Source organism: uncultured Porticoccus sp., from assembly GCF_963975625.1.
In the GTDB taxonomy this organism is placed as follows: domain Bacteria; phylum Pseudomonadota; class Gammaproteobacteria; order Pseudomonadales; family Porticoccaceae; genus Porticoccus.
On the sequence record NZ_CAXBHS010000001.1, the window covers coordinates 115,344 to 171,328 of the forward strand.

General features: G+C 54.6%; 57 protein-coding genes and 1 pseudogene (2 of these 58 cut by a window edge). 22 read left to right on the forward strand and 36 right to left on the reverse strand.

Translation table 11 applies throughout. The features are described from left to right. Positions 1–331: the start of a divalent cation transporter gene (locus tag AACZ64_RS00530; protein ID WP_293613949.1), read on the reverse strand. 398 nt of this gene lie to the left of the window's left edge; the window shows 331 of its 729 coding nt (coding positions 1–331); it begins with the start codon at positions 329–331; its stop codon lies off the left edge, out of view. 142 nt (positions 332–473) lie between these two features. Next, entirely contained in the window at positions 474–1,526 is a 1,053-nt protein-coding gene (locus AACZ64_RS00535; RefSeq protein WP_293613948.1) for a DUF2235 domain-containing protein, read from the reverse strand. Positions 1,527–1,753: 227 nt separating this feature from the next. Here AACZ64_RS00535 and AACZ64_RS00540 point away from each other — a divergent pair, with 227 nt between their 5' ends. Further along, positions 1,754–2,029, forward strand: coding sequence for an Lpp/OprI family alanine-zipper lipoprotein (locus AACZ64_RS00540; RefSeq protein WP_036858511.1), 276 nt, complete (start codon positions 1,754–1,756; stop codon positions 2,027–2,029). A gap of 5 nt (positions 2,030–2,034) precedes the next feature. Here the strand turns inward: AACZ64_RS00540 and AACZ64_RS00545 are convergent, their stop codons facing one another. Both AACZ64_RS00545 and AACZ64_RS00550 read right to left on the reverse strand, forming a co-directional pair. Next, positions 2,035–3,036: a L,D-transpeptidase family protein gene (locus AACZ64_RS00545; RefSeq protein WP_293613947.1), complete on the reverse strand. Its 1,002-nt coding sequence runs from the start codon at positions 3,034–3,036 to the stop codon at positions 2,035–2,037. Between the two features lie 29 nt (positions 3,037–3,065). Next, positions 3,066–3,551, reverse strand: a complete 486-nt coding sequence (locus AACZ64_RS00550; RefSeq protein WP_293613946.1) for a L,D-transpeptidase family protein — start codon at positions 3,549–3,551, stop codon at positions 3,066–3,068. Between the two features lie 269 nt (positions 3,552–3,820). Between AACZ64_RS00550 and AACZ64_RS00555 the strand changes: the two genes are divergently transcribed. Beyond that, complete coding sequence (locus AACZ64_RS00555; protein ID WP_293613945.1) at positions 3,821–4,768, forward strand: sensor domain-containing diguanylate cyclase; 948 nt, start codon at positions 3,821–3,823, stop codon at positions 4,766–4,768. A 54-nt stretch (positions 4,769–4,822) separates the two neighbouring features. Here AACZ64_RS00555 and AACZ64_RS00560 read toward each other — a convergent pair whose 3' ends face one another. The 5 genes from AACZ64_RS00560 to AACZ64_RS00580 form a co-directional block, all read right to left on the reverse strand. Beyond that, entirely contained in the window at positions 4,823–5,632 is an 810-nt protein-coding gene (locus AACZ64_RS00560; RefSeq protein ID WP_293613944.1) for a hypothetical protein, read from the reverse strand. Positions 5,633–6,064: 432 nt separating this feature from the next. Next, positions 6,065–6,565, reverse strand: a complete 501-nt coding sequence (locus AACZ64_RS00565) for a hypothetical protein (RefSeq protein ID WP_293613943.1) — start codon at positions 6,563–6,565, stop codon at positions 6,065–6,067. Positions 6,566–6,938: 373 nt separating this feature from the next. Further along, a complete protein-coding gene (locus AACZ64_RS00570; protein ID WP_293613941.1) occupies positions 6,939–7,325 on the reverse strand; it encodes a hypothetical protein in 387 nt (128 codons plus the stop codon). 380 nt (positions 7,326–7,705) lie between these two features. After that, entirely contained in the window at positions 7,706–8,377 is a 672-nt protein-coding gene (locus AACZ64_RS00575; protein ID WP_293613940.1) for a PEP-CTERM sorting domain-containing protein, read from the reverse strand. 262 nt (positions 8,378–8,639) lie between these two features. Then, on the reverse strand, positions 8,640–8,939 hold the full coding sequence (locus AACZ64_RS00580; protein WP_293613939.1) for a hypothetical protein: 300 nt from the start codon (positions 8,937–8,939) through the stop codon (positions 8,640–8,642). Positions 8,940–9,493: 554 nt separating this feature from the next. On the opposite strand from AACZ64_RS00580, the gene AACZ64_RS00585 reads away from it, so the two are divergent. After that, the gene (locus AACZ64_RS00585) at positions 9,494–10,462 is read left to right on the forward strand and encodes an integron integrase (protein WP_008169685.1); all 969 of its coding nucleotides are present in this window, start codon (positions 9,494–9,496) and stop codon (positions 10,460–10,462) included. A gap of 212 nt (positions 10,463–10,674) precedes the next feature. Here AACZ64_RS00585 and AACZ64_RS00590 read toward each other — a convergent pair whose 3' ends face one another. From AACZ64_RS00590 to AACZ64_RS00600, 3 genes are all read right to left on the reverse strand, one after another. Beyond that, positions 10,675–11,127, reverse strand: coding sequence for a hypothetical protein (locus tag AACZ64_RS00590; protein WP_222562901.1), 453 nt, complete (start codon positions 11,125–11,127; stop codon positions 10,675–10,677). Positions 11,128–11,179: 52 nt separating this feature from the next. After that, on the reverse strand, positions 11,180–11,485 hold the full coding sequence (locus AACZ64_RS00595; protein ID WP_222562900.1) for a hypothetical protein: 306 nt from the start codon (positions 11,483–11,485) through the stop codon (positions 11,180–11,182). A 148-nt stretch (positions 11,486–11,633) separates the two neighbouring features. Further along, complete coding sequence (locus tag AACZ64_RS00600; protein ID WP_293613938.1) at positions 11,634–12,002, reverse strand: hypothetical protein; 369 nt, start codon at positions 12,000–12,002, stop codon at positions 11,634–11,636. 218 nt (positions 12,003–12,220) lie between these two features. Here AACZ64_RS00600 and AACZ64_RS00605 point away from each other — a divergent pair, with 218 nt between their 5' ends. Further along, positions 12,221–13,201 carry an integron integrase gene (locus AACZ64_RS00605; protein ID WP_339639575.1) on the forward strand — a complete coding sequence of 327 codons (981 nt, stop codon included), beginning with the start codon at positions 12,221–12,223 and terminating at the stop codon, positions 13,199–13,201. Positions 13,202–13,232: 31 nt separating this feature from the next. Here AACZ64_RS00605 and AACZ64_RS00610 read toward each other — a convergent pair whose 3' ends face one another. The 4 genes from AACZ64_RS00610 to gatC are packed head-to-tail and all read right to left on the reverse strand — an operon-like array spanning position 13,233 to position 16,777. Continuing rightward, positions 13,233–13,529, reverse strand: coding sequence for a PA4642 family protein (locus AACZ64_RS00610; RefSeq protein ID WP_293613936.1), 297 nt, complete (start codon positions 13,527–13,529; stop codon positions 13,233–13,235). A 27-nt stretch (positions 13,530–13,556) separates the two neighbouring features. Beyond that, on the reverse strand, positions 13,557–15,020 hold the full coding sequence (gatB, locus tag AACZ64_RS00615) for an Asp-tRNA(Asn)/Glu-tRNA(Gln) amidotransferase subunit GatB (protein ID WP_339639577.1): 1,464 nt from the start codon (positions 15,018–15,020) through the stop codon (positions 13,557–13,559). Further along, a complete protein-coding gene (gene gatA / locus AACZ64_RS00620; protein ID WP_339639578.1) occupies positions 15,020–16,474 on the reverse strand; it encodes an Asp-tRNA(Asn)/Glu-tRNA(Gln) amidotransferase subunit GatA in 1,455 nt (484 codons plus the stop codon). Before gatA ends, gatB begins: the two co-directional genes overlap by 1 nt. Before the next feature lie 15 nt (positions 16,475–16,489). Next, positions 16,490–16,777 carry an Asp-tRNA(Asn)/Glu-tRNA(Gln) amidotransferase subunit GatC gene (gene gatC, locus AACZ64_RS00625; RefSeq protein ID WP_036858504.1) on the reverse strand — a complete coding sequence of 96 codons (288 nt, stop codon included), beginning with the start codon at positions 16,775–16,777 and terminating at the stop codon, positions 16,490–16,492. A 242-nt stretch (positions 16,778–17,019) separates the two neighbouring features. On the opposite strand from gatC, the gene AACZ64_RS00630 reads away from it, so the two are divergent. The 9 genes from AACZ64_RS00630 (at position 17,020) to AACZ64_RS00670 (ending at position 27,662) form a co-directional block, all read left to right on the forward strand. Then, complete coding sequence (locus AACZ64_RS00630; RefSeq protein ID WP_036858503.1) at positions 17,020–18,054, forward strand: rod shape-determining protein; 1,035 nt, start codon at positions 17,020–17,022, stop codon at positions 18,052–18,054. A gap of 64 nt (positions 18,055–18,118) precedes the next feature. Further along, positions 18,119–18,964, forward strand: a complete 846-nt coding sequence (gene mreC / locus AACZ64_RS00635; RefSeq protein WP_081890787.1) for a rod shape-determining protein MreC — start codon at positions 18,119–18,121, stop codon at positions 18,962–18,964. Beyond that, positions 18,951–19,460, forward strand: a complete 510-nt coding sequence (gene mreD, locus AACZ64_RS00640; RefSeq protein WP_051921098.1) for a rod shape-determining protein MreD — start codon at positions 18,951–18,953, stop codon at positions 19,458–19,460. The genes mreC and mreD overlap by 14 nt, the downstream gene beginning before the upstream one ends. A 43-nt stretch (positions 19,461–19,503) precedes the next feature. Continuing rightward, positions 19,504–20,097: a Maf family protein gene (locus AACZ64_RS00645; protein WP_036858501.1), complete on the forward strand. Its 594-nt coding sequence runs from the start codon at positions 19,504–19,506 to the stop codon at positions 20,095–20,097. After that, the gene (gene rng / locus AACZ64_RS00650) at positions 20,094–21,557 is read left to right on the forward strand and encodes a ribonuclease G (protein ID WP_293613932.1); all 1,464 of its coding nucleotides are present in this window, start codon (positions 20,094–20,096) and stop codon (positions 21,555–21,557) included. The genes AACZ64_RS00645 and rng overlap by 4 nt, the downstream gene beginning before the upstream one ends. Before the next feature lie 200 nt (positions 21,558–21,757). Beyond that, positions 21,758–25,627: a YhdP family protein gene (locus tag AACZ64_RS00655; RefSeq protein WP_339639580.1), complete on the forward strand. Its 3,870-nt coding sequence runs from the start codon at positions 21,758–21,760 to the stop codon at positions 25,625–25,627. Next, positions 25,624–26,454, forward strand: coding sequence for a carbon-nitrogen hydrolase family protein (locus AACZ64_RS00660; RefSeq protein WP_293613930.1), 831 nt, complete (start codon positions 25,624–25,626; stop codon positions 26,452–26,454). The genes AACZ64_RS00655 and AACZ64_RS00660 overlap by 4 nt, the downstream gene beginning before the upstream one ends. 17 nt (positions 26,455–26,471) lie before the next feature. Then, positions 26,472–26,981 (forward strand): peptide-methionine (R)-S-oxide reductase MsrB, encoded by a 510-nt coding sequence (gene msrB, locus AACZ64_RS00665; RefSeq protein WP_293613929.1) that lies wholly within the window; start codon positions 26,472–26,474, stop codon positions 26,979–26,981. A gap of 36 nt (positions 26,982–27,017) precedes the next feature. Further along, positions 27,018–27,662, forward strand: a complete 645-nt coding sequence (locus AACZ64_RS00670) for a hypothetical protein (RefSeq protein WP_293613928.1) — start codon at positions 27,018–27,020, stop codon at positions 27,660–27,662. Positions 27,663–27,740: 78 nt separating this feature from the next. Here AACZ64_RS00670 and rlmH read toward each other — a convergent pair whose 3' ends face one another. The 4 genes from rlmH to AACZ64_RS00690 are packed head-to-tail and all read right to left on the reverse strand — an operon-like array spanning position 27,741 to position 30,503. Then, positions 27,741–28,208 carry a 23S rRNA (pseudouridine(1915)-N(3))-methyltransferase RlmH gene (gene rlmH / locus AACZ64_RS00675; RefSeq protein ID WP_293613927.1) on the reverse strand — a complete coding sequence of 156 codons (468 nt, stop codon included), beginning with the start codon at positions 28,206–28,208 and terminating at the stop codon, positions 27,741–27,743. Positions 28,209–28,214: 6 nt separating this feature from the next. After that, entirely contained in the window at positions 28,215–28,565 is a 351-nt protein-coding gene (gene rsfS, locus AACZ64_RS00680) for a ribosome silencing factor (RefSeq protein ID WP_293613926.1), read from the reverse strand. A gap of 15 nt (positions 28,566–28,580) precedes the next feature. Beyond that, positions 28,581–29,234 (reverse strand): nicotinate-nucleotide adenylyltransferase, encoded by a 654-nt coding sequence (nadD, locus tag AACZ64_RS00685; protein WP_293613925.1) that lies wholly within the window; start codon positions 29,232–29,234, stop codon positions 28,581–28,583. Between the two features lie 15 nt (positions 29,235–29,249). Continuing rightward, the gene (locus AACZ64_RS00690) at positions 29,250–30,503 is read right to left on the reverse strand and encodes a glutamate-5-semialdehyde dehydrogenase (protein WP_293613924.1); all 1,254 of its coding nucleotides are present in this window, start codon (positions 30,501–30,503) and stop codon (positions 29,250–29,252) included. 145 nt (positions 30,504–30,648) lie between these two features. Here AACZ64_RS00690 and AACZ64_RS00695 point away from each other — a divergent pair, with 145 nt between their 5' ends. Beyond that, positions 30,649–31,494, forward strand: coding sequence for an NAD-dependent protein deacetylase (locus AACZ64_RS00695; protein ID WP_293613923.1), 846 nt, complete (start codon positions 30,649–30,651; stop codon positions 31,492–31,494). A gap of 8 nt (positions 31,495–31,502) precedes the next feature. Here AACZ64_RS00695 and AACZ64_RS00700 read toward each other — a convergent pair whose 3' ends face one another. After that, positions 31,503–32,093 carry an LON peptidase substrate-binding domain-containing protein gene (locus AACZ64_RS00700; RefSeq protein ID WP_293613922.1) on the reverse strand — a complete coding sequence of 197 codons (591 nt, stop codon included), beginning with the start codon at positions 32,091–32,093 and terminating at the stop codon, positions 31,503–31,505. Between the two features lie 74 nt (positions 32,094–32,167). Next, entirely contained in the window at positions 32,168–32,695 is a 528-nt protein-coding gene (locus AACZ64_RS00705) for a DUF4124 domain-containing protein (protein WP_293613921.1), read from the reverse strand. Between the two features lie 112 nt (positions 32,696–32,807). Between AACZ64_RS00705 and AACZ64_RS00710 the strand changes: the two genes are divergently transcribed. Then, positions 32,808–33,359, forward strand: a complete 552-nt coding sequence (locus AACZ64_RS00710) for a phosphatase PAP2 family protein (RefSeq protein WP_293613920.1) — start codon at positions 32,808–32,810, stop codon at positions 33,357–33,359. Further along, positions 33,356–34,426 carry an MJ1255/VC2487 family glycosyltransferase gene (locus AACZ64_RS00715; RefSeq protein WP_293613919.1) on the forward strand — a complete coding sequence of 357 codons (1,071 nt, stop codon included), beginning with the start codon at positions 33,356–33,358 and terminating at the stop codon, positions 34,424–34,426. Before AACZ64_RS00710 ends, AACZ64_RS00715 begins: the two co-directional genes overlap by 4 nt. Before the next feature lie 11 nt (positions 34,427–34,437). Here the strand turns inward: AACZ64_RS00715 and AACZ64_RS00720 are convergent, their stop codons facing one another. The 7 genes from AACZ64_RS00720 to AACZ64_RS00750 form a co-directional block, all read right to left on the reverse strand. Then, on the reverse strand, positions 34,438–35,691 hold the full coding sequence (locus AACZ64_RS00720) for a Y-family DNA polymerase (RefSeq protein WP_293613918.1): 1,254 nt from the start codon (positions 35,689–35,691) through the stop codon (positions 34,438–34,440). Beyond that, entirely contained in the window at positions 35,679–36,104 is a 426-nt protein-coding gene (gene umuD / locus AACZ64_RS00725; RefSeq protein ID WP_293613917.1) for a translesion error-prone DNA polymerase V autoproteolytic subunit, read from the reverse strand. The genes AACZ64_RS00720 and umuD overlap by 13 nt, the downstream gene beginning before the upstream one ends. Positions 36,105–36,182: 78 nt before the next feature. Then, complete coding sequence (gene fghA, locus AACZ64_RS00730; RefSeq protein ID WP_293613916.1) at positions 36,183–37,016, reverse strand: S-formylglutathione hydrolase; 834 nt, start codon at positions 37,014–37,016, stop codon at positions 36,183–36,185. Positions 37,017–37,028: 12 nt separating this feature from the next. Then, entirely contained in the window at positions 37,029–38,135 is a 1,107-nt protein-coding gene (locus AACZ64_RS00735) for an S-(hydroxymethyl)glutathione dehydrogenase/class III alcohol dehydrogenase (protein ID WP_293613915.1), read from the reverse strand. A 104-nt stretch (positions 38,136–38,239) separates the two neighbouring features. Further along, positions 38,240–39,871, reverse strand: coding sequence for a Na/Pi symporter (locus AACZ64_RS00740; RefSeq protein ID WP_293613914.1), 1,632 nt, complete (start codon positions 39,869–39,871; stop codon positions 38,240–38,242). Between the two features lie 126 nt (positions 39,872–39,997). Beyond that, complete coding sequence (locus AACZ64_RS00745) at positions 39,998–42,544, reverse strand: MMPL family transporter (protein ID WP_339639582.1); 2,547 nt, start codon at positions 42,542–42,544, stop codon at positions 39,998–40,000. A gap of 91 nt (positions 42,545–42,635) precedes the next feature. Then, on the reverse strand, positions 42,636–42,917 hold the full coding sequence (locus tag AACZ64_RS00750; RefSeq protein ID WP_293613912.1) for a SelT/SelW/SelH family protein: 282 nt from the start codon (positions 42,915–42,917) through the stop codon (positions 42,636–42,638). Positions 42,918–42,973: 56 nt separating this feature from the next. Between AACZ64_RS00750 and AACZ64_RS00755 the strand changes: the two genes are divergently transcribed. Together AACZ64_RS00755 and dtd are read left to right on the forward strand one after the other, a co-directional pair. Then, complete coding sequence (locus AACZ64_RS00755) at positions 42,974–43,924, forward strand: D-2-hydroxyacid dehydrogenase (RefSeq protein ID WP_293613911.1); 951 nt, start codon at positions 42,974–42,976, stop codon at positions 43,922–43,924. A gap of 11 nt (positions 43,925–43,935) precedes the next feature. After that, complete coding sequence (gene dtd, locus AACZ64_RS00760) at positions 43,936–44,373, forward strand: D-aminoacyl-tRNA deacylase (protein ID WP_293613910.1); 438 nt, start codon at positions 43,936–43,938, stop codon at positions 44,371–44,373. A gap of 101 nt (positions 44,374–44,474) precedes the next feature. Here dtd and AACZ64_RS00765 read toward each other — a convergent pair whose 3' ends face one another. Further along, positions 44,475–45,083 (reverse strand): hypothetical protein, encoded by a 609-nt coding sequence (locus AACZ64_RS00765; protein WP_339639583.1) that lies wholly within the window; start codon positions 45,081–45,083, stop codon positions 44,475–44,477. A 113-nt stretch (positions 45,084–45,196) separates the two neighbouring features. Then, on the reverse strand, positions 45,197–46,459 hold the full coding sequence (locus tag AACZ64_RS00770; RefSeq protein ID WP_036858481.1) for a 6-phosphofructokinase: 1,263 nt from the start codon (positions 46,457–46,459) through the stop codon (positions 45,197–45,199). A gap of 190 nt (positions 46,460–46,649) precedes the next feature. Between AACZ64_RS00770 and mpl the strand changes: the two genes are divergently transcribed. From mpl to AACZ64_RS00785, 3 genes are read left to right on the forward strand one after another with little or no spacing between them, the layout of a single operon-like run. Then, positions 46,650–48,020 (forward strand): UDP-N-acetylmuramate:L-alanyl-gamma-D-glutamyl-meso-diaminopimelate ligase, encoded by a 1,371-nt coding sequence (gene mpl / locus AACZ64_RS00775; protein ID WP_293613908.1) that lies wholly within the window; start codon positions 46,650–46,652, stop codon positions 48,018–48,020. Then, complete coding sequence (locus AACZ64_RS00780) at positions 48,007–48,615, forward strand: flavin prenyltransferase UbiX (RefSeq protein ID WP_293613907.1); 609 nt, start codon at positions 48,007–48,009, stop codon at positions 48,613–48,615. The genes mpl and AACZ64_RS00780 overlap by 14 nt, the downstream gene beginning before the upstream one ends. Next, entirely contained in the window at positions 48,615–49,238 is a 624-nt protein-coding gene (locus tag AACZ64_RS00785) for a DUF2238 domain-containing protein (RefSeq protein WP_293613906.1), read from the forward strand. The genes AACZ64_RS00780 and AACZ64_RS00785 overlap by 1 nt, the downstream gene beginning before the upstream one ends. A 13-nt stretch (positions 49,239–49,251) precedes the next feature. Here AACZ64_RS00785 and AACZ64_RS00790 read toward each other — a convergent pair whose 3' ends face one another. From AACZ64_RS00790 to ytfE, 4 genes are all read right to left on the reverse strand, one after another. Then, the gene (locus AACZ64_RS00790; protein WP_293613905.1) at positions 49,252–50,283 is read right to left on the reverse strand and encodes an MBL fold metallo-hydrolase; all 1,032 of its coding nucleotides are present in this window, start codon (positions 50,281–50,283) and stop codon (positions 49,252–49,254) included. Positions 50,284–50,387: 104 nt separating this feature from the next. After that, positions 50,388–50,747, reverse strand: coding sequence for a hypothetical protein (locus AACZ64_RS00795; protein WP_293613904.1), 360 nt, complete (start codon positions 50,745–50,747; stop codon positions 50,388–50,390). A 34-nt stretch (positions 50,748–50,781) separates the two neighbouring features. Then, positions 50,782–53,061: a nitric-oxide reductase large subunit gene (locus AACZ64_RS00800; RefSeq protein WP_293613903.1), complete on the reverse strand. Its 2,280-nt coding sequence runs from the start codon at positions 53,059–53,061 to the stop codon at positions 50,782–50,784. After that, positions 53,054–53,734 (reverse strand): iron-sulfur cluster repair protein YtfE, encoded by a 681-nt coding sequence (gene ytfE, locus AACZ64_RS00805; RefSeq protein WP_339639584.1) that lies wholly within the window; start codon positions 53,732–53,734, stop codon positions 53,054–53,056. The genes AACZ64_RS00800 and ytfE overlap by 8 nt, the downstream gene beginning before the upstream one ends. A 157-nt stretch (positions 53,735–53,891) precedes the next feature. On the opposite strand from ytfE, the gene norR reads away from it, so the two are divergent. Then, on the forward strand, positions 53,892–55,451 hold the full coding sequence (gene norR / locus AACZ64_RS00810) for a nitric oxide reductase transcriptional regulator NorR (RefSeq protein WP_339639585.1): 1,560 nt from the start codon (positions 53,892–53,894) through the stop codon (positions 55,449–55,451). A gap of 26 nt (positions 55,452–55,477) precedes the next feature. Here norR and AACZ64_RS00815 read toward each other — a convergent pair. After that, positions 55,478–55,985 (reverse strand): annotated as a pseudogene (locus tag AACZ64_RS00815) (carboxylesterase) (it continues 155 nt past the right edge of the window).

A 55,985-nucleotide genomic window follows, 5' to 3' on the forward strand; every position in this document is an offset into this window, starting at 1 on the left:
CGTAGTCCAGAACCATCGCCATCAATTGGGGAGACTCCCTCCGCTTCAAGTCGAGTAATCGCTCGATCAGGAAGAACGTGAGGCCACCGGCGAGGACCACAGGAATTGAAAATACAGAATCATTCATAAATGTGGTTCCTTCCGGAACCAGAACGACAGAAACGGCCCCCAGAAGAATACCGCCACCAAAGGCAATCAGAAAATGTCGAAATTCCTGTTCGAGCCAATTGGGTCGGATGTGCTCGAAACTCGCGATCAGTCCACCTACGGGGATACAGATCCCAGCGGCAGTACTAAGAACAATAATGGTTGAAACCAGTGATATGTCCATATGATGTCCTTTTGGCCAAGCGACAGTTGTTAAGTCGTCGTTTCGAATTGCTGCGATGCAGAAGCAGGGTCCGATGCCCCGTTGGTCCGCACATCAATAACAATATGGGAGTGACTCCCTCGGGCTACGGCGAGGTTGCAACTTATTGCCCCGGAGGGTACTGGTCTGCATCGGTCAGAGTGCGTGGTCGATAGTCAAACTTGGCATCTTTCCAGCGCTTCCAGACACTGTTATCAACCGAAATGTTGACCGCAGGGTGTCCGTTTAGACCCTCTGAATATCTTCTGCAGAACCGGCCGTCTCCCTGTTCTTTGATCTTGCGGAACCATGCGTAGGCGCCGTTCAGGAATTCCTTGAAGGAGTCTTTTGGCTCGGTTTGCCATGCATCGTCGGGCGCCTTGAATGGATCGAGCTTCAGCCCTGCTTTTTCAGCATTCTCCAGAATCCATTGCAACGGAATATCGGCAAGTGAATCCTTGGTACCATAGCCACCGCCCACATTCGCGTGGGCGCCAATAAACCAGCGCTGCTCAACCTCCAGATTGCGCTGTTTTTTGTTTCCATCGGCACTTGTCCACAGTGGTACGTCGTAGGCCGCCCTGTGTTCGTCCAGTGCAACCGCATGGTAGGCATAATCCACAATGCTGGAGAGTTCGGTATCGTGCCACGAGTACTTCCCCCTTTCGGAAAGGACCGTGCCGGGTACTCCCAGTGCGCCGACGGTATCCCATACGCCGATGAAGTGGATCCTCGGACTTCGGCTGTAGCGTTCCCTGAAATCCTTGCAGACGTCAGCATCTGGAGAGAGACCCTCGTCCCGGTAGATACTTTCAGCTTTTTCCAGCAAGCCCGGGGTGACGATATGCAGTAACCCACATTTGCGGATTAACCCAACGAGACTTCTTGCCGTATAGGCTCCACGACTGAAACCGAATATCCAGATTTCCTCTCCATCGGTGTAGCGTTTTGCAAGCCACTCGTATCCCGCCAGCAAATTTTTGCTAAGACCGTAACCGAACACGCCCCCTCTGAAACGCTCCAGCTTCGATGTGCCAACACCGGCGCTGTAGAAAAAGCGTTGTCGTATATCGCTATCATAATCATGAAGGCAGCGCGAGATACGATAAACATTTGTTTGATCTTCGGGATCGTTCCAGGTCCCGTCGAACAGCATAATCAGTCGTTGTTTTGCCATAGGGTTTCCTGCCGTCGCAATAAGGGGGCTTCACCACTTGCGTGGCAGTGCCTCTGTAGCCAATATGTGTGTCTTGTGTCAGTACACCATGAATATGAACCTGATAATTAATTCAAATCAAGTTGATAAGTAACAGGGTTTGCAACTGGTAAATCCTGCATCCATACTTTGAAAGTAATAACCCCCGTGTAGATCTGACTTGTTTTTTCTTCAGTAAGGAGAGCTTCATGAAATCTTTAGTAAAGTTTTTACCTGTTTTGATGGTGGTGGCGGTCACTGGTTGTGCAAGTAACTCATCGGTAGATGAGGTCAGGGCAATGGCGCAGGAAGCTCAGCGTTCAGCTGCAGAAGCAAGCAGGGCAGCCGCCGATGCCCAGCGGTCAGCTGATGCTGCAAATAAAGCTGCTGCCAATGCCCAAAGTACCGCTGACGAAGCAAAAACATCAGCATACGAAGCCAACGAGAAAATTGACCGGGCCTTTAAAAAGGCAATGGAAAAGTAGTCCATTTACTCAATCATATCCGGTCGGTTTGAGTGGTCTGACCGGATATGATTTCGGTAATACTCAAAATCTGATAATGAATGTGGCTGTATTCCCACCAGCACGGGTATGCCCGTAGCCTTTGTTATTGCAATATCGACCCTGTTCCAGTCGATCAGAACCTCCGGTTGTTTCTCCAGTATTGACGTCAGCTTATCGACAATACCTGTTCGATTTTCCTCCTGCACCACGCCATCAAGTTCCAGAGGGTGATGTACCTCCAGATAAAGCTTTTCGTCTTTCCAGCCGATTTTGTGGGTCTGATTGACGATGCTGACAGGCGTGTTAACCGATATGAGGTTATAGAGTTCTTCAATATGTTCCGGGTACATGCGAATACAGCCATGAGTGACCTGCATGCCAATGCCAAAGCGTTTATTGGTCCCGTGGATAAAATAGCTTGGAATATCCAATGCCAGTAAATAATCCCCTAGTGGGTTGTCTGGGCCAGCGGGAACGATTTTGGGCAGTATGTCCCCGCGAGCGGCGTGTTCCGCACGGATACTGTCAGGGGGATACCAGGGCGGGTGCTCAATTTTCATTGTCACCCGCGTTTCAGTCAGCGGGGTCGCCCAGTCCCTGCGGCCCACACTGATGGGGTAAACAGTCACTGTGTCATTCTGCTGCTCATCCCTGTGGTAAAAATAAAGACGCATTTCCGCTGTATTGATGACAATGCCTGTTCGTGGCGCATCCGGCAAAATAACACTGAACGGCAATAATACGTTGCTCCCGTCATCGGGAAGCCAGGCGTCGACATCCGGATTTGCCGAGCGGATCATGTTGTATCCCAACTGATATCGAACTGCGATATCAATCAGCGTTTCTTCTCTCGATATGTTGGTGCTGCTGTTATTGCCCACCAGATCCGTGTTTGTCTCTGATGTCAGAATATGCCGATTCTCAGCCAGGCAGGGCAGGCAACAAAGAGCAGCTAACAGGACACCAAAGGCCCTGGCGCTTGTCATGGTTCCCTGAATTGGCCGCCAGGTTGCCATTAGGGACGAATATCAATAGGTGTGCCTGGCTTGATGGCCGACCAGATTTCATCCATGTCCTGGTCGGTTACCGCAATACAGCCATCGGTCCAGTTGAACATCTGAACCAGCTCGGGAGGTAACGTCGTATTATTGGGCATCCCATGAATCATGATTGAACCTCCCGGAGCAGCCCCAATGTCTGAGGCCCGTTTAATATCCTGCTCATTAGGGTAGGAAATATGAATGGCTTTGTAAAAATCACTTTTTTCAGTCTTGAAATCCAGAATATAACGCCCTTCTGGCGTCCGTTCATCGCCAGCATGCAATTTGTGACCACGTGGCCGGGGGCCCAAAGCGATGGAATACTCCCGGTACTTGATACCCTCCCGGAGCAGATAGAGCTTTCTCTCCGACTTATCGACCAGCACACTGTCTGCGAGAAACTGCTCATCAGCCATGGCCAGCTGGCAAACTAGGAAGCCGATTAATAAAACTTTGTACATGACAGGTAAACTTGCCCCAAATGCTGTTCTGTTGTGAAAGTTCGCTGCCAATAGGCGATCAATTGGCCATTAAAAAGTACACCTGTCAGCCTAGCGGAGAAAACGGTTGAAAAGTAGTTGTTACGGCCTCTTTCATTTGACGCTGCTGCTTGGAACCGGCTTGGCCTCAACTATCGAGATTACCCGGCAAGCGATTTGCCTATATAAGTCGGAGGCCTATAATGAAATTTTACAGATCTCTCCGATAAGAACGTCAATTCCGGTCTTATATGGACAAAGATGACAATCACAACCAGTTCACCCGCCCGTTACTGCATGCCATTCAGGAAGCATCGCCGGACGGTATTCTGGTGGTTGATCGGCACTCGCAAGTTATTTCATATAACCAGCGGTTTCTCGAAGTCTGGCAGATAGAACAAAAAAGCAGACCTGACGATCAGACCGCCTATCCACACTTGCCTGAAGAGCCCTTGCTTGACTCAGCATTGCGCAAACTTAAGGACCCCGATGCTTTTTTGCAGCGTATTCAAGAGCTTTACGACAATCCAGAGCTCCACGATCATACTGAAATCGAACTGACGGATGGGCGCACACTGGATCGTCATTCAACCGGTTTGTTTGATGATCAGAATAATTATCTGGGTCGGGTCTGGTTCTTCCGTGATATTACCCGACAGAAACTGAATGAAGCCCTATTGCAAGACCTAGCCTGGCGTGACCAGCTGACGGGAGTCATGGCCCGCGGGTATTTTCTCGAACGTGCTGAAGAGGAGCTGCAACGGACGCAACGCTATGGACATACACCGGCCCTTATTATGCTGGACGTGGACCACTTCAAACAGGTCAATGATCGTTACGGACATTATGCCGGTGACCGGGTGCTGGTAATGCTTTGCCGGCGCTGGCTCGACACCCTGCGGAACAATGACCTGTTGGGGCGCATTGGTGGTGAAGAGTTCACCATACTGTTACCACAAAGCGATTTGCAAACAGCCCTGCAAACAGCCGAGCGAGTGCGTTCAATTACAGAAAACCAGTCTGTACACAGTGATGGGATTGATATCAACTGCACAGTCAGCTGTGGTGTGACCATGCTCGATAATAACCAAAACGACAGTATTAATGATGCCCTCAAGCGTGCAGATAATGCACTGTACAGTGCCAAAAAACTTGGCCGCAATCGTGTTGAGCAGTTCAGAAGGGTTACAGACAACTAAAGGGGTCGGTTTAGTGCTTAAAAAATAATTGTTACGACCCCTTTAGCGAAATATCTAAAGCATCTGCAAACTTGCATCCTGCGATCTGCCCATCAGTAACCGCGTGCCGATTAAAAACTTATGCCAGCTGCGGGCAACATTGCCGGCCAGAGCCAGCAGAATCCAGAATCCGATCAAATAAAATATCGTGGTGACCGTCCACCACCAGGCTGTCCAGATTTTTACGATTGTGTTTAACATCGATTCCGCCTCGGCGGCAATTTGTTCGGTGGCGGCTTTGAGCGCCTCAACTGCTGCCATGTTAAAGGTCAGATCGACATCAATATCGATATCTGGCAAATGAAAACCCGGAACATTTATATCGGGTAAATTAATCCGCTGCATATCCTTCACACCCGGAATGCGGTTGATGATCTTGATCATGCCGTTCAAAATTGATTCTAATGTTTTCGAAATTGCGCCTACGGTACCGCTGATGGCATACAGCGACTGACGGATAGGTTCAATCGAGCGTTTGATTTCTTCCGCGGCTTCGCCACCCTGATTTTTGATTTTCACGATTTCATCGGCAATGCGTCGGCCTTCCTCACGAATTTTTTTGATTTCATCTTTCGCCAACTCAATTTTCGGTTCAAGCGCCCTGCCTGCCCGTTCGATTTCGGTATTAATGCCGCCAATGATTTTCCAGCTACCGACCAACAACACCAGCAAAATCAACAGCGGAATCATGACCTTGAAAACTATCAGTAATCCGACAATACGCGGCCACAGACGTCCAAAGAAAGAGGGAACAGATTGAACAGTAGGTGGGCTTGCCAAGTTTGGGTTGTCCATAAACAATTCCAAAAAATTGGGTTGAATCAAGTATTGGCTATCAAAAGGGTCGGAGTAAATAAATTTTGATCAGTCTGGCGGTATATATGGTTAAAAAATAATCACTACGACCCCTTTGATTTTCCACTCGGATCAGCGGATCGAATATGCGGCGCATGAGTACCGTGATTTAGTAGAAAGTGCGGGTATGACAAGAAGTATGAGCCGGAAAGGTAACCCACTGGGCAATGCCCGAGTGGAATCTTTCTTTCACACAATGAAAGCGGAGCTTGTTCATCATCGGCAATTTGAAAATTGTATAGACGCCGTATCACATATTATTGAGTATATGAGTTCTATAATCGAGTGCGTTTGCACTCATCGCTGGGCTACCAATCCCCCGAAGAATATGAAAAGGTATGTGCGTAAAGTGTCCACTAAAACGGGGGATCTACAGGGGCGGCTTGCACGCCTTGTTAGGCATTACTCGGCTCGCGAGAAAGAACCAATACCTACGACAGCGAATACGCTCCCTGTTGGCGGCGCTTCCCCGGCCCAATTGTTGACAGTTCGTAACAGGAACAGCTTTGCCTGATTCTTACTTTCCCTCGAAAGATCAACCATCCACGACTCTATCCATGCACCACCACTTCGAACGACTTGTAGCTTTGCAAAAAGCTCGTTTGCCTGAAAAGGAAAACCTTCAGACACGGGTGAAAATTCTTCACCTGGCAGGGCAATGTAGAAAGAAGCTTTGCCTTCAGACAGCACAACTTTCGCGTTAACTATTTCTGTATCCGGATCTTCTCCACCTTCCGGTTTGAAAACGATCTTATATTGGCCTTCCCACGTTCCATCCATGGTGCCCCAGGATGCAATTTCTTCCAGTCTTGCTTCGGCTTCCTCACGTGTTACAGCAGAAGCAGTTACTGATGTGAATACAGCCAGCAGGGCTACAACAACGATCCAATGTCTGATGTTCATGTTTTTTGCCTAACGCCTGCGGTAACCGGCGCCGGAGCGCAGCGGAAGGTACCAAAAGCGCCCCGCTTTTGGCGTCCGGTTGACCGCCTGGTTATGTGTTTGCATTGCGCGCCCCTACGATTGCGAACCAAAAGAATCCTACCCCAGCTAACACAACCCCCAGCACAGTGTGATTGGGCTCAATACTCCGAACGTAAAGCAGCGGAGCTGTAGCCATTGCAATCGAAACCAGCACATAGACACCGTAGTGCCAGCCTCGGGCGTTACCTATTTTCTTGCGCCATGCATTTAGGAGCAAAGTCCCCGTTGGAATGAAAAAAATCATGCCTACTTCGAAAATACCCATGATTCCTCATGACACATAACGCCCCTGTTAGCGGTCATTGTCATAAGGTGGCCAGCAGTGTGTTCCACCACTGGTATCCCCCATCGCTTTTCGCCACACATTTTCTGGGAGTAGGCCTCGGTCACAAATGGCACCAAAGAAGTCGGAGCCTCCTCTAGCCTCTGTAGGAATCACAATATTGTTCTCACGGCCATACACCGCGATGATAACGATATCTGAAGAATATAGACCTTCGTCTTTAAAGCAAACTCGCTTGACATCGCCCCAGCGGAAACTTTGGTTCCAACCAGGTTCAAGCCTCTCTAAGACTCGGATTCTCACTTCTTCATCGTCAAACTCAATCGCTAGTAATTCATCAAGCTTTCTTGGACGACGCAATTCCAGCCATTTCTTTATGCTTGAAAATATAGACATCCCTTTCTCCAGCTAACGCCCGCATTTGGGGCAACCGAAACATAGTGTAGGTTGTCCCAGCCGCGCTAGCGGCGACAAAATGCGCTTGTTATGAATTTGTTGAAATTTAGACACTATTTCCTTTTTCTGGCTTTTCACCAACTTCTAGGATTTCAAACCGTGTAACGTCACCCCAGTTTTTAGTCCACTCTTGAAACAGTTCGAACTGTTCTGTCTCCATTAGTTGAAAACACCGCGATCCATCCTTCGTTAACCAGCTATTTATATAGTGCAGCCCGTCGGGCAACATCCTTCCTTTGTCATGGAACCTTTCGTAAACCTTATCGAGACAATTTTCGAAAAAGGTTCAGCAAAAAAAGCCCGCATTAGCGGGCTTTTTTTCAATGTTTATTGCGCTTTCGGCGGGAAAGACCTACCCCTAACACCCCCAAACCTAACAAAACAATGCTGCTAGGCTCAGGCACCGAATTGGTTACACATATCGGATCATTGGGATTTCCAATACAACGGTCAGTTGAAAGCGTTGCTGTAAATCCAATATTCTGGAAGTCAACCTGATCATTAGAACCTGTTAAAAATGCTGTAACAAACTGTACATTTAAGGGCGCTACTAAAGGAATATCTTGTGCAAATATATTTGGTGTAGTTCCGAGATCAGGAAGGATAGATAGCATCCCAACCTGATTATTGCCATCATCAAAAAAGGTGAAGTCAATATTATCGACATCAAAACTTTCACCATTGTAGTTCCAGAAATGCAAGGTAGTTAAGTCATATTGCTGGCCAAAATCAAATAACAGTTCAAGGCCTCCTCCTGAGAACCAAATATGTGTTGACTGGGAGTGTATTTCACTCGAAGCTGCCGTTGGTGCATCAATGACTTTATCTATTGTTGCCCCAGAGTTAAATGTATTATTTGAAGTGGTAGCTGTAGTACCTGCGCCAACCTGAACGGAGATATTATCAGTATTCAGGTATATTGGTGATGCATTTGATTGGAAAGCACAAAAACTCATGAATAACAAAGAAAGACAAAACTTACTATTCCACATACTCGATCCCTCACAATTTAAGAATAAAACCAAATAGCATCTTTCAAAAGCATTAATCAGGCCAAAAATTTTTTCCGTTTAAATCCAGGAAGTTATGCACTCAAGACAATCTCGCTGTAAATTTTTTCGACACCTTGTTAAATGAGCCATCGATTCGATAACGGCTACTCATAACGCCTCAAGCACCGGCGGCAAAACAGCGCAGCGGTTTTGACGTCCGCGTGGCTTGATTTGTTAGGTGTCAAGCTCAGCAGGGCAGTACTTAGCCAGATGCCGTCTTTTCGATAATTACCGAGATAATCGCGGCGCTAATAAAAAGAACGATACCGACAATCAGGATATAGAATATCCACTTCATCAGCGCCGGGATTCTTTTTCTTAACAGCACGGCCAAAGCGACTGGAATGGTCGTAGCTGAAAAGAAATACCAGGTCGGAAGGTCGTGCAGGCCGAGCGATGGCCCCAACACTTCTCCTAGGGTCAATAACAGAACGGTACATACCAGCCAGAATCCAAAATACGAGTATATAGGGTGAAGAAATAGACCCATGACTATTGCCATCAGCTGACTGCCTGCACCTGCACCTCCACCTCCACCCATGCCATGAACAATGCCTTGGCCATGGCATCGGTCACACCGGAGTGACCCCCAGCCCGCGCTGACTTTGTTTGGCTCATTCGGATTCGTTAGGGTAGAAACTCGGCCTGTACCGTGGCACTTAGGACACTTTGCGTAGCTCATGATGCTTTCCTCCCTTTGCAGAAGAAACCTAACAGCTTATTAGTTTGCTTTCTTATTAAACCGCAACACCATCACCCAGTCCAATACTGCTTCACAACCTGAATAACCTCGATTTTTCAGATCATTACCCCTCCATCTCAGGGGGCTTTTGAGCTTTTGGTTCTGTGAAAAGTGTGCACGCGGGATATTTATGCACGTTTTTGCACGTTAAATCCAGTGGGTCGAATTTTTCCCATGCTGAAACAGATACCTACAGAGATGCATTGTGAAAAGCGAGCAGGGCCGTGCAAATTAAGCCGCAAGAATTTTGGCGTTTTTGGGTGTTTTTTATTATAACTGTACGTACATACAGCATTCAGCCACGGAGGGCGAGCGTGTCGAAATCACCGTTTCTACAATCGGTCCGCACAGAAATTAGGACAAAGCAGTACAGCTACCGAACCGAGAAGTCCTATCTTTACTGGGTTCGTCAGTTCATCCTTTTCAATGACAAGAAGCACCCAAAAGTCATGGGTAATCACGAAATTGAGCGTTTCCTGAATCACCTCGCCGTCAATCGGGGAGTCAGTCCGGGCACTCAAAATCAGGCGCTATGCGCGATTATTTTTGTCTACAAGCATGTGCTGAAGCGGGAGATTGAAAACCTACAGTATAAGATGACGAAAACGCCTCGACGCATGCCAACCGTTCTGAGTCCCGATGAAGTTGCTTCTATTCTTCAAAACATGGATGCAGAGTATTGGCTCATCACTGCGCTTCTTTATGGATGCGGTTTGAGAATCAACGAAGCTCTTTCGCTTCGCGTGAAAGACATCGACCTAAAAAGCCGCAGTTTGCTCGTATTCAACGGTAAGGGACGAAAAGATCGATACACACTGATTCCAGGCAATCTAAGAGAAAACATGGAGCGACAATTCGCCCATGTCAGGGCTGTACATGAGTCCGATCTGGCCGATGGATTCGGGCTTACGTCAGTGCCGGCCTCACTTCACAAGAAGTATGGACCGGCCATGAAGGACTTTGGTTGGCAGTACCTGTTCCCATCCGTAACAAGATGCGTTCATCCCATCGCTGGTTATGTGTGCCGCCACCATCTTCATCATTCATCGTACTCGCGGCGATTGAGGCAGGCCGTTCTGGCCACGGGAATCACCAAGCGTGTGACGGCTCATACCTTTCGGCATGCCTTTGCGACAGAGTTATTGAGATCGGGGAGCGATATCAGGACGGTTCAGGAAATTCTTGGGCATAGCGACATTCGAACGACAGAAATCTACACGCATGTCATTGGCGATCGACGTGCTGGAACCGTCAGCCCTTTTGATCGTTTGCCAAGTTCTTGATGGGGCATTGCTTACCCGTTTAAGGGGCGTAAAGCCTGGAATTGGGGGTGCGGCGAATGTTCGCTTTTGTTTAGGTGGCGCGTAGGATGCGGGACGGTCGCATAGCGGACATTCGAGTAAGACGAATAGCGCTTCCAGTATGCGCGCCTGCGGAATGCAGGCGAAGCCGCAATGAGTAGCCGTCTCGGTGACTGGCTTTGTTACATAGCTCGTTAGTTTAGGTCGAAATCGCAATTAAAATTCGTAGTGCGGGCCTTTATGATTTGAGTGCGTGGATCGAAGTTTCCAGCGGCGTTTACTTGCGAAGCGAGGATCTTTTTCATGCCTAGGTGTATAGCGTACGTCCACACGCCGGCGGAATTACTATTTGCGGCCGGTGCTTCAGCGGCAATGATAACTCCTGTGTTCTGCGCCAAGATATAAGCGGGTTTTCCATCAATAAGTAACTTGTCAGGAGGAGTGAAACTGAACTGCCAAGTTGAATTGAATTTCTCGCTCGTTGTCCAACCACCAGGCATGCTGTTCCCCTGAAGGTCGTTTGCAGCGCGATACCCATGAGTATTGAGATCTTTGCATGTGGCGTTAAAACCAGGGTTGGAACTCTGGGCGTGGATTGGTATTACAAAGAGCATTAACAACGAAATACCAATAATCCTTTTAGTCATCCTTTCCTCCTGACTATCATTGGGGAAGTACACCGCATACTGATGCGCCTTGTTATATTTCGTCGTCCTCAATTGGACCACCAACCGTATCGAAAATCATTGTGTGGCATTCGACCGTAAACCACTCGTCGAACAATTTCAGGGTGAGCTTCCGGGGCCATAAATCAGGGTCGACGTACCACCCGCCAAGCTCGCTCTCAAATAGGGGGCGAAAGTTAGCTTTGACCCATTTTCTGAGTTGTTCAGGAGTGTCGGCCACTTCCTCGTCAATGAGGTAAACGGTACGTTCCTCGTTAACATCGTCTAGCGTGATTGCCGGGCCATCGGGGTTCGGATCAGCTTTGTTGATCCAGCGCACTGCGGGCTCTTTGTAGCGGAGGATTAAAGCTGACCTGTTTAGCAATTTTGGACTCCCTCAGAAATATAACGCCGCGGTTTGGGGCTGACATGGAGCGCTAGCGGAATGGCAGTCCCAGCCGAAGGCGACAACACCGCCTTGTTAAAAATTACATGGCATTGACTGCAAGCCATGACCCACCACCGAACATACCAATACCAATGATTGCAAACAAAGCTGCTATACGCATAGGCGTGTGATGCTTATCTCTTGTTTCCCGTCCCATCTCTTCGCGAAACAACGTGAGCTGGGTCATATAGCTAAATACAGCGGTCAGAGCGCCGGCAAGAACACCACCAAGAAAAAACAGCATTGCAATACTGAAATCTGGCGGAATAGAACCCTTAGCGTAAAGGTGACCCGAAAAAGTGAGCATTGCCACTGCAGCGCCACCATTGGCAGTAAAAATAAACTTCATGACCACAGTGCTAATCTGGATCATGGATTTATATGTTTCTTCTTTATGCCACTCGCTCATAAGTTCCTTGTATTTTTAACAGTATGTTAATGATGGCTTTGCCATCATAATAATTATTAGAGTGCATTCCTCATAATTTACAATAAGAAAAATGCAAAATTAGTTAATTTATTGATTGTAAAAGGTTTATTTTGACTTCTAGAAAGGGGCTGCTTATTAAAGAGGGCTTGCCCTCTTTAATTTTTCTGCTACTCTCAATGGGGTGTACAACAGACTTCATGGATGAGGCTGGCATGGCAAAATCTCCCTTTCTTGAATCCATAGCTTCATATATGCAGGTTCGCAACTACAGTAAGCGGACCATTGCGGCGTACTTGTACTGGATCAAATATTTCATAGTGTTTTGCGGAAAGCAACATCCCAGGGAATTGGGCTCGGTTGATATTGAGCGTTTCCTTACGTTTCTGGCTGTGGAGCGACACGTATCCCCGAGTACGCAGGCTGTTGCCTTGAATGCACTGGTGTTTCTCAAAACAAAATTTTTATCTCAGTCTATTGAGCCACTCGAGCATTTTCAGCGAGCGAATCGTCAAAGGAAGCTCCCGGTGGTGCTGACCCAGGAGGAAGTAAAGATGCTACTTGGCCAATTGGCAGGTGTGCATTACCTGATGGGTGGACTGCTTTACGGTTCTGGGCTGAGACGCATCGAGCTGGTTCGGCTGCGCGTTAAGGATGTTGACTTTGATTTCAAGCAAGTGCGCGTCATGTTCGGTAAGGGCGGCAAACACCGGATAGTGACGATGGCGAAAGAGTTGGTCGAACCGCTGCGCAAGCATCTAAAGCAAGTGACTTTTTATCACCAGCAAGATATCGCTAACCCCGCCTTTGCTGGTGTTTGGATGCCGGATGCATTGGCGAGGAAGTATCCGAATGCTACCAAAAGCCTGAATTGGCAGTATTTCTTTCCCGCTTCACGTTTGAGCATTGATGCGGCGAGTGGCTTGATTCGCAGACACCACTACGATGAGACCAGTGTGAACAAACAGATCAAGCGTGCGGCGAAGATGGCCGGCATACAGAAGGAAGTAAGTTGTCACACGTTGCGCCATTCCTTTGCCACTCATCTACTTCAGTCAGGTGCTGATATCCGCACAGTGCAGGAGCAGCTGGGGCATTCCGATGTGAAAACCACTGAAATCTATACCCACGTACTGAAGCAGGGAGCACAGGGCGTGCGCAGCCCCCTCAGTAATCTATAAAGGGCTTTAGCAAAGGTAAGGGCAGGTTGGGTTACCTGGCACCGTTGGCTTTTAGCACATCGGCATAGTCTTCGCCGAGGCGATGTTGACTGACCAGTTCTAACAGGGTTTTGCCGTCGAAGTTGGTGGCATTGAGGTTGCGGCCATCCTCGAGGAAGAATTTGATAAAGGTTTCGAAGTTTTCGATGTTCATGCCCCGGTAGGCTTTTTCCAACACATGAAAGTCGGCATCAACACCTTCTGGTGGCTCGAAGTCGAGAAAGGTTTTTATCCGCTCGTCGTCGAAAAATTCGCCGAGTACTTTGCGCTTGTCTTTTTTCAGTGCCATAAAAAGGTTCTGTATATTGGTTGATCGTTAGAGAAGGGCGTTGAGTTTTTCCAGCAACACATCATTGACCTGCTGCGGGTTGGCCTGACCTTTGGACGCTTTCATGATCTGGCCGACGAAGTAGCCGAGCATTTTGGGTCGCTTGGCGTCGTCGGCGTTGCGGTAGTTATCCACTTGCTGGGGGCTGCTGGCGATGACGTCGTCTACCAGTGCTTCAATGGCACTGCTGTCGGAGACCTGTTTCAGGCCACGAGCTTCGATGATGCTGTCGGCGTCGCCCTCGCCATTCCACATGGCGTCGAACACCTGTTTGGCCATTTTGCTGGAGATGGTGCCGTCTTTGAGGCGCGCAATCATGCCCGCCAGTTGGTCGGCGCTGACCGGGCTGTCCTGAATGGCCCTGTCCTCGGCGTTGAGCCGTGCGGACAGTTCACCCATGATCCAGTTGGCAGCCAGTTTTGCATCGCTACCAGCGGCAGCGGTCTGAAAGAATTGCGCGATGGCGGCATCCCCGCTGAGGCTGTTGGCATCGTAGCGGGACAGACCGTACTGCTCGATAAAGCGGTCGCGGCGGGCATCCGGCAGTTCCGGCAGGGACTGACGAATCTGCTCGATATAGTCGTCTTCGAACACAATGGGTAACAGGTCCGGGCAGGGGAAGTAGCGGTAGTCGTTGGCTTCTTCCTTGCTGCGCATGGCGCGAGCCTGTTTGGTGTCGCCATTGTAGAGCCGGGTTTCCTGAATGACTTTGCCGCCGTCCTCGATCAGGTCGATTTGGCGCTCTACTTCCATGGCGATGGCATCTTCCATGAACTTGAAGGAGTTGAGGTTCTTGGTTTCGGTGCGGGTGCCGAAGGTGTCGCTGCCCTTGGGGCGTACGGATATATTGACGTCGAAACGCATGGAGCCCTGTGACATGTTGCCGTCGCAGATACCCAGCGAGGTGACGATGCTGTGCAGCTTGCGGGCAAAGGCCACCGCTTCTTCGGCGTTACGCATATCCGGTTCGGAGACGATCTCGATCAGCGGTGTGCCGGCGCGGTTGAGGTCGATGCCGGTCATGCCGTGCCCGTGTATCTCAAAAGAGCCTTCATGCAGGGATTTTCCTGCGTCTTCTTCCAAATGGGCGTGGTGAATGCGGATGGATTTCTTGCTGCCGTCCGCCAGTTCGATGTCCACGTGGCCACGACCGACGATGGGCTTTTCCAGCTGGGTGGTCTGATAGGCCTTGGGCAGATCCGGGTAGAAATAGTTTTTGCGCTCGAACATCGAGGTGCGGGCGATGTCGGCATCGATGGCCAGACCGAACATGATGGCATCGCGAAATGCCTGTTCATTGGGCACCGGCAAGGTGCCGGGCATGGCGAGGTCGATGGCGCAGGCCTGGGTGTTGGGCTCGGCGCCAAAGGCGGTGCTGGCGCCGGAAAAGATTTTCGATTGGGTGGCCAGTTGCACGTGGACTTCGAGGCCGATGACGGTTTCCCATTGCATTATTCAAGGCCCTCCGGTGTGCGCTGGTGCCAGTCGGTGGCCCGCTGGAACTGGTGGGCTGCGTTCAACATCAGGCCCTCGTCAAAATAGTTGCCGATAATCTGCAAGCCCACCGGCCTGTTGTCCACAAAACCACAGGGTAGGGACATGCCGGGCAGGCCCGCCAGATTGGTGGCAATGGTGAAAACATCTTCCAGGTACATGGCTACCGGGTCGTCCCCCTTGGCGCCAAACGCAAAAGCGGGCGAGGGCGAAGTAGGCCCCATAATCACATCCACCATCGCAAAGGCATCGACAAAATCCTGTTTGATCAGGCGGCGCACCTGCTGGGCCTTGCGGTAGTAGGCATCGTAATAACCCGCCGACAGGCAGTAGGCGCCCACCAGAATGCGGCGTTTCACCTCGTCGCCAAAGCCTTCGCCGCGAGTGCGCATGTAGAGGTCGCGCAAATCCTTCGGGTCCTCGCAGCGATAGCCGTAGCGCACCCCGTCGAAGCGGGACAGATTGGCGGAGGCCTCTGCCGGTGCAATCACATAATAAGCGGGCACCGCCAGGTGAGAATGGGGCAGACTGATATCCACCAGCGTGGCACCCTGTTTCTCGTATTCGGTCAGCGCTTCGCGCACCGCCTGTTCGGTGCCGGGGTTAAGGCCCTCGCCGAAATACTCCTTCGGTATGCCGATTTTCAGGCCGCTCAGTGGCTGATTGAGGTCGACGGTGTAATCCGGCACCTCCCGGTCAATCGAGGTGGAGTCCTTCGGGTCAAAACTGGCCATGGCATTAAGCATCAGTGCGCAGTCCTCGGCGGAGCGGGCCATCGGACCTGCCTGATCGAGACTGGAGGCAAAAGCAATCATGCCCCAGCGGGATATACGACCATAGGTGGGCTTTAGTCCGGTGACGCCGCACAGTGCTGCGGGCTGGCGAATCGAACCACCGGTATCGGTGGCAGTGGCGCCGGGGGTCAGACGGGCAGCCAGTGCCGCAGCGGAGCCACCGGAGGAGCCGCCGGGTACGCAGTTGATGTCCCAGGGGTTTTTGACCGGGCCGTAATAGCTGGTTTCGTTGGAGGAGCCCATCGCGAACTCGTCCATATTGGTCTTGCCCAGAATTACCGCGCCGGCCTGAGCAAAATTCTCAACCACGGTGGCATTGTAGGGCGGCACAAAGTTGTCGAGCATTTTCGAGCCGCAACTGGTGCGCACGCCGTTGGTGCAGAAGATGTCCTTGTGCGCAATCGGCACGCCGCAGAACAGCGGTACGCTGCCACTGGCGCGCTGTCGATCGGCGGCTTCGGCACTGGCCAGCGCGGCCTCGGCAGTCACGGTAATAAAGCTGTTGTATTGTGGATCCAGTTGCCGGATGCGGTTCAGCAGGTGGCCGGTGATTTCCACACTGGAGAAGGCGCCGCTGTTCAGGCCGGCAATGATCTCTGCGAGGGTTTTGTTATGCATGGCTTGCGAGCGTCCTCAGTCGATGACTTTGGGAACCAGGTAAAGGCCCCCTTCGACGGCGGGGGCGATGGCCTGAAATGCCTCGCGCTGGTTGGTTTCGGTGACCACGTCAGGCCGCAGGCGCTGAATCGCGTCGGTGGGGTGGGCCATCGGGGTGACGCCCTCGGTATTGGCAGCCTGCAATTGGTCTACCAGTGCCAGCACGTCCGCGATACTGCGGGTGGTTTCAGTGATGGTGGCATCATTCAGTTCGATGCGCGCCAATTCTGCGAGCTTTTCGATGTCTGCACGTTCGATAGTCATGGTATGATTCTGCGCTGTTAACAGAGACGGTCAGTGCCTGATTTTGGTCTGACAAAATGAGGGGCGTAAGTTACCACATCCGCAACCGCAGGGGTACTCTGAAGGAGTGCTCGGATAGTGATTTTGTACGGGGATCAAGGACTTAAATCTTGCCCTGTGTTGTCGCGATTGGTAGAGTTGCCAGATTTCAGCGCCATCGGTCACCCTGTACCGGACTAAAATGGCCAACAAGGTAAAAATAGATGTTAAAAAGATTGCGCGGTATTTTTTCAAATGATCTGTCGATCGATCTGGGCACCGCAAATACACTGATTTATGTTCGCGAAAAAGGCATTGTTCTGAACGAGCCTTCCGTTGTAGCTATCCGTCATCACCAGGGTCAGAAAATTGTCGAGGCTGTGGGTGTCGAAGCGAAGCGCATGCTGGGTCGTACGCCGGGCAATATTACCGCTATCCGACCGATGAAGGACGGGGTTATCGCCGATTTTCAGGTCACTGAAAAAATGCTCCAGCATTTTATCAAGAAAGTACATTCCCACAGTCTGATTCCACCGAGCCCCCGGGTGTTGATCTGTGTGCCCTGCATGGCCACCGAGGTGGAGAAGCGCGCCATTCGCGAGTCTGCCTACAGTGCCGGCGCACGGGAGGTATTCTTGATTGAGGAGCCGATGGCCGCTGCGATCGGTGCTGGTATGCCGGTGGATGAGGCCTGCGGTTCCATGGTGGTGGATATCGGTGGTGGTACCACTGAAATTGCCATTCTGTCCCTGAACGGTGTGGTGTTCTCGGATTCGATCCGCATTGGTGGTGACAGATTTGATGAATCAATCAGCAATTATGTGCGTCGCAAGTATGGCAGCGTGATTGGTGACACCACGGCTGAGCGTATCAAGATGGAAATTGGCAGTGCCTACCCGGCCAGTGAGGTTCGTGAGATTGATGTGCGCGGCCGGAATCTGGCGGAAGGTGTGCCAAAACAGTTTCAGCTCAACAGCGACGAAATTCTTGAAGCCCTGCAGGAGCCGCTGGCAGCCATTGTCCAGGCTGTTAAACGGGTGCTGGAACAATCACCTCCAGAGCTTGCCTCGGATATTGCCGAAACCGGTATCGTACTGACGGGCGGTGGTGCGTTGCTCTGTGATCTGGACCGGTTGATCATCCACGAAACCGGTCTGCCGGTAATTGTTGCTGAAGATCCTTTGACCTGCGTGGCCCGCGGTGGCGGCAAGGCGCTGGACATGATGGACAAGCGCAGTATGGATGTGATGTCATCCTGACAGGGTACTTACTGGTTCTGACCCCAGATCATCAATAACAATACGGGGTGTTGCTATCAAGAATCTGTTTTCCAAAAGCTCGTCACCTGTACAGCGTTTACTGTTACTGGTAGCCCTTGGGCTGATTCTCCTGTTTGTCGACAGTTTTACCCCATGGCTCAAGCCCGCACAACGGTGGCTGGCAGAAGTCACCGTGCCCCTTTACTGGGTGTCGAACATCCCTGCCCGCCTGAGTGAGTACGGGCAGGAAACGGTGGTGGCGAGGCGGGAGCTGGAAGAAAACAATGAACAGCTGCGCACCGAGCTGCTGATCTACAAGGCCCGCATGCAGCGGATGGCGGAAGTCACCGCAGAAAATGTGCGGCTGCGCAACCTGCTGAACGCTACCGAGATGCTGCAGGACAGTGTCATGGTAACCGAGTTGGTCGGGGTTACACCCGACCCGACCCGCCACACTATTATGATCGACCGTGGCGAAGATCACGATGTCTACGTGGGTCAGCCCGTGCTCGACGCCGATGGCCTGATGGGGCAGGTGATTGAGGTTTACCGCAGCAGTAGCAAGGTGTTGCTGATTACCGATAGTGCCCATGCACTGCCCGTGCAGGTGTTGCGCAACGGTGTGCGCTCGATTGTCGAGGGCATGGGTGATTACAACAAACTGTCTCTTCGCTATGTGGCCAATAGTACAGATATAGAGGAAGGCGATCAGTTGGTCAGTTCCGGGTTGGGAGGACGTTTTCCGTCTGGCTACCCGGTGGGCACTGTCACTTCGGTAAGGGTGTTGCCGGGCCAGGCTTATCTGGAGGTGACCTTGACGCCCTCGGCAAAAATCGATCGCAGCCGGCATCTGCTGTTGGTGTTTTCCGCTATTGAGACACTGGGAGAGGATCGGGATGGTACAAGATAGTCCATCAGTTTATGTCTGGAGTGCGTTGACCATACTGATTGCGATTCTGCTGCAGATGCTGCCTCTCTCCGCTGCTGCCGCCCAATGGCGGCCCCAGTTTGTTCTGCTGACAGTCTGTTACTGGTTGTTTCGTCGTCCGCTCTTGCACGGGATCGGTTTTGCCTGGCTGTGCGGACTGGCGCTCGATTTTGTCATTGGTGATCTGATTGGCCGACATGCACTGGTGTTTGCCATTTGCGCGTGTATTCTGCTGTTGTTGCAGCAACGTATGCGACATTTCAGGCTGGTGCATCAGGCCATACTGGTATTGTTATTGGTAGCTTTGAGCCAATGTCTGGTTTATGTGCTGACCCTGATACTCCGCTTCGACTGGCAGGGCACAGTGCGGCTTGCCCCGGCAGTATCTTCCATGTTGTTCTGGCCAGTGCTTGTGATCGTGTTAAGCCGTCTGCACTGGACCCGCTGGGGCGAAGAGGAGATTTCTCCCGGCCCCTGACTCTGTTGCCCCCGGGTAATCTGTTGCGACTGGCGATTTGACTATGCAATTACAGGCTGATTTTGTACTTGCCTCCGCTTCTCCCCGGCGGGCCGACCTGTTGCGCCAGATCGGCTGCCGGTTTCTCATCGCGCCGGTCGACGTGGATGAATCCGTTCTCCCCGGCGAGCCTGCCGTTGATTATGTACAGCGGATTGCGCTGCAAAAAGCGCGAGCGGGCTGGCTTGTCAGCCCATTATCCGGTGTGCCCGTATTGGGTGCCGATACGGCGGTGGTCGTTGGGCCGGACATCTATGGTAAACCTGCAGACCGGCAGCAGGCCTTATCCATGCTGCGCCGCCTGTCGGGTACCACACATCGGGTATTGTCTGCGGTCGCCATGGTGTTGGGGGAACGGCAATTGTTGAGTTGCACGGAAACACAGGTCACTTTCAGAACGCTGTCACCAGAAGAGTGTGAGCGATACTGGCAGACGGGTGAACCGGTAGATAAGGCCGGCGCTTACGCCATACAGGGACTTGGCGGGGTTTTCGTGACAGCAATTAAGGGCAGTTACTCAAGTGTTGTGGGTTTGCCGCTTGCAGAGACCTGTCAGTTGCTCCAGGCCTTCGATATCGCCTGGTGGAGGGATACATGAGCACGGAAATTCTGGTCAATATCACGCCGATGGAGTCACGGGTAGCGTTCGTGGAAAATGGCGTACTGCAGGAAGTCAGCATTGAGCGCACCCTGAGCCGTGGGCCTGTTGGCAATATCTATAAAGGCAAGGTGGTGCGTGTGCTTCCCGGTATGCAGGCGGCTTTTGTCGATATCGGGCTCGACAAGGCCGGGTTTATACATGTGGACGATATTCTTCGCCCGGAAACAAATGCCAGTAGTAACAGTGCCCCGGATATCCGCCTCTACCTTCGCGAGGGCCAGTCACTGCTGGTGCAGGTCATTAAAAATCCGATCAGCACCAAGGGGGCCCGTCTCTCTACCCGTTTGACTGTCTCTTCAAGGTTGCTCGTCTACATGCCCAACGTGGATCACGTGGGTGTTTCGCAGCGCATTGCCGATGAGCAGGAGCGGCAGCGTTTGCGCTCTGACCTCGACACCATACTGGTGGAATCCGATAGCACCGGTGGCTATATTATTCGCACCTCGGCAGAGGGGGTTGAGGGTTCCGAGCTGAGTCGCGAAGTGGTGTTTTTGCAGCAGCTCTGGGTCTCTGTGGAAAAAGCCGCCAAAGGGGTTGTCGCACCTGCGATTGTTTATGAGGATCTGCCCTTGTACCTTCGGGCCATCAGGGACATGGGGCAATTACAGGTCGAGAAGGTCCGGGTGGACTCCCGCGAGGTGTTCAACAAGCTGCTGGTGTTTACCCGGCAGTTCAATCCCGATTTGACCTCGATGATCGAGTACTATAAGGACGAACGGCCACTGTTTTATCTGTTTGGTGTCGAAGATGAAATCAGTCGTGCGCTGGACAAAAAAGTCTCGCTGAAATCCGGGGGGTCGTTGGTGATTGAACAGACCGAGGCAATGACTACCGTGGATGTTAATACGGGTGCCTTTGTCGGTCATCGCAATTTGGAGGAAACCATTTTCAAGACCAACCTGGAGGCAGCTTACAGTATTGCGCGTCAACTGCGGCTGAGAAACCTGGGCGGTATTATCATTATCGACTTTATTGATATGCAGGATGCAGAACATCGCCGTCAGGTGATGCGGGCATTGGAGAAGGCGCTGTCCCGTGATCGTGCCAAAACTGCTGTGGTCACCGTGTCTGAACTTGGTTTGGTGGAAATGACTCGCAAACGGATCAGTACCAGTCTGGGGCATACGCTCTGTGTGGCCTGCCCGGTCTGCGATGGCAGGGGGACACTGAAGTCGGTGGAGACGGTCTGCTATGATCTGCTGCGGGAAATTCTCCGTGAGGCCCGCACGTTTGAGTGTCAGTCATTTCTGGTACTGGCGGCGTCAGTGGTGATAGAGCGGCTTCTGGATGAAGAGTCGGATTATGTAGCTGGTCTCGAGAAATATATTGGTCGATCGATCCAGTTTCAGGTGGAGACAATGTACAACCAGGAACAGTATGACATCATCCCCGTATAGTCGGTTGTACAGGGTAGGTCAGCTGGCATCCCGGATTTTTATTTATTGATCGCTCGCGTATTATGGCTGCCGGAGTCCCGTCGCCAATCGTCGAGTGTGCGGTGAATACGGCACATCACACGGCCTGCAGTGCGCCGTCGTTAGTCCAGCGGGCTGAGCTTGTACAGTGATTGAATGAGCGTCCTTGTCAGGAGCGGGTTTTGAAAGCAGCGCAAATGCTGAAATCGATTGTCAGACGGTTGCTGTTACTGGCGGCCCTGTCGGTGATCTTAATTGCATTGCTGGTATCCCTCGGTCGCGAGGCCATTGTTAACCTCGATAATTACCGCACACAAATCAACTTTTTTCTCTCTGAACAACTCGCCATGCAGGTTGAAACCCGGCAGTTGCTGGGTGACTGGCAACAGCTGAAGCCCCGTATCACCGCGCTCGGCCTGAAAGTGTCCGGGGATGGCGGACAACAACCGGCAGTATCTATCGACCGGATAACCCTGGAGGTCAGCCTTCTCAAGACACTTTTGGCCCGCCAGCTGGTGTTAAGTGAGCTTTGGATTGGTGAAGTGGCATTGACGCTGGTAGAGGATGCCGACGGCCACTGGCGGGTTGCGGGTCTGCCCTATGAAGATCGCCAGAGGACGGATAGCACCGGACTGCTGGATATGCTCTTGGACAGTGACATGTCTGGCATTGGCAAGGTGTCAGCCAACCTGAAGTTTTACTCCGGAACCGAGGCCGGGATCGAAGCACGGGATATTCTTCTGGAGAGTAGCGGCGACTTCCACCGCCTGTTGGCCGGATTGAGTTTGGCGGGGCATGACCCGGTGGCGGAGTTGATTGTGGAGGCCCGGGGCGACCACCGGGACATAGCGGATTTTAGTGCGTCGGCCTACCTGAAAATCAACCGTATCGACTTCAGTGGTTCCCTGAGCGCCCTAGCAAAGGGGTGGTTCCCGGAAGCGGTAGATCGTGTCGGTGATATCAGTACAGATATCGAGGGCGAGATATGGATCGACATGCAGGATGGTGGCCCGGCTATGCTGGAGGGTCGTCTTTCCGCCGCGGAAATACCCTTGAACTGGGTGGAAGATGTCGAGCCACTGACTCGTTTCAGTACAGATTTGACAGGCTGGTTCAAGCCCGGCGAAAACTGGGGGTTGCGTCTGCAGGAGCTCGATTTTCAGTGGGGTGAGCTCGCGATTGAGCCACTGACCATCAATTACCTGCAAAAGGTAGGTGCTGGTTGGGGCGAGGGATCAATGGCGGTGAGTCAGATCAATTTATCTCTGGTGGATGACATACTGGCAAAAACCGGTCTGGCATCAACTTCTGTGCTTGAGGTGCTAGGTAAGTTGCAACCTGCCGGGTTACTTCGAAATGCACATCTGGATCTGTTGATTGACGATGATCAGGCAAAGATGAAGTTGCGTACCAATCTTGACGACGTCGCCATTTCGTCCTGGCGGGGCGCGCCGGCCACCCGTCAGATCAATGGATATCTGGAGGCGACCAATGACAGCGGCCTGCTTGAACTGGATAGCCAGAACGGTTTTGCCATGCACTACCCGCAGGTCTTTGATGATTACATGGAGCACAGTAGTTTCCGGGGCCAGTTGCACTGGCGCTGGGATGCGGTGAACCGGGATCTGAAAATTGCCAGTGGCACACTGGAAATGGGGGGTGAAGAGGGCATCGGCAGGGCGCACCTGTACCTTGATATCCCCATCGGCAAGCCGGGTGAAAAAGCGGAAATGACACTGTTGCTCGGCATTCGGGACAGCCACACCCGCTATATGCCGCGCTATCTACCGGACAATCTTGATCCCGGCCTGCTGAAGTGGATTGATGAATCCGTCGGGGACATGGCTCTCCCGGAGGCCGGGTTTCTCTGGCGAGGCCCACTGGAGAATGGTGGGCCAGGCACACGTTCCATCCAGCTGTACCTGAAGACTGAAAACGGCAAGCTGCAGTTCCAGCCCGACTGGTTGCCGCTGGAGCAGTTGGATTCGGTGATCACTCTGGATGACGGCGATCTGGATGCGGAGATTCTGTCAGCTGATATCGGCAAAATGACCATCCGGCGCGGTGTCGTGCAGTTGCGACCAATACCATTCGCCCAGGGGCAGCAACTGCAGATCAAGGCCGATATCAGCGGGACAACCGGCGATGCCGTAGCAGTGCTGGCCCAGTCGCCGTTGCGGGGTCGGGTGGATGGTCTGGCCGGTTGGGAAATTTCCGGTCAGAGTGAGGTGGCAATTGACCTGACGATTCCTCTCGCCGGCAACAACGCCGAGGGATCCTATACCGTTGATGCTACCTTGCAGAACAGTGGTCTGGCACTGCCGGACAGCGACATTGCTTTTGAGCAATTGCAGGGCACGCTCGCTTATCGCGATGGCAAGGGGTTATATGGCGAAGGAGTGACGGGTAAATTCTGGGGTGAATCGGTGGTTGCGAATCTCTCTACCGGTGAAGATGACCTTCTTCTGGATGTAGAGGGGCTGCTCGCCATGCCGGCCCTGGCCCGGTTTATCAATCTGTCATCGACGCGGATTTTACAGGGGAAGACACCAGTTGAGGCGAAAATCTGGCTGCCCCTTGAGGACGACGGAAGTTCCATCAGGTTGCAGGTCAACAGTCGGTTGGAAGGCGTCGGGATCGATTTGCCGGCCCCTGCCGGTAAAACTCAGGCCTCTTTGAAAGAGATTCAGGTGGATGTCACGCTGGCAAGGGAACTGGATATTCGCATTGCCGCCGATGGTGGGCTCCGCGCCCATCTGCAACAAAAGAATGGCGTGCTGTCGCGCGGCCTGTTGGCCATTCACGACGATGAGGCAGAGTTGCCCGGCCTTGGCCAATTCCGTATTACCGGTAAGCTGGACCGTTTTTCCCTGACCGAATGGCAGCCCTATTTCACCGAGCTCACCAGTGAAAACGTCAGTGCCCCAACAGCGTTGACGATGATGTTTGATGCGCGTGTTGACGAATTGGAGGTGGCCGGTCTGACGGTGGATCGTGCGGTGGGAAGTGGCCGGTTTCACGAGGGCGATTGGCAGGTGGTGCTGGATAGTAAACAGGCCGCCGGTCAGGCGCTGATTCCCGGTGCCCCCTCGTCACCGATTCTGCTGGATCTGGAATGGCTGACCTTACCGGCCCCGGCCCCTGTGCACGAACAGGAAGCGGTTGGGGGTGGAGACGGCAGTCTGGATCCGGCGCTGTTCCCGTTGATGCAACTATCCATCAAAAAATTTGCCATGGGGGAGCGAACCTTCGGGCGGGTCAGCTTCAGGACGGAGCCGCAGCCAGATGGTGTATTGATTTCCTCGCTTGATGCCAATCTGCTCGGACTGCAACTGGGGGGCATGGATTACGATACCTCGGTACTCTGGACATTGAAGAATGGCATCTACGCTACACAGTTTGATGGTCTGTTCAGTGTGGGTGATGTGGGTCAGGTCATGGAAAACTGGGGTATCCCCCCGGCACTGGACAGTGAGGCCGGTCGCTTCTTTGCCGATTTGCACTGGCTCGGCCAACCTTGGGAGATATCCCCCTCCACGATGACTGGCGCCATGTCGCTGCAACTGGAGAACGGTCGTTTTTATAAATCGCCCTCTGGCACGGCGAATGCGTTAATCCGCTTGGTGGGGTTATTCAACTTCAACAACTGGTTGCGTCGTCTCCAATTGGATTTTTCGGATCTGTTTGAAAAAGGCATGAGTTTTGATGAGCTGCAGGGTGGTCTGGTCTTTAATGAGGGCACCATGCAGTTTGATCCGCCGCTGCTGGTCAAAATGCCCTCCGGTCGGATCAAGATGGCCGGTAGCGCCGATCTGATTGCCGAGCAAATTGATGCGTCGCTGGTCACCACATTACCGGTGGGCACCAACCTGCCCTGGGTGGCGGCATTGATTGGTGGATTGCCCGCCGCCGCCGGGGTTTATATCACCAGTAAGTTGTTTGAAAAGCAGGTGGACAAGCTGTCCAGTATCAGCTATCGAATTACTGGGCCGTGGGATGACCCCTCGGTCAAGGTACAAAAAATATTCAGTGACAAAGGGGGCGAAAAATGAGTCGTGTTGCCGCCATTCAGATGACCAATCAGGGCAGTTTACAGGGGAATTTGCAGCAGGCCGCGACCCTGATAGAGCAGGCTGCCCAACAGGGGGCAAAGCTGTTGGTGCTACCGGAATATTTCGCTTATCAGGGGTGTCGGGATCTGCCGGCGATTGCCCGCGATGAGCAGGATGCCAGTGGCCCGGCCAGACAGTTTCTTGCGGAACAGGCAAAACGCCACCAGGTCTGGATTGTGGGCGGAACCATTCCGGTTGCCCAGTCAGCAGACGAGCGTGCGGCGGCCATGTGTTTTGTGTTGGATGCACATGGCAGTGAAGTGACGAGTTATCAGAAGATCCATCTGTTCGATGTGCAGGTGGGCGATAGCCAGGGACGTTACTGCGAGTCTGACGACTACCGTCATGGCAGTGAGCCAGTGGTGGTGGACAGTCCCTTCGGCAAACTGGGATTAACGGTCTGCTACGATCTCCGTTTTCCGGAACTGTACCGTTATCTGTCGGCCCGGGGAGCGGATATTCTTTTGGTTCCCTCGGCGTTCACAGCGGCGACGGGAGAGGCGCACTGGCAGTTACTATTGCGCGCCAGGGCGGTGGAGAATCTCTGTTATGTGGTCGGTGCCAATCTGGGGGATCGGTTTCATGAGAAGCGGCCGACCTGGGGTGGTTCCGCTCTGGTGGACCCCTGGGGGCAGGTCTTGGCGGAACTGGATGCAGGGCCGGGGGTGGTTACGGCAGATATAGATCTGGCTTATCTGAACAAGTTGCGAAAAAACATGCCGCTTCATGAACACCGGCGCTTCGATGTGGTCAAAACGTCATCCTAAAAACCACAGGCTGTATCATGAAAAATATCGGTTTAAGCGCACTGATGGCATTTTTGATTGCTCTCCCCCTGGCGGTTTCCGCCGCGGAAATGAGTGTTGAGCAAGCCCGTCAGTTGATTCAAGAGGGGCGAGATATGGACACCATCCCCAAGGCAGTCTGGCAAAAAATACTGACGCCAGCGCAGTACAAAATCCTCTGGAAGAAAGGTACCGAGCGCCCCTATACCGGTGCTTTACTGGAGAACAAACAAAAGGGTACCTATGTGACGGCGGGTTGTCGCATCCCTGTTTTCCGCTCCGATCACAAGTACGATTCCCAGACCGGTTGGCCCAGTTTTTGGAAATCACACAAGCTGGACAATATTGTGCTCGAGGATGACTGGTCATGGATGGGCAAGCGCGTTGAAGTGCTGTCTGCCTGTGGCGAACACCTTGGACATGTGTTTCAGGATGGCCCGAAACCCACCGGGTTGCGCTATTGCATCAACTCCGATGCGCTCCTGTTTATCCCCGACGAGCAACAGTAACCCCGCGTCGCGGAACGGACTTGCAGGTTTATTGCCATGTCGATACTGGTCACGGGTTTCGATGCCGGTCACGATAAAGTCAATGCCTCAGCAGCACTGGTGTCCTCTCTGCGGGATGATCTGCCTCAGCAATTGCTACCCCTTCGCCCGCGGCTTCATTTTGCCATTCTGCCCCTGAGTATCGCTGGTCTGCGCGAGGCCGTGTTGGCGGAAATAGCCGCCTGTCAGCCGAAGTTCTGTGTCTTCACTGGTCAGGCACGGGGCCGCAATAAAGTTAATCTGGAACGATTGGCCACCAATTTGAGGGATTTTGATTCCCCGGATATTGAGGGCTGTCAGCCGCGTGGGGAAAGGATTGAAATCGATGGCCCGGCAGCTTACTGGAGTACCCTGCCGGGACAGGAAGCGATGATAGAACGCCTCAATCGACAGGGAATTCCGGCGGCGCTATCGAACCATGCGGGCAACCATCTGTGTAATCAGTTGCTCTACCAGACGCTGCACTGGGCACAGCAAAATGGCTCCGGCCTTGCCTGTGGCTTTGTTCACATTCCGCCACTGCCGATACAGGTTCGACGTCAGTGGCCGGAAACCCCGTTCATGCCACTGGAGATGACACGCGCAGCCCTGGCGCAGATTCTGCTGGTGCTGGTTCAGCAGGCCGGGGCATCGCCTTCGTGAACCAATCTGCCTGACAGAAAACCCGGTTGCACGTGACCGGTTCTGCAGGGTGCCGGCGGAGTCAGTCAGCGATGCTGATTAACGGTGGTAGGGATGCCCGGCATTGATGCTCCAGGCGCGGTAGAGCTGTTCCGCCAGTAACACACGCACCAGGGGGTGGGGCAGCGTCAGGGGGGAAAGTGACCAGCGGCTATCTGCTCTTGCCAGACACGTTGGTGCCAGGCCGTCGGGGCCACCGACCAGCAGGCTGACGTTGTCGCCGGAACCCTGCCAGTGTTGCAAGTTGACAGCCAGATCCCCTGTACTCCAGGACTTGCCCTGAACCTCCAGTGCGATGACCTGGTCCCGCTCGCCAATAGCTTTCAGCATCGCTTCGCCTTCCCGCAGGATTGCGCGCTGAATGTCGGCCCCCTTGCCCCGCTTGCCAAGGGGCAACTCGAGCACCTCGATTCGCAGTTCCGGGGGCAGGCGCTTGAGGTATTCATTGCAGCCGGATTCCACCCAGTCGGGCATCTTTGTGCCGATGGCAAGGATCCTCAGTCGCATCGGACTTTATTCCTCGCCGCTGACTCTTGGGCTACCGGGGCGAACGGACCAGAGTTTTTCCAGCTCGTAAAAAAGACGAGTCTCGGGGAGCATGACATGTACCACGATATCACCAAAATCCACCAGCACCCATTCTGAGGTGTCCATTCCTTCGACACCGATCGGCTGGAAGCCCGCTTTTTTTGCGTCTTCCACGACGTTGTCTGCAAGTGCTTTGACCTGCCGGTTGGAGGTGCCGCTGGCGACCACAATCTGGTCCATGACATCGGTCAGATCGCTGACGTCCATAGTAACGATGTCTTTGCCCTTGATATCTTCGAGGGCGGTGACCACGATATCGATCAATTTTTTGCTCATTGAATACCCTGTTGGTTAATACAGCTGGTTTTGGTTAATGTAATCAATAATGCCGTCTGGTACCAGATAGCGGATGGATTCCCCCCGCTGCAGTGCCTGTCGAATCCCGGTGGCGGAAATGGGTAGCAGCGTCATTTCCCGAATCAACAGGCCGCCGGCCGCCGTCGTCTGCAGTTCGCCTGTTTGGTGGATGCGGTGTCCATTGACAAAATCCCACACTTCACCCGAGTCAGGCAGATGCCAGCCGGGCCTGGCGGCCACCACCAGATGGGCAAAGTCAGTCAGTTCCCGCCAGCGGTGCCACTGATTGATGGTCAGCAGTGCATCCATGCCGATACACAGACACAGCGGTACTTCCGGTCCGATTTCAAGGCGCAGCTCGATCAGGCTGTCCACGGTATAGGAGGGGCCATCCCGACGCAGTTCGCGGTCGTCGGCCACCAGGCCCGGTTCGTCGACGAGGCCCAGTTGCAGCATAGCCATTCTCTGCTGCGGTGAAGCCCGAGGTGGTGTGCGATGGGGTGGCTGGGCACTTGGCATTAGCCTCATCTCGGCAAGTGCCAGGGCATTTTTCAGTTCCAGTGCGGTGCGGAGATGACCGATATGTACCGGGTCAAAGGTGCCGCCAAACAGACCAATACCGTGCCGTTGTGCAGAAGGTTGGGGCATATCCCGGCAGTACTCCTATTGGCGAATTTCGCCGTGGCCGAACACGACCCATTTCTGTGAGGTGAGTCCTTCGAGGCCCACCGGGCCGCGTGCATGAATTTTGTCTGTGGAAATGCCGATTTCCGCACCCAGCCCGTATTCAAAGCCGTCGGCAAAGCGTGTGGAGGCATTGACCATGACAGAGCTGGAATCCACTTCTGCCAGGAAACGGCTGCTGCGGCTGTCATCGGTCGTCACGATGGACTCGGTGTGATGGGAGCCATAGCGGGCGATATGTGTCATTGCCTCATCCATGTCTGCGACCACCTTGATGGACAAAATGGGTGCAAGATACTCCGTATGCCAATCCTCTTCAGTGGCAGGCGGGCAGTCGATAATGGCACAGGTCTGCTCGCAGCCGCGCAGCTCCACGCCCTTGGCCCGATAGGCCTCTGCCAGTCTGGGAAGAATCTCGCTGGCCACTGCCTTTGCCACCAGCAAAGTTTCCATGGCGTTGCAGACGCCGTAGCGGTGGGTTTTGGCATTCATGGCAATATTGAACGCCATCTCCAGATCGGCTTTATCGTCGATATAGACATGGCAAATGCCATCGAGATGCTTGATTACAGGCACCCGTGCTTCGCAGCTGATCCGTTCAATCAGGCTCTTGCCACCGCGGGGGATAATCACGTCCACAGAGTCGGTCATGGTGATCAGTTCGCCCACTGCGGCCCGGTCGGTGATCTCAATTACTTGCACGATCGTTTCGGGAAGTCCGGTGCTGGCGAGTCCCTTCCGGATACAGTCGGCAATGGCCCGATTGGATTCAATGGCCTCACTGCCGCCACGGAGAATAGTGGCATTGCCAGACTTCAGGCAGAGGCTGGCGGCATCCACCGTGACATTGGGACGGGACTCATAAATGATGCCTACGACGCCGAGGGGGACGCGCATTCTGGCCACTTCAATACCGCTCGGGCGGGTTTCTCTGTCGCTGATAACCCCGATAGGGTCGGGCAATTCGGCGACCTGACGAAGGCCCTCGATCATGGCGTCCACACGGGCATCATTCAGCTCGAGCCGATCAAGTAGTGCGGCATCCAGACCATTGTCGCGGCCGTTTTGCATGTCGAACGCATTGGCCTTCAGGACGTTGGCCCGATTGTTGTCAAGCGCTTCGGCAATGGCCAGTAGAGCAGCATTTTTTGTCTCGGTGGAGGCGGCGGCAATGGCCCGGGATGCGATCCTGGCCTGCTGCCCAAGTTGTTGCATGTATGCTTTGAGATCCATGTCATTCAGTGCGGTGATTTCAGGACCGCGTATTATATCGTTGCAGGACTGATAAGTCCTGGTGATCCAGTGAAAATTTTTTATTCGACAGGCGCAATAGACGACGATTGGCGACAATCGTAAAACCGGGGCACAATCAGTCACCATGATGGGCAATGAACCTCTGCAGCTGTTGGCTGATTTTGTACACCGTTACCCGGACTTGCTGGTATTGAGTGGTGCCGGTATCAGTGCCTCATCCGGCGTACCGACTTACCGGAACAATGAGGGGCAATGGCAGCGCAGGCCACCGGTACAGCATGGGGATTTCCTCAATAACCACGGCACCCGACAACGCTTCTGGGCCCGCAATATGGTGGGCTGGCGCTTTATGCGTGATGCCAGCCCCAGTCCTTCGCACTTTGCCCTGGCTGCGCTGGAGGCGCTGGGTATGATTCGTTCAGTGGTGACCCAGAATGTGGATGGGTTACATCAGCGGGCAGGAAGTCGTCGCGTGATAGACCTTCATGGTCGGATTGACCGCGTGCGTTGCCTGGGCTGTGATGCGTTATTTCATCGGGAAGACATTCAGCGTTGGCTGGAGCAGCACAACCGTCCTTTTGCACAACAGGTGGGGGAGGTTGGGCCGGATGGTGACGCGGAGCTGGACGAGCTGGATTATTCAGCGCTACAGGTGTGCGAATGCCAATTTTGCGGGGGTACTCTCAAGCCGGATGCGGTGTTTTTTGGCGGTACGGTGCCGCAGCAGGTGGTTGCCGAGGCGGCTGCAGAACTTCAGCGTGCCGAGGCCCTGTTGGTGGTGGGTTCCTCCCTGATGGTTTATTCCGGGTTCCGTTTTTGTCGCTGGGCCGCGGCGCAGGGCAAACCGATTGCGGTGATCAATCAGGGCAAAACCCGTGCGGATGGGCTGGTGGCCCTGAAGCTGTCCTTGCCCTGTGACGAATTATTGCCAGCCCTTGTCAGCCACTTGTGGTCCGGTGTGGCTGGTTAGTTGGGCGGTTAGCTCTGGCTCATTGTGATTAGCCAGTTGCGAATCTGTTGCAGGCGTTCCCCCGGATCATTCAGCTCCAGCAGACTGATTCGCAGCTCCGGTTCTATGGGCAACAGGCGGGCCAGTTGCCAGCCCAGTGCATTGGCATCCTGGGGGGCGACAGACGTTTCTTGCTGGGCGATCGGGTCACCTTCCGCCAGCGCCATCAGCAGATCGAGCAGATCCGCCGTTGAATCGTCCAGTTCAAGTGGCTCGTCCGGGGGGCAGAACCGGACCATGCCGGTGACCAGCCCATCCTGCTCCGCCTCGCTATTGAGTAACTGAAACCGTTGATTGCCGCGGATCATGATACCCAGCAGGCCGTTTTCAAGTTGGCTCCAATCGATAATCTCGGCAATGACTCCCCAAGGATAGACTCTGGGCACTGCGCCCACTTCTGACCCCTCCAGTATGGGTACGATCCCGAAGGGCTGCTCTTTTTTAAAACACTCGGTGATCATCCGCAGATAGCGCTGCTCAAAAATCTGCAGATTGAGCGTCGTGCCCGGAAAAAGCGGCTGCGTCAGCGGAAAAAGTGGCAGTCTGGTGGTTTCTGTCATGGTTTGCTAAGTTCCGACAAGTGGCGATGATCCTGAGTGAGTTCCGGTGCGATCAGAACCGGGCCGGGATTTTCTCATTGATGTGGGGAGGGTGTCAGCAGTTTTGATTTCGGCACCAGTAGGCTGTCGTTATTGTAACGCTCACCACTGCGATAGCGTGGGGGATACCGCTGGGGTTTTTGCCAGAAAGGACGGTAGGGGTGGCGATTGTAATAGGGGTAATAATTGTTGTAGTAGTGCTCTTCCCGGTAGATCACCGGTGGTGTGCTCAATTGTTCGGGTATCATGGCCTCTTCAGCCTCTCTGCGGGCCTGGGTTCTTTTTTCCCGGTCCTGTTGCAGGCGTTCCGTGGTATTGGCCATCTGTTCGATACGGGCGTCCGCTTCATCTTGAACACCGTCTTTTCCGGCAGTGTCCGGCAGGGTCATGGTCTCCACCAGCACGGCATTTTCCAGCGGCGCATCGCTGTAAACCACGTTGCCGTTGATATCGACGGATTTGTAGACAGTCTGCCCCTGTGTCTGCACAGCAACCATAACCAGTGCAATCAGTGCCGCCTGTCTGATGCCTGTAATCCCCATATCAACCCTCAAATCGTCCACTACGTTTACTTTGACACTTTACCAGCTGCAAAGTTGTGACAGGCAATCTGTTTCACAGGATGGTCATATTTCGTTCATGTGGTTGTCACACGGGCTGCCTAATGTGTGATTTATGACAACACCAAAAGCGCTACAAACACTCCACTTGCTCGATGTTGCCACCTTTTTGCGTATTGTGCAGTGGAATACCCGCAAGGGCATTCGAAGGTTTGCCCGTCTGGTCTCTTGCAGTGCTGATGGCTGGCTCTATCCTGCAGTCCCCGCACTGGCGGCACTGTTCTCGATCCCCCTGGCGGTACAGTTACTGATTGTGCTGACAGTCGGCTTTACCATTGAACGGGTCAGCTATTACGTGCTGAAAAACAGCTTCAGGCGCAACCGGCCGCCACGGGCTATTCCCGGTTACCAAAGCGTGATTACGGCATCGGATGAATTCAGTTTCCCCTCCGGGCATACCTCGGGTGCATTTCTGGTCGCCACCGCACTGACAATACTTCTGCCACCTGTTGGCATCGCGGGCTACCTTTATGGCTGGGCGGCGTTAGTGGCCCTGTCCCGAGTGATACTGGGCGTTCATTTTCCGCTGGATACGCTGGCCGGCGCTCTGCTTGGTGGCAGCCTTGCCTGGGTTGCCCTGCAATTAACAGGCAGTTTGTTGTTATGAGAATTTTCTACGGTGTGCAGGGCACGGGTAATGGGCATCTTTCCCGCGCCCGGGCGATGGCCAGAGCGCTTGATCATTATCCGGATGTCCAGGTGGACTGGTTGTTTTCCGGCAGGCCGCGGGATGCGTACTTTGATATGGCGCCGTTTGACGATTTCCAGTGTCGCCGCGGACTGACCTTTCATACCTGTGCCGGGCAACTGCAACCGCTGAAGACTTTGCAGCATGCCAGTCTGCTGACGTTACACCGGGACATCAGGGCGCTGGATCTGACAGGCTACGATCTGGTGATCAGTGACTACGAGCCAGTCACTGCCAGAGCAGCGCGTCGCCAGGGTATTCCCTGTGTTGGTATTGGTCACCAATATGCGTTCTCTTTTCCGGTTCCTCTGCGTGGCGGAAACCTGCTGAGTCGTACGATCCTGCAACGGTTTGCGCCAGTCACCATTCCGGTGGGCCTGCACTGGCACCATTTTGATCAGCCGATATTGCCGCCGATTGTAGATCTTGTGCACGGCCTTGCCTCCCGGGGAGATACGGAAAGGCGTGTGCTGGTTTATCTGCCGTTTGAAGATCAGGATGCACTTTTGCCGCTGTTTCGCCAGTTTCCCCGCTATGAGTTTTACATTTACGCCCCGGGTCAACGTTGGCGTGACGATGGTCATTTGCATACTCGTCCGCTGAGTCGGGACGGTTTTCAGCAGGATCTGATCGACAGCCATTGGGTAATCTGTAATGCGGGATTTGAATTGATCAGTGAAGCCCTGCAGCTTGGCAAACGGATTATGGCCAAGCCGCTCCGTGGACAGATAGAACAACTGGCCAATGCTGCTGCCCTGGAGCAGCTCGGTTACGCTGCCATTGAGGACCGCATTGACCGCGCCGCTCTGGCGTTCTGGTTTGATTGCGAGCCGGTGGCACCCCGCATCGGTTACCCCGATGTCGCCACAGCGCTGGCGCGTTGGATTTATGATGGCTGTACCGAGACGGTGGCCTCCCTCAGTGACCAGTTGTGGCGCGAAACGGACCGGGGTCGCGGTTCCTGGAAAATGGGCCGGGTCGCCTGAGGTCAGTGGCGTCAGGTTCGGATAACGGGCAGATCATGCCAGCGGGTCGTGTAGGCCGGTGAGCAGTACTGCTGGCGCATCGGCCAGCCCTGACCCCGCCCTGCGCTGGCGAGAAAAGCGGCACCCCGGCCATAGCGCCGGTTGATGGCATCCAGCGTCTGCATCAGCGTATCTGTGTGGGAACTTTGATGATTCTGGAAGATATCGGCCTGTTGATGTTTGCGTGATATCAGTTCAATCAGGCCGACCCCGGCTTTGATATAGGCATACCCCGGCCGGTAGATGGCCCGCACTGCCTGTCTGGCATGAGCGGCGATCAGCCGGCTGTCGTCGGTGTCAAAGGGCAGCTGTACCACGGTGCTATTGCTGTAGTAGTCAGGCCGGTGGGGCGATGTATGGATGAACACCTGGATGGTCCGGACCAGATGCCGCTGCTTGCGCAATTTTTCCGCCGCGTTGCTGGCATAGAGACTGACCGCCTTCAGCAGAGGTTCCATCGCGGTGGGTTTCCTACCGAAAGACCGCGTGCAGTAAATCTGCTTTTTGTCGGCTGGCACCTCTTCGAGCGCCATGCAGGAAGTGCCGTTTAGCTCCTCCACGGTGCGCTCGACACAGACATTGAAGCGCTGACGGATCATTTTCGGATTGCTGTTGGCCAGTTCCCCGGCGCTGTGAATACCCATTCCGGCCAGCTTCTGACCGAGTCGTGAGCCGATACCCCATACTTTGGTAGCCGGTACCTGGCGTAGTAACCACTGCCATTTTCCAGGTCTGTCCAGCAGACAGACACCGTCATACCCCGGGATATTTTTTGCGCCATAGTTGGCCAGTTTCGCCAGTGTCTTGCTGGGTGCCAGGCCGACACTGACCGGCATGCGCACCTGTTGCCAGATAGCCCGTTTGATGGTCAGGCCGTACGGTTGCAATGGCAGATCCATGCCTGCCAGGTCCAGAAACATTTCATCAATGCTGTAAATTTCTATGTTCGGGCTGAAGTGGCGCAGGCTGTCCATCACCCGGCGGGATATATCGCCATAGAGCCGGAAGTTACCGGAAAATACATGGACCCTGTGCCGCTCCAGCAACGGCCGGATTTTGAAATAGGCTTGCAGGTCGGGAATGCCGAGCGCCTTGGCCTCCTTTGAGCGGGCAATCACACAGCCGTCGTTATTGCTCAAGACTACCACTGGCTTGTTGCGCAGGTCCGGTCGAAAAATCTGCTCACAACTGGCGTAGCAGCTGTTGCAGTCAACTAGCGCAAACATCGGTGATGGCGCACGGAGTGGACGACGACACCCTCAATAATCAATTCAGCATTGTCATGCAGCTCGATCGGGGGGTAGCGAAGATTGCCGGCGCGCAGTAACCGCTCGTTGAGATCCAGTACCTTGCAGGTTAATTCGCCGTCGATGGCGGCGATCACCACATCGCCATGTTGGGGTTGCAGGGCGCGATCTACCACCAGCAGGTCGCCACTGAAAATACCGAAGCCGGTCATTGAATCGCCTTCTGCACGGGCAAAGAATGTGGCAGCCGGATGTTTTACCAGATAGTCGTGAATATCCAGTGGCCTCTCGACAAAATCGTCTGCGGGGCTTGGAAAGCCCGCTCTTACCGTTGCGCCAAACAGGGGTATGCGGCGGTCAGTGGCGGTCGGCATCAAAAGGGATGTTTTCATCACGCCAAAATACTGTATAAATAAACAGTATTCAATGAAATTGTAGGCTGCCGGTGGAAAATCTTTATTTCTGTGAGGTTAGAGGTGTCGGGCGTGAAAACGGAGGTGATCGCCGATAAAGGAGCTGATAAAGAAATAGCTGTGGTCGTAACCCGGTCGATAGCGAATATCCAGCGGGTACCCCGCCTGTTGCGCCGCCTCGGCCAACAGATGGGGTTTCAGTTGTGAGTCGAGAAAGTCATCTGCTTTTCCCTGGTCGACCAGCATGGGCAGGTGGTGGGGTGCCTGCCTGATCAGTTCGCAGCTGTCGTACTGTCGCCAGCTGTCCCGGTCATCCCCCAGGTAAGTGCCGAGGGCCTTTTCGCCCCAGGGGCAGCGCATGGGGGAGCAGACCGGTGCAAATGCCGATACCGAGCGATAGCGGTCAGGGTTTTTCAGGGCGATGGTCAGCGCACCATGGCCACCCATGGAGTGGCCGGATATGGCGATTTTTTCATAGTCCACTGGGAAGTGGTCATTGATAAGACGAGGCAGCTCATCCACGACATAATCGTACATACGGTAGTGCCTGTCCCAGGGCCGCCGGGTGGCATTGAGATAAAATCCAGCGCCCAGACCAAAATCATAGGCGCCTGCCGGATCATCGGGCACCCCTTCACCTCGGGGGCTGGTGTCCGGCGCTATCAGCGCGATACCGTATTCTGCCGCATAGCGTTGTGCACCGGCCTTGATGACAAAATTTTCATCCGTGCAGGTCAGGCCGGACAGCCAGTACAGTGCCGGTACAGCCCGCTGGTCCGCCTGGGGTGGCAGATAGATGGAGAACGTCATGTCGCAGTCGAGCGAATCGGCCCGGTGCCGGAAGCGGAGCTGTTGGCCATCAAAACAGCGATGGGCGTCGATTTGTTCCATGGTCGGAGCGTCCTAGTAGCGTATCACCGAGCGAATGCTCTCGCCGGCGTGCATCAGGTCGAAAGCCCGGTTGATGTCGTCCAGCGGCATGGTATGGGTGATCAGCGAGTCGATGTCAATTTTGCCATCCATGTACCAGTCGACAATTTTGGGTACATCGGTGCGTCCCCGTGCGCCGCCGAAAGCAGTACCGCGCCAGGAGCGCCCGGTGACCAACTGAAACGGGCGCGTGGCAATTTCCTTGCCGGCGCCGGCGACCCCGACGATACAGCTCTCTCCCCAGCCTTTGTGACAGCACTCGAGAGCCTGGCGCATGACGTTGACATTGCCAATGCACTCGAAGCTGTAATCCACCCCGCCGCCGGTTATTTCCACCAGATGCCCAACCACATCATCCACTTCTGACGGGTTGACGAAATCGGTCATGCCGAACTGTTTTGCCAGCGCAGCCTTGGCCGGATTCAGGTCGATGCCGATGATCCGGGTAGCGCCAACCATTCTGGCACCCTGAATGACATTGAGGCCGATACCGCCGAGACCAAACACGGCGACGGTGGAGCCCGGTTCCACTTTCATGGTGAAGGCCACCGCGCCGATGCCGGTGGTCACACCGCAGCCGATGTAGCAGATCTTTTCGAAGGGCGCGTCCTCGCGGACCTTCGCCAGAGCGATTTCCGGCAGCACGGTAAAGTTGGCAAAGGTGGAGCAACCCATGTAGTGAAGCAGGGGTTGCCCGTCGAGAGAAAACCGGCTGGTGCCGTCGGGCATCAACCCCTGACCCTGGGTGCTTCGGATAGCCTGACAGAGATTGGTTTTGGGATTGAGGCAGAAATCGCATTCCCGGCATTCCGGGGTGTAGAGGGGAATCACGTGATCCCCGGGCTTGAGGTTTTTAACCCCGGCACCCACTTCCACTACAACTCCGGCGCCCTCGTGGCCCAGGATAGTCGGGAAAGCGCCTTCCGGGTCGTCGCCGGAGAGGGTGAAGGCATCGGTGTGACAAACGCCGGTGGCCTTGATCTCCACCAGGACTTCCCCGGCTCTCGGTCCCTGCAGGTCAACTTCAACCACTTCGAGGGGTTTGCCTGCGCCAAAAGCGACCGCTGCACGTGTTTTCATCCGTTAGGTTCTCCGTCTTCAGAAGTTCGCTCACGACTATAATCAGTTGCCTGCGGGGTAGCAAACGGGGCATGAGGGCAAATTGCCAAATGGGATTCTGGTGGCTACCTGGCCTCGACCAGATCCCTGACGGCCGTTGCCAGCATCTGGTTGGATACCAGCATTTCCCGGTTGACATTGAGTAGTGTCGAGAGAGGGACGCCGATACCATCGCCATCGCTGTAGCGGGTAATCATTTGATGGAGACGGTCATGAGACAAATTGATTTCAGTGTCCAGTTGCTCGCGCTTTTCGGCAACCAGTATGAGGTCGGTTTTTTCCAGCAGGTTGAGCAGGTGCCGGTAAATGGCGCGGGTGTCGTGACGGATGGTTTCTATCATTTCTTCATCGTCGGACTGCATCCGCAACTCCACGATGTTGAGGCGTATATCCTTGAAGCTTTTGGCACTGAAGACCATGTCCCTGGCCGCGTGCAGCAGCCCGGAAACAATCTGTGCTTCATCGCTACTGGCCTTTTCCTGCAAGACTCTGTTGGCATAGTGCAGGATTTGCTGCTCGGTGTGTTTGATATCCGCGTACTGGTCATCGTAGCTGGGGTTTTTGAGACTGATTTCACGATATACCCGATAGCCCTCGTATTCCTGTAGCAGTTCTTGCGGGCGTATTTTCAGCACCCGAAGATTGAGGAGGATGACCCGGTAAAACAGCCGGATCACTTCCTGGTGAATGGCTTCACTGGCGGCATCGCTGACGCTGGCTGGAACCTTGGTGATGAATTGACAGCCACTGCCATCCTCGTCGGCAAAGCGGTTTTGCAGCCAGCGGGCGAACGGTGAGATAAAAGGCAAAAACAGAAGAATCGTAAACAGGTTGAATAGCGAGTGGTACAGCACCACCGCGTACATTGGGTCCTGTACCGTGAGGATATCGCTAATCAGCTGCAGGATCGGGTACAAAAATACCAGCCCGATCAGGGTGGACAGCAGGTGGAAGATAAAGTGGGCCAGCGCCACCCGGTGTTTGTCCGGCGAGCCCTTCAAGCTGCCGAGAACGACCGTGACGGTGGTGCCCAGATTTGCGCCTGCCATGATGGCTGCCGCGGTGGTGAGCGGCATCACCCCGGCATTGATGGCGCTCAGCACAATCATCATGGTGGCTGAACTGGACTGTACCAATGCCGTAAATAACAGGCCGCCCAGCGCGTAGAGCAGAATCGGGTAATCGGCAAATACTCCAGGAATACTCTGCTCGGCCAATGTCCCCATATTGGTTTTCATAAAATCGAGCCCCATCAGCAGCAGTCCCAGTCCGAGCAGTAATCTGGCTTGACTGTGGCGCCGATGTTCCGAGCTGATAAAGACGGTGCCGAGTGTCCCCACGGCCAGTAGCGGCATGGCATATTGTGTGAGACTGAGTTTGAAACCGATGGTGGCGACAATCCATCCGGTGAAGGTGGTGCCCAGGCTAGCGCCGAAAATGATCCCCAGGGCGCTGGCCATGGTGAGGATGCCCGCCCCCACAAAGGCCAGCACGATAAGGCCGACCATGGAGCTGCTCTGCAGACAGGCGGTGCTGATCACACCCATCATGACGCCGCGTACCGGCGTATTGGTGTAATCCCTCAGTATGTGACGGAAGGCGCGGGTGCCGAGTGTGCGTAACGCCTGTTCAAGAACCATCATTCCGTAAAGGAAAATACCCAGCCCGGCCACCAGTTCCCAGGGTTGAAATGACATAGTTGGAAGGCTCTCCGGCAGGTTTGTACTTATAGGTTGTTTTGTAAAAAGTGTAGCAGGGAACCTGTCGATAGGATCAAAAACCGCAACAGGCCATGAGCTGTTGCGGTTTTTAAAGGGCCCCTGTTACTTGCCGAACGGCTTGAAGATCAGAATCAGTTTTGGCAGCAGGGTCATGGAGCCGAGCAGCGCCGCCAGCATTGCCAAACCGGTGAGCAGGCCGAAGTAGACGGAGGGGATAAAGTTCGACAGCGCCAGAATGGAGAAGCCAATGATAATGGTGATGGCCGTGTAAAACAGTGCCCGCCCTATGCTGGCATGAGCCCGGTGCATGGTGGCGATGTAGTCGCGATCCACAACAAATTCCCGCCGGAAACGGGTGATGTAGTGAATTGCATGGTCCACACCGATACCCACTGTGATGGCCGCGATAGTAATGGTCATCATGTCCAGGGGAATTCTGGCAAGCCCCATGCCGCCAAGTACTACAGTAGCGGCAAGCATGTTCGGCAGGATGGCAATGAGGGAAATCGACAGTGAGCGGAACAGCACAAGAAACATCGCCATGATGCCGATAAAAACGGCCCCCAGGGTCAAAATCTGGGAGCGGAACAGGCTTTGCAGCATATTGTTGTAGAGTACCAACAGGCTGGTCAGATGCACCTGATCCTCCTGCAATCCCAACTCATTCACGGCAAACTGGCGAATATTTTTCAGTAGTTCCGGTCGTTTCAACTCGCCACCAGTTTCCCGGATGCGCAGCGTAATGCGGGCCTGATTCAGTTCGTCGTCAATGTAGGGGTCAACCAGAAAAGCGGCATTGTCCCGGGACAGGCTGTTGCGGAGAAAGGCCAGTTCCAGATCGTTCAGGCGGTGGCCCATCAGGTCTTCGGCGACGTCGGTGATCATTGCCAGCGAATTGACTTTGCCCACTTCAGGAAGTGACTCCAGGTAATCATGCATCTGGTTCAGCTTCTGAATACCGACCCCTGTGAACCAGTAGCTGTTGGTCGAAGCCTCCTTTCCGGTACTGCCATCGTCGGCAAAGGGGTCTTCTGCAGCAAAGGGGTCCTCTGCTGCAAATGGATCTTCCGCAGCAAACGGATCTTCTCCGCCCGCGTCGGCACTATTGTCGCCGCCAGCGTGTGACGTGGCCGTGTCGGGTGCATCCAGAATGATATCCAGTGGCGTGGTGCCTCCCAGTTTTTCATCGATAACGGAGAGCCCCTGATGAATTTCGGTGTCAGAGCGGAAATAGTCTATAAACCGGTTTTCCACCTGCAACTGGGAGATGCCCCAGCCGCTGATTACGGCGGCCAGCAAGGCCAGGCCCAGAACCAGTCCGCCGTGATTTTCGGTAAACCGTGAAAAATACAGGGTATAGGCCGCCGAGTTGTCACCACTGTCGTTGTTATGGCCCTTGCCGAGCAGCATCATGCCGGCGGGAATCACCAGAAATGCCAGCACCAGTGCCAGGGTAATACCCATGGTCATCATCCAGCCAAAATCGATTACTGGTCGGATGTCACTGACCACAAGGGAAACAAAGGCCACCACGGTGGTGAGCACGGTGTACAGGCAGGGGCGGGCCATGTAATTGACGGTTTCACTGACCAGTTCCAGTTGGTTGCGATCAGGAGATTCGGCCAGGATTTCGCGGTAGCGAACAATCAGATGAATGGTCAGCGCCAGAGTGATGATCAGCAGTAGCGCCACAAAGTTAGAAGAGATCACAGTCAATCGCCAGTCAATCCAGCTCAGGTAACCGAGCATGATTTCCACCGAGAGCAGACAGGTCAGCAGTGGCAGAACGACCCAGCGAATTTGCCGGAAAATGATGGCCAGGGTCAGGATAATAAACAGCACAATACCGGTGCCAAAAATTCGCAGATCGCTTTTGATAAAGTCAATCATGTCGGCGGTAATCATACTGGGTCCACCGAGGAACAGTTCTGCGCGGTCCTCGAAGGCCGCCATTTTCTCACGCACCTCATCCACCCTTTGGTGCTCAATGGCAGCGCGCTCGGTGCGGTAGTTGAGGAATTCTTCGCTCACCTGTTCCAGCTCGATTTCTTCTTCTGGTGTCAGGCCTTCGGTATCCCGTTTCAGCCGCAGGGAGTCCCGTTTGCGAACCAGGTCGAGGTATTTCCGGTCCAGCTCCATGGTGGCCAGCAGCGCCGTAGTTTGACCATCCGGGCTGAGAATCAGATTGCGATAGATGGGACTTTCGAGAAACTCCTTGCGGGCCATATCTCGGTTGGTGTCTTCGTCCATGAGCGTGCGAGGCTCATCCTTGAGTTGGGATATCTTGACCTTGGGGCTGTAGAGCAGGGGAACGTCGAGCATGAAGGTAACATTGGCGACGCCCTCAATCTGCTTCAGTTCATCGCGAATTTCCGCCAGCGTTGCCAGCGATGCATCATCAAAAAGATCCCCCTCTTTGGGGGTATAGGTGACCACCAGAAAGTCACTGCTACCATAGTGTTGCAGTGTTTTTCGGTAGTAATCCAGGTCTGTGTCGTGTTCCAGCGTTAAGGAGTCAGCAGAGGCGTCCAACTTGAAGTTCGGCAATCCGAAAGCCATGCCCACTGCCAACAACAGTACCGCTATCAAGACAGCCAGAGGATGTCGAAGAACGATGGATTGGTAAATGCTCAGTAACCTTGCTGACATGGGTGTTCCTTATTCTTCTGGTGGGTAGGCACAAGCGGCACATTATGCCAGAAGAAACTGGCGTGCCGCACGTCAGTCGTTGCTGAAGTATTTACCGGTCGTTATGGCCCAGCGAGCGATCGGGGTCAATCAGATTGCGCACCCGTTGCTTGAGTATTTTTGCCTCCGGGAAACCGCCGTCCCGAGTGCGTTCCCAGAGCGACTGCTCATTGAGAAAAATTTCGAAGGTGCCGCTGATGTCTGCCGGTCTCAGGGCAACTTCTGCAAGATCATCGGCAAAAGTGGTCAGCAGCTCCTGCGCCAGCCAGGCTGAGCGCAGCAGCCACTGGCAGCGCGAACAATAGGTGATGACGATGCGCGGTTTCGGGGACATCGGGTACACTCCAGTGTCATGACGTTGGATGGCAAGATAACTTTCGGGCAGCGAATATGAAAGGGGTAATTCTCGACGCCGACAGCCTTGGATCAGAGGATGTGGATTTGCGACCGATTACGGATCTGCCATTGTCGTGGGCAGTCTACGGCAATACCGAGCCGGCAGAGCTCGTCGAACGCATCGCCGGCGCCGACGTGGTGCTGACCAATAAGGTCTTGATCGGGCCGGCGGACCTGACTCCCGAGCTGCGTTATATCGGTGTGCTGGCCACCGGCACCAATGTGGTGGACATCAGTGCTGCGAGGGCGAGTGGTGTGGTGGTCACCAATGTGACTGGCTATGGTACCGGTTCGGTGGTTCAGCACACCTGGGCCATGATTCTGGCGCTGACAACTCGTCTGGCTGATTACAATATTGCCGCACTGGATGGGCGTTGGGCCAACAGTTCTACCTTTTGTCTGCTGGACTACCCGGTCTCAGAGCTGGCGGGAAAGACCCTCGGTATTATCGGATACGGGCGACTGGGTCAGGGGGTAGCCGAAATTGGCCGGGCATTTTCCATGCGGGTGGGCATCGCCTCCTTGCCATGGCGGCAGAGCGGCGATGACACACGCATGCCGCTGGACAGATTGCTTCGCGAAGCCGATGTGGTCAGTCTGCATTGCCCGCTTACAGCGGAAACCCGCCACCTGATTGGTCGGCGCGAGCTGACCATGATGAAGCGGTCGGCATTGTTGATTAACTGTGCCAGAGGTGGTCTGGTGGAAGAACAGGCGCTGGCGGATGCGTTGGAAGCTGGGGAGATTGCCGGTGCGGGGGTGGATGTGCTTACCGAAGAGCCCCCTGTCGATGGCAATCCGCTGCTCAATCCCGATCTGCCCCATCTGATTGTTACACCCCACAGTGCATGGGTGGCTCGTGAGGCAAGGCAGCGTTTGGTCACGTTGGCAGCAGATAATTTGCGATCTTATCTGGCGGGCTCGCCAGCAAACCAGGTTCTGTAAGGGAGGGCATCATGTTAGGACTGATACAGCGCGTCAGTTATGCCACTGTCGAGGTCAACGGTGACAGGATGGGTGAAATTGGTCCGGGTATCCTGCTGTTGCTGGGCGTTCAGGCCGGCGATAGTGAGGGCGCTGCCGCCCGATTACTTCACAAGGTGCTCAACTACCGCATCTTTCCCGATGATGGGGGCAGGATGAACCTCAACCTTCAGCAGATGGGTGGTGGCTTGATGGTCGTTTCCCAGTTCACACTGGCCGCCGATACCGGCAAGGGGTTGCGGCCAGGGTTCAGCAATGCCGCGCCGCCAGAGCGGGCAGAGGCACTTTACGATTATTTCATAAGCAGGGCAGAGCAGCTCCATCCGGATGTGGCCTCGGGAGTTTTTGGCGCCAATATGCAAGTGAGCCTGTGCAATGACGGCCCGGTGACTTTTATGCTGGAAGGGTAAAGTGGAGGGTAGAAAACAGCGCTGTTCCTTTGCGGTGGCAGCGCCATTGCGTCTTCCGGTAAAAGGTCGACAAGCCTCCATGGTTTGTTATTGGGTGGCTCTTATTGGGTGACCTTGTTGAATACTTCGGTGGCGGTCTGTTCGATCATCGGGATCAGCAGGTCCTGGCCGTCCTGTTCAGCCTTGGTGTTAAAGTCATTCCCAGCCACTTGCTTGCCGTTAGTGATGCTCTTCAATTTGTAGTTAAGCGCAATGGAATCCCCTTTGCGGATGGTCCCCTGAGCCGCCGTCAGCTTTTCCATGGATTCCTGTTGCATTTGTACGCTGGCGGCAGTATTGGCCACGTTGGCCGCGGTGGTGGCGGCGACAAAACTACCCATGCTTCCACCCACACCGGCGTAGGGCAGTGCCGAGGAGATCACGCCGGCCCCGATGGAAAGCGCCTTGCCCCAGCTCTTCTTTTTTTGATAGTCCACGTCGGCGGTCAGTATGTAATCGCATCCGGACTGCTTGGCCTCAGCTTCGAGCTGGGCTGGCAGCCGGGACTGCAGGGCGACCACCTCAAGCATTGGGCCGCTGAGGTAGGAAATCAGCATGTTTTGTACCGGACTGGATACGTCCTGCCCGCTGGCGCCCTGTCCCAGTTGGGCCTGGGGGGGAGCAATGGCAATGCAGGGCTTCTGGCCAGCTGACGCTGTAGTGACACCCAATGCGAGTGTGCATGCGAAAAGCAAAGCAGCGGAGTAGTGGGCAAAAGGTGATCATGAGAGCTCCCTCTTTAATGAGTCATGAGATCAGATAATGTGAACAGGAGCTCATTTAATCAAATATCAAAGGGCGTGTTGAGCTTTTTCTTCACGGGCAGTTTGGCGAGTCTGGCATAGTTCGGCACACCGTTGAGATAGGGTGGGTAGTCCTCGCCTTCAATCAGTGGTGCAAGATAGGTCCTTGCCAGTTGGGTGATGCCGAAACCGTCCCGTGAAATAAAATCACTGGGCATCTTCTTTTCAATATTGGCCACCTTGTCCAGCCCGACCTCCCCCAGTCGCCAGCTGTAATTATCTCCAGCCAGCCGTTCAATGGTGACCATCACAGAGTTTTTGCCGGCCAACGCGTATTCCACCGCGGCCTGGCCGACCGCATAAGCCTGCTCTACATCCGTGGCGGAAGCGATATGTCGTGCCGAGCGCTGGAGATAGTCGGCCACCGCCCAGTGGTATTTATAGCCAAGCTCATGCTTGATCATGCTCGCCAGGGTGGGGGCCAGTCCGCCCAACTGCTGATGCCCGAATGCATCGGTGGTGACGGATCCGGCAATCATGGTGCCGTCGGAGTACTGGACTCCCTCCGAGGCGACGATGACACAGTAGCCCCGTTGCTGCACAGTCTGTTCGACTTTGGCAATGAACTCCTCCTGAGCGAAGGGGATCTCGGGGAACAGAATAATATGGGGCGGGTCGCCGGCCTGTTCCGCTGCCATGGCACTGGCAGCGGCAATCCATCCGGCATGGCGTCCCATTACTTCCAGGATGAAGACTTTGGTGGAGGACTCGCACATTGCTGCGACATCGAGGCTTGCTTCTTTGGTAGAAATTGCCACGTATTTTGCAACGGAGCCAAAGCCCGGACAATTGTCTGTGAAGGGCAGGTCGTTATCCACGGTTTTCGGGATATGGATGGCCTGTATTGGATAACCCATTTTTTCCGAGAGCTGGGAGACTTTTAGGCAGGTGTCGGCAGAGTCGCCACCGCCATTGTAGAAAAAGTAGCCGATATTGTGAGCCTTGAATACCTGGATCAGCCGCTCGTACTCAACGCGGTTTTCTTCCAGGCTCTTCAGCTTGTACCGGCAAGAGCCGAACGCACCGGAAGGGGTATGGCGCAGGGCCGCAATGGCTTCATCCGATTCCCTGCTGGTGTCAATCATGTCCTCCCGCAGGGCACCGATAATACCATTATGGCCCGCGTAGACCTTGCCGATCTTATCGCTGTGTCGACGAGCGGTTTCAATGACACCGCAGGCGCTGGCATTAATGACCGCTGTAACACCGCCGGATTGTGCATAGAAGGCATTCTTTTTCGGCATGGGTTCCCCCGTTGGACCGCAATTTTCAGCAGCGGCGAATCATACTGGAAAGCGTTGGGGATTTCATTTTTTATGGTGGCGTTGCAGCACCGGCACCGACTAGACTTGCAGGGTAATTGGATCCGACTGTGAGTGTGCCGGTCGATTCTTGTGCCGGAGTGCTACAACAGAGACAGGCTGACGAGACAGTATGCATATTCATATTCTAGGTATTTGCGGCACCTTTATGGGCTCACTCGCGCAGCTGGCCAAAGCCATGGGGCATGAGGTGTCCGGTTGCGACAGTAACGTCTACCCACCGATGAGCACCCAGCTGGAAAATGCCGGTATTACCCTGACGGAAGGCTACGACCCCGCGCAGCTTAATCCCGTACCGGATCTGGTGGTTATCGGCAATGCGCTGTCTCGCGGTAACCCCGCCGTGGAATATGTGCTGGATAACGGTATTCCCTATACATCCGGTCCGCAGTGGCTGGGGGATTATTGCCTCCGCGATCGCTGGGTACTGGCGGTGGCGGGTACCCACGGTAAAACCACCACCGCCAGCATGTTGGCGTGGATTCTGGAATATGCCGGTATGCAGCCGGGGTTTCTGATCGGCGGGGTGCCGAACAATTTCGGGGTCTCTGCCCGCCTGGGCGATTCGGCGTTCTTTGTGGTGGAAGCGGATGAATACGACAGTGCATTCTTTGACAAGCGTTCCAAGTTTGTTCACTACCGTCCGCGTACGGCCATTCTCAATAACCTTGAATTTGACCACGCCGATATTTTTGCCAATCTGGCTGCCATCCAGACCCAGTTCCACCATTTTGTCCGCACTATTCCCGGCCATGGTCTGATTGTCGCCCCGGTCAGGGATCTCCCCCTGCAGGCGGTATTGGCAATGGGATGCTGGTCGGAATACCAGCCGCTGGGTGATCCCGACAGTTGGGATGTGGAGGCCACAGAACAGGACGGTTCGGTTTTTCGGATCAGTTATCAGGGTAAGCCGCGCGGGGTTGTCCAGTGGACGCAGACTGGAGATCACAACATTGCCAACGGCATGGCCGCCATCGCGGCCGCACATCATGTTGGTGTCACGCCAGAGGTGTCCTGCGAGGCGCTATGCCAGTTCAGTGGCGTCAAACGTCGTATGGAAAGGCTGGCCACCATTGATGGTGTCTCGGTCTACGATGATTTCGCCCACCATCCCACTGCCATAGCGACAACGCTGGCCGGTTTGCGCCATCGGGTGGACAGCGAAAAAATTCTCGCGGTCATTGAGCCGCGCTCCAATACCATGAAGCTGGGTATTCATCGCGGTCACCTTGCCGTGGCCACTGCCGATGCCGATCAGGTGCTCTGGTTTCAGCCGGATAGCGCGAGTTGGTCGCTGGTGGAAGAGGTGGCTGCCGGGCCGGTTCCCGCTGAAGTGCTCGGGACGATTGATGAGTTGGTGGGGCGGATTTTGCAGCTGACAGTGGACGGCACCCATGTGGTGATTATGAGTAATGGCGGTTTTGGTGGCTTGCACAGCAAGCTGGTGGCCGCACTTGAGGAGCGTGCCCATGGCCGAGTTTGATCGTTCGATAACCTTGGCAATGACCGGGGCATCCGGTGCCCAGTATGGCCTGCGTCTGCTGGAGTGCCTGGTTCAGGCCAACTGCCAGATCCAGTTTCTGATATCCGAGGCAGCGCGGGTTGTAGTGGAAACCGAGACAGAACTGACGTTGCCCGGGGATGAGGCCCTGGAGGATTTTCTCACCCTCAACTTTGATGCGGAGCCAGACCAGATTCTTGTCAATACGTCCCGCGACTGGTTCTCGCCCGTGGCGTCTGGCTCTGCTGCACCCCGTTCCATGGTGATCTGTCCCGCCAGTGGCGGCACCATTTCTGCAATTGCCTGTGGCGCCAGCAATAATCTGATCGAGCGCGCGGCAGATGTGGTGATCAAGGAAAAACAGCAGCTGATTGTGGTGCCCAGAGAGACGCCCCTGTCAGAATTGCATCTCGAGAATCTGCTGAAACTGGCGCGGTTGGGGGTTACCGTGATGCCGGCGATGCCGGGCTTTTATCAGAACCCGCAGACGATCGATGATCTGGTGGATTTTCTGGTGGCGAGGCTGCTCGATCATCTGGGAATTGAACAAAACCTGCTGCCCCGCTGGGGCGGATAATGGCCGCTAACCGGGAACTATTGTGGTTGCTCGCTGTTCTGCTGGCCGTGCTGGTTTGGTCCTGGATCGCGCCGTTTGATCGCGCTACCTGGTGGCTTGAGGCGATCCCCGTACTGATGGCCTTGCCGGTACTGTACGTCACCCGGCGAAGCTTTCCGTTGACCCGGCTCAGTTATTACCTGATTTTTCTGCACGCCGTCATTTTATTGGTGGGTGCCCACTATACCTATGCCAGGGTGCCGTTGGGTTTTGTGGTGGCAGACTGGTTTGATTTCACCCGCAATCACTATGACCGTTTTGGGCACCTTGCCCAGGGCTTCGTGCCCGCGATTCTGGCGAGGGAGATCCTCTGGCGCAACCGGGTTGTGGTGGGGCGCTATTGGCTGTTCTTTCTGGTTACCTGTTTCTGTCTGGCGTTCAGCGCCTTTTATGAATTGCTGGAGTGGTTGACTGCGGTGGTGGGTGGCGACGGTTCCGTCGAGTTCCTCGGCACCCAGGGGGATGTCTGGGATGCCCAGTGGGATATGTTTATCGCGTTGCTCGGCGCGATAAGTGCCCAGTTGCTGCTGGGTGGTTGGCACGACCGGCAGATGGCAGTCGTCGCTGCGGCGACCGGGCGTTGATTCCGACCCTGGTTCAGGCGCGCTGATACCAGTTCACTCCGGTGTTGTCGGTCTGCATGGCGATTTTCCCCCGTGCCATCAGGTAGTGCAGATGGGCGTAACTTTCGCCCGTGGCCAGAACCAGCATCGAATTGCCGATCGGTGCCTTGAAAAGCAGCGGAAATAAATCAATCACCCGTTTTGGCTCGTCGCAATGTTGCACAACCCTGTCCAGGTCCCGTTCGTGACCGTCGATCAGCGCCTGCAGTCTCGGCTGAGCGCCGGTGAAGGGCAGGCCGTGGGAGGGCAACACCAGCGTCTTTTCCGGTAGCAAGGCCTTGAGCCCGTGGCAGCTGTCGATCCATGCCTGCAGCGGGTTGCCGGCCGGTTCCATGGGCCAGACGCTGACGTTGGAGGAAATAGTCGGCAGCAGTTGGTCGCCGGCGATAAACAGGTCCAGTTCGGGGCAGTGCAGGCAGGCGTGCTCGGGGGAGTGTCCTTCGCCCATGACCAGCTGCCAGCGACGTCCCCCGATGATGAAGCTGTCGCCGTGCTGCAGTCGGTGATAAGAGGCCGGCATCCCGCGAACCATGCTCCCGAAAGAGCCAAATTTGGCGCGATAGTAACGCAGTTGTTCATCGTTGAAACCGGCGGCCCGATAGAAGCTGATTGCCTCTTCCGGTGCTTCGCGGTTGCTGTCAGCCAGCAGGATCCGACAATGCATATACTCGCTGCGGGACATCCAGAATTCGGCGCCGCTGTGACGGCATAGCCAGGCGGCAAGTCCGATATGATCCGGGTGCATGTGGGTGGCAATCAGGCGTTTTACCGGTTTTTTTGCTGACACAATCGACGAGAGTTTTAACCACAGCTCGGTGGTGTCCTCGGTAGCCAGCCCGGTATCGACTATCGTCCAGCCATCACTTTCTTCAAGCAGCCACAGATTGATGTGGTCGAGCCGGAAGGGCAGCGGCATGCGCAGCCAGTAGACGCCGTCGGCAATCTGCTGGGGTACACCCGGTTCGGGTGGTTTGCGGAATGGATAGATGGGGGACGACTTTACCATGCAGGCCTCACAACGTGGCGGAGCAGTTAATGATAGCAGAGTGGTATGTGTCCCGCGGAGTGAGAAAGATACCGGTGAGAGAACGCCCACACCGGTAACCATGATCAAGGCGCAGGTTGCAGGCGAATGCCGACGATGTCTACCTGATCGCCCAGTTCAAATTCGCGGTTAGGGCTGCGAAATGCATGGGTTTCTCCCTGTTCAGTTTTGATTGTATAGCGATCACCACTGAGGCCCGCCTGTTGCTGGGTTGTACCACCGATCCAGGTGCCCACAAGTGCGCCGACAAGTGCGCCGGCGGGGCCACCGGCTGCGCCGCCGATCAGGAACAGGATTGAGCCCCCGGTAGCCTGTCCGCCAGTGTTGTCATTGCTGTGGCCGATCACCTCCGCCGAGTGGATGGCGGGGGTGATGAGCAGTGCAATGAGCCCGGCGGTGGCTATTTTTCTGAACGATTTCAACATGATGCTTCTCCTGTTAGTTGATGGGGGATGTGTGTTAAACGGCGATATCCTCGCCATAGATGTTTTGTCTTTGGTAACCAGAGGCGGGCCAGATGCCGCGTACTACCTGCCAACTCACCGCCAGGGCACCGACAATGAATACCACGTCACCCAGGGTGCGCACCCAGCGCAAGGTCACCAGTATGGGCTGCTGTAGAAAGGCTTCGCTGCGGGCGTACCAAAGACCCTCGGAGGCACTGCCGATAAATTGAATGATTCCTACCGGTAGCAGGCTGGTAAACAGCATCAGCATCAGGCCGCCGTTCATCCACCAAAAGGCGGTTTTCATCAGTCGCTCACTAAAAATCATTTCGGGGCGGATATAACGCAGGATCAACAGGCAGAAGCCCAGTGCGAGGAAGCCGTATACTCCGAACAGGGCCGCATGCGCGTGGGTTGGTGTGGTGTTCAGTCCCTGCACGTAATACAGCGAAATGGGCGGGTTGATCATAAAACCCAACACGCCAGCACCCAGCATGTTCCAGAATGCTACAGCCACAAAGAACAGCAGGGGCCACTTGATATCCTGCATCCAGGGGGCGCGGAATTTCAGTCGCCAGCTCTCCCATGCCTCATAACCCAACACGACCAGTGGTACTACTTCCAGCGCACTGAAGGTGGCGCCTACTGCCATAACCGGTGTGGTGGTGCCCGAGAAATACAAATGGTGAAAGGTGCCGGGTACGCCGCCGAGTAAAAACAGGGACGCGGAGGCCAGGGATGCCGTTGTCGCCATGGTGCGTGACACCAGTCCCATGCTGCAGAAAATAAAGGCCAGCGCAGTGGTGGCAAATACCTCAAAGAAGCCCTCTACCCAAAGATGTACCACCCACCAGCGCCAGTATTCCATAATGGAAATATGGGTGCGCTCGCCATAGAGCAGGCCGGCACTGTAGAACAGACCGATAGCCACTACGGATGCTGTGAGCAACACCAGTAGGCTTTTGTCGCCACCCTGCTTGAGGGCCGGCACAATGCCGCGCATCATCAGCATGAGCCAGAAGGCAATGCCTGCCACTTTCAGAATCTGCCAGAAGCGCCCGAGATCAACGTATTCGTAGCCCTGGTGTCCCAGCCAGAAGCTCCACTCGGCGGGCATGATCTGATTAATCGCGAAGAAGTTGCCGGTAAAGGAACCGGCTACCACCGCAATCAAGGCCCAGAAAAGAATATCTACGCCTAACTTTTGATATTTTGGATCCTTGCCACCATTGATAATCGGTGCCAGGAACAAGCCCGCAGCAAGGAAGCCCGTGGCAATCCAGAACATCGCCGACTGAATATGCCAGGTGCGAACCAGGCTGTAGGGGAGCCATTCGGACGTGTTGAGGCCGTAAAACCCCTGGCCTTCGACGGTGTAATGGGCGACAAAGCCGCCGAGAAACACCTGCAGGGTGAACAGTCCGACCACGGCAATCAGATACTTGCCCAACGCTTTCTGGGAAGGGGTTAGCGGAAAGGTGGTAATTGGGTCATTTTTTGGCGAGACCGGATCCTCTTCGTCTTTCTTGCTCAGAAAGGCCCAGCCCCAGATTAAACCGCCCACACCAGCGATGAGAAACACCACGCTTGCGATAGACCAGACAATGTTCTCCGCCGTGGGCTTGTTGCCAATCAACGGTTCATGTGGCCAGTTGTTGGTGTAGGTGGCTTCGCCGGAGTAGCGCTCGGTCGCTGCCGCCCATGCGGTCCAGAAGAAAAAGTCGGTGAGCTGCGCGCGCCGCTCACCACTGGGTAGTGTCACCTCCTTCATGGCGTAACTTTCCCGAGTGGATTGCAGTGTCGGTTCCCCTCCGAACAGATCATTGTAGTAATCCGCCGTCTGAGCCATGGCCCTGGCGCGCCGTTCGGATACCACCAGTTCGTCCGTTTCGGGGTTGTAGGTATTGGTTCGATAGGCCTGTTTCAATTCATACTGCAGCGCATTTTGATCGCGGCCGGTCAGTGCCCCATAGTTGAGATCAAATTCCTCTTGAGCGGCCAGTTCCAGCCAGGCAAGTAGTTCGCGGTGAAGCCAGTCGGCGGTCCAGTCCGGTGCCTGATAGGCGCCGTGACCCCAAATGGAACCGAGCTGCATGCCGCCTACTGACTGCCAGGCCGTCTGGCCATCGAGAATACTTTCCCTGGTCATGATCTGTTGACCACTTATGCTCACCACCCTGTCCGGTATGGGTGGTGCCTTGCGATATACCTCCACCCCGAAATAGCCCAACAGGGCAAAGGTGGCAGCCAGGACAGCGATCAGTGTCCACCACAATTTGTTGTATTTACCCATGACCGTTGGCTCCCTGTGCATCGACGCACTCAAACAGCAGGTTGTTTTCCAGGTGGATGTGCTCCATAAGGTCGGCGCGGAACCAGTCCAGTTGCCAGTAGAGCGCCTGCCAGGTGTCACAAGCATCATCGGGCAGGGTCAGGTTTTTGGTCAGCTGTTCCATTTGTTTCACCGACTGACCGTGCTGGTCGTGCTCAAAGCGCATCATGGCAATGGGGTTGATGGCATGGTCGAACAGGTGACGCAAAAGCATCGGGAACAACACGTTTTCTTCCTTGAGCATATGGCTCTCCAGTTCTTGATGCATGGCCATCAGTAGGCTGGATAATCCTTTGGGACTGTCCGGGTGCTCACGGTGAACCAGCTCTACCCGTGCGGCCAGCCGTACCAGTTCTGGCAACTGCTCCCGGTGACGCTCATGGTAGCGCTCCAGAATGTGGGGGATCAGTGTTTCGGGGGTCGCCTGGTGTGCAGCCTGATCCGTATTTTTTGTTTGCTGCAGGACATTGAGTTGTGCGGCGATCGTCTTCGGGTTCAGGCCGCGACAAATGGCGGCGTCCTGCAGGCTTTCGTGCCCACCACAGCAGAAGTCCAGACGATTCTGATAAAAAAGGCGGGTGGCACCGGGAATGGTTCGGGCCAGAGTGCCCAGCGGTTGTTCGAGAATGTTCATGATGCTCGCTCTCTCAAGGTTTATGATTTGTCACAAGAGATAGAGCACAAGCTATGCCAAAAAAATTATTATTATATTTCAATATATTAAATATATTGTGGTGGTTATAACCATTATTTGATATGGTCTAAATAACCACAATAGGGTTTATAAAACCATGATCGATTTGATGTTGTTGTCGGACCTGGTGGTCAACCTGCCGTCGGCGGTACGTTTGCAGCGGCTGGTGTCTGTGCTCCGCGAGCAATTTCAATGTGGGGCGGTGGCGGTGTTACGCCTTGAGGAAAACCGGCTGCGCCCAGTGGCGGTGGATGGCCTTGTGCATGAGACACTTGGCAGGCGCTTTGTGGTGGCTCAGCATCCCAGGCTGGCGGCCATCCTCTCGCGTCGTGATCCAACCCGCTTCGAGCCTGGTAGTGAGCTGCCAGACCCCTATGACGGCTTGCTCGACAGTCAGGTAGGTGAACCCCTGCCGGTGCACGACTGCATGGGTATCAGTCTCTATGTGGAGGGGATTCAGTGGGGGGTTTTAACCCTGGATGCCCTGGAGGCCGGGGCCTTCAGCGGTGAAGCCACGCAGACTCTGAAACACTTCGGCCTACTGGCGGAGGCCGCCATCCGTGTCACCCGGCTGGAGCAGGAATTGCAGGGTCTGCGCCTGGTGCGGGAGCCCCATTCCGGGAACGGGGTATCGGTGGTTGAGGTGGAAGAGGAGATTGTTGGTCAAAGCGAGGCATTGCAGGCCCTGCTGCATGAATTGACGGTGGTGGCAGATTCCGAGCTACCGGTGCTGCTGTTGGGTGAAACGGGGGTGGGCAAAGAGTTGTTCGCCCGCCGGGTGCACGTATTGTCTCGTCGTGCGGACCGGCCTATGGTGCATGTCAACTGTGCTGCTCTACCGGAATCCCTGGCGGAGAGCGAGCTGTTCGGCCATGTAAAAGGCGCCTTTTCCGGGGCAATCAGCGAGCGTCCAGGGCGTTTTGAGGCGGCGGATGGCGGCACTTTATTTCTCGATGAGGTGGGTGAGCTGCCGCTGTCGGTGCAGGCGAAATTGTTGCGGGCCTTGCAGAATGGTGAGATTCAACGGCTTGGTTCGGACCGGCCACGACGGGTCAATGTGCGCGTGATCGCTGCCACCAACCGCAACCTGCATGATAGTGTGCGCGACGGCGATTTTCGTGCCGATCTATATCATCGCTTGTCTGTCTACCCGGTGCCGATCCCGCCTTTGCGAGAGCGCGGCAACGACGTGTTACTGTTGGCCGGTCGCTTTCTGGAGCTGAACCGGGCTCGGCTCGGCCTGCGCAGTCTACGGCTGCCCCCCGATGCCGAGACGGCCCTGTGCCGATACCCCTGGCCGGGTAATGTGCGGGAGTTGGAGCATGTTATCAGTCGTGCGGTGCTCAAGGCTGTCAGTCGAGGCGCGACACGAACTGAAATCATCTCCCTGGGGGCAGAATTGCTGGATTTGGATGAGGGAGTTGACAGCCAGGAGATGGTCCGCCCCATGACTGGCATGGGGTCAGCGTCCGCTGAAATTGGTCACGCCGAACTGCAGACGGTTATGCCGATGCGTGAAGTGGTGGAAAGCAGCCAGCGGCACGCGATTCAACAGGCCCTGACCGCCAGCGACGGTAATTGGGCGTCAGCGGCGAGGATGTTGAATGTGGATGCCAGCAACCTGCACAAATTGGCGTATCGACTGGGACTGAAATAAGCCAGGACCACTGAAATGGCCTGGGATCAGTCCAGCACCTGTTGCAGCCAAAGGGAGATGATTTCAATCTCCTCCAGGCACACGGAGTGTCCCATGGGGAAGGTCTGGTAGCCGGGTGTAAAGCCCTGGTCGCGCAAAAAGGTGACACTTTTCCGGCCCAGCTGTTCCGGCACCACATCGTCGCTGGTGCCATGGAGTATCTGCACGGGGAGTTATCGATTGGCGGGATGAATGTCGATTGAATCGGCGGTGGCAAAATAGGTGGATAAAGCCAGTAAGCCCGCCAGCGGTTTGGGGTAGCTGAGGGCCGCTTCGAAGCCGACGGCTCCGCCCTGGGAGAATCCGGCAATGACAATTCGCCGGCTGTCGATCCCCCGTTCTATTTCCCGGTCAATAAGCTGTTGGATCTGGAGTGCAGAGTGTCGCAGTTGAGCCAGGTCCACCTTGCGATCCAGCTCCATCTCCAGAATGTCGTACCAGGCTGGCATGATATAGCCGCTATTGATAGTCACCGGAATTTGTGGCGCGTGCGGA

Excerpts from the sequence above, each read along its gene's own strand:
- AACZ64_RS00700 (WP_293613922.1), bottom strand. The coding sequence starts at position 32,093 with ATGACAGAAACCACCAGACTGCCACTTTTTCCGCTGACGCAGCCGCTT.
- AACZ64_RS00740 (WP_293613914.1), bottom strand. The coding sequence starts at position 39,871 with ATGTCATTTCAACCCTGGGAACTGGTGGCCGGGCTGGGTATTTTCCTT.
- AACZ64_RS00645 (WP_036858501.1), top strand. The coding sequence starts at position 19,504 with ATGCAATTACAGGCTGATTTTGTACTTGCCTCCGCTTCTCCCCGGCGG.
- AACZ64_RS00750 (WP_293613912.1), bottom strand. The coding sequence starts at position 42,917 with ATGTCCCCGAAACCGCGCATCGTCATCACCTATTGTTCGCGCTGCCAG.
- AACZ64_RS00690 (WP_293613924.1), bottom strand. The coding sequence starts at position 30,503 with ATGGATCTCAAAGCATACATGCAACAACTTGGGCAGCAGGCCAGGATC.
- AACZ64_RS00555 (WP_293613945.1), top strand. The coding sequence starts at position 3,821 with ATGGACAAAGATGACAATCACAACCAGTTCACCCGCCCGTTACTGCAT.
- AACZ64_RS00745 (WP_339639582.1), bottom strand. The coding sequence starts at position 42,544 with ATGTCAGCAAGGTTACTGAGCATTTACCAATCCATCGTTCTTCGACAT.
- AACZ64_RS00575 (WP_293613940.1), bottom strand. The coding sequence starts at position 8,377 with ATGTGGAATAGTAAGTTTTGTCTTTCTTTGTTATTCATGAGTTTTTGT.
- gatA (WP_339639578.1), bottom strand. The coding sequence starts at position 16,474 with ATGCATAACAAAACCCTCGCAGAGATCATTGCCGGCCTGAACAGCGGC.
- gatC (WP_036858504.1), bottom strand. The coding sequence starts at position 16,777 with ATGACTATCGAACGTGCAGACATCGAAAAGCTCGCAGAATTGGCGCGC.
- AACZ64_RS00535 (WP_293613948.1), bottom strand. The coding sequence starts at position 1,526 with ATGGCAAAACAACGACTGATTATGCTGTTCGACGGGACCTGGAACGAT.
- AACZ64_RS00605 (WP_339639575.1), top strand. The coding sequence starts at position 12,221 with ATGGATGAGGCTGGCATGGCAAAATCTCCCTTTCTTGAATCCATAGCT.
- mpl (WP_293613908.1), top strand. The coding sequence starts at position 46,650 with ATGCATATTCATATTCTAGGTATTTGCGGCACCTTTATGGGCTCACTC.
- norR (WP_339639585.1), top strand. The coding sequence starts at position 53,892 with ATGATCGATTTGATGTTGTTGTCGGACCTGGTGGTCAACCTGCCGTCG.
- nadD (WP_293613925.1), bottom strand. The coding sequence starts at position 29,234 with ATGCCCCAACCTTCTGCACAACGGCACGGTATTGGTCTGTTTGGCGGC.
- AACZ64_RS00710 (WP_293613920.1), top strand. The coding sequence starts at position 32,808 with ATGACAACACCAAAAGCGCTACAAACACTCCACTTGCTCGATGTTGCC.
- AACZ64_RS00630 (WP_036858503.1), top strand. The coding sequence starts at position 17,020 with ATGTTAAAAAGATTGCGCGGTATTTTTTCAAATGATCTGTCGATCGAT.
- AACZ64_RS00735 (WP_293613915.1), bottom strand. The coding sequence starts at position 38,135 with ATGAAAACACGTGCAGCGGTCGCTTTTGGCGCAGGCAAACCCCTCGAA.
- AACZ64_RS00695 (WP_293613923.1), top strand. The coding sequence starts at position 30,649 with ATGATGGGCAATGAACCTCTGCAGCTGTTGGCTGATTTTGTACACCGT.
- AACZ64_RS00670 (WP_293613928.1), top strand. The coding sequence starts at position 27,018 with ATGTCGATACTGGTCACGGGTTTCGATGCCGGTCACGATAAAGTCAAT.
- rng (WP_293613932.1), top strand. The coding sequence starts at position 20,094 with ATGAGCACGGAAATTCTGGTCAATATCACGCCGATGGAGTCACGGGTA.
- AACZ64_RS00660 (WP_293613930.1), top strand. The coding sequence starts at position 25,624 with ATGAGTCGTGTTGCCGCCATTCAGATGACCAATCAGGGCAGTTTACAG.
- AACZ64_RS00715 (WP_293613919.1), top strand. The coding sequence starts at position 33,356 with ATGAGAATTTTCTACGGTGTGCAGGGCACGGGTAATGGGCATCTTTCC.
- AACZ64_RS00550 (WP_293613946.1), bottom strand. The coding sequence starts at position 3,551 with ATGTACAAAGTTTTATTAATCGGCTTCCTAGTTTGCCAGCTGGCCATG.
- AACZ64_RS00720 (WP_293613918.1), bottom strand. The coding sequence starts at position 35,691 with ATGTTTGCGCTAGTTGACTGCAACAGCTGCTACGCCAGTTGTGAGCAG.
- dtd (WP_293613910.1), top strand. The coding sequence starts at position 43,936 with ATGTTAGGACTGATACAGCGCGTCAGTTATGCCACTGTCGAGGTCAAC.
- AACZ64_RS00545 (WP_293613947.1), bottom strand. The coding sequence starts at position 3,036 with ATGACAAGCGCCAGGGCCTTTGGTGTCCTGTTAGCTGCTCTTTGTTGC.
- AACZ64_RS00580 (WP_293613939.1), bottom strand. The coding sequence starts at position 8,939 with ATGGCAATAGTCATGGGTCTATTTCTTCACCCTATATACTCGTATTTT.
- AACZ64_RS00600 (WP_293613938.1), bottom strand. The coding sequence starts at position 12,002 with ATGAGCGAGTGGCATAAAGAAGAAACATATAAATCCATGATCCAGATT.
- AACZ64_RS00610 (WP_293613936.1), bottom strand. The coding sequence starts at position 13,529 with ATGGCACTGAAAAAAGACAAGCGCAAAGTACTCGGCGAATTTTTCGAC.
- AACZ64_RS00790 (WP_293613905.1), bottom strand. The coding sequence starts at position 50,283 with ATGGTAAAGTCGTCCCCCATCTATCCATTCCGCAAACCACCCGAACCG.
- AACZ64_RS00590 (WP_222562901.1), bottom strand. The coding sequence starts at position 11,127 with ATGACTAAAAGGATTATTGGTATTTCGTTGTTAATGCTCTTTGTAATA.
- fghA (WP_293613916.1), bottom strand. The coding sequence starts at position 37,016 with ATGGAACAAATCGACGCCCATCGCTGTTTTGATGGCCAACAGCTCCGC.
- AACZ64_RS00785 (WP_293613906.1), top strand. The coding sequence starts at position 48,615 with ATGGCCGCTAACCGGGAACTATTGTGGTTGCTCGCTGTTCTGCTGGCC.
- mreD (WP_051921098.1), top strand. The coding sequence starts at position 18,951 with ATGGTACAAGATAGTCCATCAGTTTATGTCTGGAGTGCGTTGACCATA.
- AACZ64_RS00565 (WP_293613943.1), bottom strand. The coding sequence starts at position 6,565 with ATGAACATCAGACATTGGATCGTTGTTGTAGCCCTGCTGGCTGTATTC.
- AACZ64_RS00570 (WP_293613941.1), bottom strand. The coding sequence starts at position 7,325 with ATGTCTATATTTTCAAGCATAAAGAAATGGCTGGAATTGCGTCGTCCA.
- AACZ64_RS00800 (WP_293613903.1), bottom strand. The coding sequence starts at position 53,061 with ATGGGTAAATACAACAAATTGTGGTGGACACTGATCGCTGTCCTGGCT.
- AACZ64_RS00770 (WP_036858481.1), bottom strand. The coding sequence starts at position 46,459 with ATGCCGAAAAAGAATGCCTTCTATGCACAATCCGGCGGTGTTACAGCG.
- ytfE (WP_339639584.1), bottom strand. The coding sequence starts at position 53,734 with ATGAACATTCTCGAACAACCGCTGGGCACTCTGGCCCGAACCATTCCC.
- msrB (WP_293613929.1), top strand. The coding sequence starts at position 26,472 with ATGAAAAATATCGGTTTAAGCGCACTGATGGCATTTTTGATTGCTCTC.
- AACZ64_RS00795 (WP_293613904.1), bottom strand. The coding sequence starts at position 50,747 with ATGTTGAAATCGTTCAGAAAAATAGCCACCGCCGGGCTCATTGCACTG.
- rlmH (WP_293613927.1), bottom strand. The coding sequence starts at position 28,208 with ATGCGACTGAGGATCCTTGCCATCGGCACAAAGATGCCCGACTGGGTG.
- gatB (WP_339639577.1), bottom strand. The coding sequence starts at position 15,020 with ATGCAATGGGAAACCGTCATCGGCCTCGAAGTCCACGTGCAACTGGCC.
- AACZ64_RS00755 (WP_293613911.1), top strand. The coding sequence starts at position 42,974 with ATGAAAGGGGTAATTCTCGACGCCGACAGCCTTGGATCAGAGGATGTG.
- AACZ64_RS00780 (WP_293613907.1), top strand. The coding sequence starts at position 48,007 with ATGGCCGAGTTTGATCGTTCGATAACCTTGGCAATGACCGGGGCATCC.
- rsfS (WP_293613926.1), bottom strand. The coding sequence starts at position 28,565 with ATGAGCAAAAAATTGATCGATATCGTGGTCACCGCCCTCGAAGATATC.
- umuD (WP_293613917.1), bottom strand. The coding sequence starts at position 36,104 with ATGAAAACATCCCTTTTGATGCCGACCGCCACTGACCGCCGCATACCC.
- AACZ64_RS00540 (WP_036858511.1), top strand. The coding sequence starts at position 1,754 with ATGAAATCTTTAGTAAAGTTTTTACCTGTTTTGATGGTGGTGGCGGTC.